Here is a 57671-nt window from a genome sequence, read left to right on the forward strand (position 1 = left end):
ATTTAACGCGGTAAAGTTATGCCAGTCATCCTCGATTTCTGGACCTTCTGAGAGATTGAACCCGATTCTTTCAAAAATTTCAATGATTCGCTGTCGAGTTGCTGTCAAAGGATGAATTCCACCGATTTCCTGATTGGAAGGAGGAAGGGTCAAATCTATATCTGCAGCTTTCGATTTTTTGGAAGCAGAATTTACTTTCTCGATGAGCTCCTGAAATTTGTCCTCTGCCAATTGCTTGACGGAATTGACCAATTGACCATAGGCTCTTTTCTCCTCATTAGGGATTTTACCCATTTCTGCAAAAAGTCCACCTACGACAGATTTTTTGGAGATGTACTCCATTCTGTAGGCTTCGAGTTCTTCTGGATTAGTGGCATCCGCCGCCGCAATAGCCGTCTTGATGGCTTCGATTTTTTCCTGATACATGGGATTCAGATTAATCAAGCCACAAAGCTAAGATTTTTGGGGGGTTTTGGAGGACCGTGAGGGGCGATTATTTGGAAAACTCTTGCTCAATTCTAAATCTGCTCAATCCAATTAAATGTTTGAACTCGTAATTCCAATCAAATACTAAAACTACGCAAACCATGAAAAATTTCTTAAAAATTGCTCTTGTAGCATTCGCATTCTTTACAGCCAACCTCGCTTTTGCACAAATGGAAGAGACTGTAGAAGTCGGTGGAGCGGCTATGTATCCATCTAAAAACATCGTCGAAAACGCAGTGAATTCTGCTGATCACACCACGCTGGTAGCAGCCGTAAAGGCAGCTGGTCTGGTGGAGACCTTGCAGGGTAAAGGACCATTTACTGTTTTTGCGCCTGAAAACTCAGCCTTTGAAAAACTGCCAGATGGTACTGTGGAGAATCTTCTGAAACCAGAAAACAAAGCGCAATTGACTGCAGTCTTGACTTATCATGTAGTGGCAGGTAAAATGGGATCTAAGGATATAGCCGAAGCAATCAAAAAAGGGGATGGTAAAGCAGTCTTTACTACTGTGCAAGGAGGTAAACTCACTGCCTGGATGAAAGGAAAAAAACTGTATATCATGGATGAAAACGGTAACTCATCTAAGGTCACTATTCCAGATGTATGGCAATCCAATGGAGTGATCCATTCAGTGGACACTGTTGTTTTGCCAAAAATGTAAGTTGAACAAACGATTTTTAGACTTTTAAAAAGCTTGAAGAAACCCTTCAAGCTTTTTTTGTGAGCAAATTTTAGGCAAATGCCCTAATTTTTTCTTGGAGAGGCTTGATTTCCCTTTTACCTTTAGAGCATTGTACTAGTTCCCATTTTGTAATATGATCAGAAAGTCTCTTGCCATTCTTGGGATGGCTTTTGGGCTGGCCTGGAGTGCGGCTGCCCAGAATACCCTACACCCTACTTCTAGCGAATACGAATACCCTACCGATCCCAAAGTCCAAGAAAAACTGGAGCAATGGAGAGATCAGAAGTTTGGGATTTTGATCCATTGGGGAATCTATGCAGTCCCTGGAATCGTCGAATCTTGGAGTATCAACAATGAAGATTGGATTCGTCGCAAAGACACCACTCAGACGTATCAGGATTACAAAAAGTGGTATTTCGGCTTGAAGGATGAGTTCAATCCGCAAGGTTTCAACCCGGAACAATGGGCTGATGCTGCCGACAAAGCAGGGATGAAATATGTAGTCTTCACGACCAAGCATCATGATGGCTTCAATATGTTTGACACGCAGTTTACGGACTATAAAATCACCGATGGTCCATTCAAAAATCATCCAAAGTCCAATGTGGCCAAGCATGTTTTTCAAGCCTTTCGGGACAAAGACATGATGATCGGAGCCTACTATTCCAAACCAGACTGGCATTCCCAGTATTTTTGGTGGGACTATTATGCTACGCCAGACAGAAATGTCAACTATGACATTCGCAAAAACCCTTGGAGATGGAACCAGTTTGTCAACTTCACCCACAACCAACTCAATGAAATCACCAGTGATTACGGCTCGATTGATATCCTTTGGCTAGATGGCGGATGGGTTCGTCCCAAAGAAACAATCAATGAGGAAGTCTTGAGCTGGGGAGCACCGATTCCTGAGTTTTCGCAGGAAATCAACATGCCAAAAGTCGCAGAAATGGCCCGCAAAAACCAGGAAGGAATGTTGATCGTGGATAGAACGGTTCATGGTCCATTCGAAAACTACCGCACACCTGAGCAAGGAATTCCTGATACCATGTCTTCAGATCCCTGGGAAAGCTGTATTACACTCGGTGGGGCTTGGGGATATGTGCCCAATGATAAGTTTAAACCTTCTCGAAAAGTGATTCATCTTCTGATTGAAATTGTGGCCAAAGGCGGAAACCTTTTGCTTGGTGTCGGTCCTACGGCAGATGGGGTTTTCCTTCCGGAGCAGGTTTCCAGACTGGAGGAAATCGGAAAATGGCTTGACGTAAATGGACAAGGAATCTATGGAACAAGAGCTATAGAATCCTTCCAGGATGGAGCTATGTATTTTACGCAAGGAAAGGAAAAAGAGCTCTATGCGATTTTGCCTATTCAAGAAGGAGAGACTCTTGGAGAAAGTATTTCTTGGAGCTTGAACCCGCCTAAGAAAGGCTCTAAAATCCAACTGCTTGGTCAGAAAGGAAATCTCAAGTGGAAAACTGTAGATGGGAAAACGGTAGTTTCTATTCCTAGAAGTCTTCAAAGCAAATTGGCAGAATCACCAGCTGTTGTGTTGACTTATTCGGGAGAGTAATTTCTCTAATTACAAAATTGTCAGACTGAGCGGAGTCGAAGTCTATTTGAATTCAAAGAAAAGACCTTGCGATTTCCCTCAGTCTGAAATTATTAATTGATTTTTTGATTTATAAGTCCATTGGAAGCTGAAATACAGCGATCCCTGGATCTTCGTCAGTAGTGAGTCCATAGAGTTCATTGGCCTCTTCGTTGATGGCGATTTTAGAAATTGATCTATCCAAAAAGATCCTCACCAAAGGCTTCCCCTGCAAATCAAAAACTCGGACTTCTTTTGATACTAGGCCACTTTTGGCGTAATCCAAGTAGGAATAATCTGAATAGGCTATAAATATTCGGTTACTAGAAATGAATACTTCACCATATCTTTTAGGCTCTTCTGGGCTAATAATTACTGCCTCTCCAAACTGAGATTTGTGAAACTCAAATTTTGGTAGGCTCAGATCTGGACCGATCACCGAAATAAATTTTTTCGTCTTGTAATCAAATATTTCAAACAGGTCACGATGCAAACTCGTTCTTACATATTTTCCGTTTTCTTCATTGCCGCCAAACCTGCCTGCGCTTAACAAGCTTAACTGAGTTTGTGTTAGGTCGGGATAATCCTCCAAATTTTCGTACTCACCATATTTCCCAATCAAGATTTTATTAACATCAAGCTCATAGATTTTATTATCCCCTTCGATCGGTACGCCAAGCAAGTTTCCATTTGGAGCAAAAGAATGCCTGATCATTTTTAAACTAGGATCTGGGATTTTGATATCTGAGTCGGCCAGAAGACCAGTATCCTGAAACTTGAATGTTGAATATTTTTTATTGTTGTAATCGAATACCCAAAACAGTGTAGTATCTGACGAAGGGATAAATAACGGGTCAAAAGTCTCCAGAGGGCCTTGTCCATGTCTGCCTTTTGCATAGAGGTAAGTCCAGTCCTTTGGGTCAATAATATGTATTCTCGGAGATTCCTCAGGGACATTATGATATTCTCCTACAATAATTTTGTTGCCTGAAAGTACCATTCCACTTGCGTTTAGAATTTCTTCAAAAAAGTATTTTTCTGATGTCAAGCTGATCTCTTCAAAGTCGGTCAATGCAAGTAACACCGTAGACTTGTCTGTACTTTTTTCCGAGCAAGAGCAGGAGATTGAAAGGAATAAAATAAGCTGGAAAAATCTCATGATTAAATAGTTGTATTACGTAAAGTACGTAAAGAAGGGCAAAAAAGAAATACCGAAAGTGAAGTTTCGGTATTTCTTACTTTTCAATTTACTGCGCGATTACCAAGTTCTACCACCTCTAGGCGGTCCTGGGAATGGACCTCTTGGACGATCTCCGTCTTCTTGAGCTTTGAAATTGCCGATGATATAAGTGAATGTCAATAGACCATATCTTGTCAATACATTGGTATAGACATCTGTCACAGCTACATCAGAGATGGTTCGGCTGATGCTGTTATTCTGGTTGAGCAAGTCAAAGACTACTACCTTCAGCTCTGCTTTATTGTTTTTAGCAAATCGATATCCCGCTTCGATATTCCATAGCCATACTGACTGGTCAAAGCCTTCAGATAGCCCGCTATACAAACTGTTATTCACAGTATTTCCCACGAACAGTTTGCCGTCATTGGGTGAATAATAAAGCCTCAGATTCGACTCTTGGATATAATAGTTTTGATCCAGATTTGCCTGTAGGCTTGAATTTACAATGGTGTACGTTCCAGTTGTACTCAATGTAAAATCGAAATCTTTGCTAATATTAGAAGTGAAAGTGACTCCTTGTCCGAGGCTGATATTGTCGTTTTTATTGAGTTCACCATTGATCATTCCGGGTGTACGAGAATACCCCAATCTAGTATTTAGATTTACATTAGTCTTGATTTTCTTGATAGGAGCACCATAATTCATAAATAATCTTGAACTGAAATTCCCATCTAAATTGACAGGCATGGAGATTTGTCCACCGGGTCTCAATAGAATTTCCCCATTGATCAGGGTGTCCTGTGCAGCTATATAGGTACTGCTTCCGATGTAATTATTGGTTGTGGATAAGTTGGCAAACATGAAGAATGTTCTGTTTTTCTCCATGTTGAATTTCCCGATGTTGGCAAAGATGCTATGTTCAAAACTTTGGCTCAAGGTAGGGTTACCCACACTTAGGCTCAATGGATTTTGATTGTTGACCACATTTTGAAGTTGGCTGACAGAAGGCTCATCCGTATCAGTTCTATATCTTACTCGGAAATTTAGCCCAGACTCTCTATTTCTGTAGCTGACATGTGCTGATGGTAGTACATTGTTGAAGCTTCTATTGAATACGCCCTCGGTAGGGAAAAAAGCTTCATTGTCCAACTTGGCATTTTGGTAGTCCAAATTGAAGTTTAAGTTCCAGCCATTATTGTTATAGGCATAGCCAGTTCGGACTCGTTGTGTGATGAATTTGTTGATAAATACATTACTCAAAGCAGTATCCAAAACGGGCTGGTTTTCTTCTTCCAAAATCCGTGTTTTCTGATCCGAATCGGTTTTGTTGTTTCCGATCTGGTAGCCCAAGGTAGCTTGAGATTTTTCTCCCAGTTTTTCTGTCAAAGTCACATTGACACGGTAGTTGAATCCTGCATAGACCAAATCTGTATTTTGAACAGTTGTGTCTAAGAGATTTTTGCCGAAATCATTACTTGCTGCAAGTAATTCGGAGTTCTGATCCCGATTGTTCCAGTTGGTATAGATGTCAGTAGAAAGAGTTCTTCCTGGTTTGTCGAATTTGTAACGATAGGTAAGATTATTCGAGATGTTGTAGGAAGTGGTTTTGGCATCTGTGATTGACCTCAGAGCAGAAAGTGAGTCTCCGGCATTCGTAAGGGTCAAAGCGTCCCGATCACTGTAGGTTTCATTGGTTTGAAAGGAGATGTTTGGACTGATGATCAATGAGTTTTTCTCATTTAGATCAGCCTCGATTCTCGCATTGGCGCGATGATTATAGTTATCAACAGTATTGATCAGGTTTTCCTGATACAGCTGAGAAAGGCTTTCGTTGATGACAGTCTCCTTATTTGTGATTTGTCTCAGGGTGTTCTGAGTATTGTTGAAGAAGTAGCTTCCGGTGAAGTTTACTTTTTTACCCCACTTATCACTGTAGTTTAGTCCCAGCGCATTAGTGGTAATGGTTCCGATATCATTGCCACCATAGAAGCTTCCGCCTCCACCGCCCCAGCCTCCACGGCCTCGTCCGCCAGAGGAATTGGCACTGACACCTGCTAGGTCTTCGCTGGAGAAGTTTTGTTGATTGATATTATTGAAAAGGCCTAAGATGGAGATTCTTCTGTCTCCGGAGAATGTATTGAAACTCCCTCCTGCCGAATAGCGATCATCTGTTCCGTATCCACCATAGATCCGTCCAAATTTCCCGTTTTTGTGATTTTCTCTCAGGATGATATTGATTGTCTTGGTATAGGTGCCATCGTCAAATCCGGTCAATCTTGTTTGATCAGACTTTTGATCCAATACCTCTACGCGGTCGATTGCATCAGCGGGCAGATTTCTCAGAGCGATATTGGGATCAGATCCAAAAAACTCCCTTCCATCTACTAGGATTTTTTGTACAGATTCTCCTTGAGCCTGCACCTCGCCATTGGCGATAGTTACTCCAGGGAGTTTGCGGATGAGATCTTCTGCCATCCCATTTTCTTTGGTTTTGAAGGCTGAGGCATTGAAGGAGGTGGTGTCACCCTTCATTTCCCCTACAGGAGTTTGTCCTTCGATCAGTACTTCTCCCAATACTTGCGCATCTTCTACGAGCACTATGTCACCCAGATCCAGAGCATCTCGGAAGCTGTGGACCGTAGAGATCGTCTTATAGCCGATAAAAGTAATCTCAACTTTTACTTGTGGTATATTAGGACGGATAATTTCAAATTTCCCCTGTCCATCGGTGACAGTTCCTCTCAGGAGAGAGTCTGTGACGGTTTTGATCTGGACGTTGGCCCCGACCATGGGCTTGTTGATCGATCCATCGATCACTGTTCCGAGTAGTTTTCGCTCGGGAGGCCTTTGACCTTCAGGTCTTTGGGCATACACCGACCCAATCAGCAACAGGCTAAAAATCAGGGTCAATACTGGGTAGTTCTTTTTCATACAATGCAATTTCACTCTCTTTGACTGAATGAAAAAGGCAAAGGTTTAGTCCCCAGTTCTCAAAAAATAAGAATGGACGAATGCTAGGATAAAAGGCGTGAAAGCCATTTAAAGTAGCTAGGAAATTTGATCCATCAGGTCCTGATAGGAGATGCCAAAGTGTGAATTGTCATACGTGGCTTTGCCATCACGGATGATGATTACTTGGGGTGATTCATGTCGAATCCCAAACACTTCCTCGACCCGGTCGGATACCTGACGAAAGGCTACTAGATCTAAATAATACGGAACGAGCTTTTCATCGTCTCCTTCTTTCCAGTTTCGCAGCATGCGATCCAAGGACATACTGCTGACAGAGCAGCGTGTACTATGCTTGAATATCAAAACCGGACGATTAAAACTCAGGCTCTTGATCTCTTCCAACTGGGATTCCTGTGTCAATTTTTTCCAATTCATTCCTGATTCTCTTTTTTGGGACAATACTTGCAGGGGAATAAAAGTTCCTTTTAAGACATCTATTGAGTTTATGAAACATACCCTGAGTATAGGACTTCAAAAGTATTCATTTTGGTTGGTGGTTTTTTCTTTTTCGGTGGCCTCCTGCAAAAGTCTCGATATTTCTAATCCCGGACCTATGGCTGAATTGCCTCCATCAGAATCGCAGGTCAATGTCCCTTTTGAAATCCCAAAATCTACACTGGACCGGATATTCAATTCGCAAATCCCCGTCAATCTAATCAATGAAGAATCGATGGACTTCGGAAGTGGGATAGAGGGAAATCTAAACTTGAGAAGAAGTGGTACGATCACCTATACCGCGCTGGATAGTCAGCGGATCGAACTGAAGATGCCACTGGAAGTCCGTGGAGAGGTAGGTCTGAAGCGAGGTGGTTTGGGTAATCTCTTCAAGGGGAAAGTGCCAATTGAGGAGACTTTTGCCCCGATAGTTCGCGTAAACCCCCAAATCAATCCCGATTGGACTTTGAGTGTGGATGATTTTGAATTGGTGGAGTTGGGGGGAAGTCTGACCCTGGATGTGCTGGGAATGGAAGTCGATCTGAGCCAAATGATGGAGAGACAGATTAGAAGCTGGGCTGAAAATAACCTTCACAAAGATCGCGAACTAGTCAACTTGAAACCTATGATTGAGCTGGCATGGCAGCAGGCCGGCAAGGCATTTACTGTCGATTGGGATGGCAATTCAAAAGTTTTCTCGATTCAGCCAGAAGCTGTGAAACTAAAGGAGTTTTTTGGAAAAAATGAGTCCTACCATGTCTGGCTAGGTATGTCTGGTAAAATCAATACTCACCCGGTAGATGCAGCCCCCAGTCGGGCTTTTCCTCTTCCAGGCTTGACGGCAAACAAGGAATCTGAAAACTTCGTGGAAATCGAGCTCCCATTTGATTTGAGCTACCAGGAGCTCGATCAGCTTTTAGGGGAAAATTTGAATGGGAGGAGCTTTAAAGCTGATAAAAAAACCATCATGACGCTGGACCAAGTTCGGTCACAACCCTTTGGAGAATTGTTGGCGATTACCTGCGACTTTGTGGCTGATCGGGAGAATGGAGATGAGCTAGCGGGTAGCTTTTTTGTGGTGGGGAAACCCTCCTACGATTCAGATAGTCAAAGCTTATACTTTGACGATATCAATTTCAAAGTCATCAGTGAAGATAGCAAGGCGAAACTGGGAATAGCTCTGAAAAAGAGAAAAATCATTCGACAGATTGAAAAACGGGCCGTTTTCCCAGTTGGGAGCTTATTGGAGGATAGTATGAGCGGAATTCAAGATCGATTGGCGATGAGTGTTGGGATCGCTGACTTGCAAGTGGATGAATTGGAAGTAGAGCCTTCGGGATTTTATCCAACTCAGAGTGGGATCACGGTGATGATGAAGGCGAAGGGAAAAATAGACGTCACCTGGAAATGAGAAAGCCGGTTGCCCGGCTTTCTTTTTTGATTATTTCATTTTTTTCAGAATTGACTTTGCCTCTTCGAGAATGTCATTTTCCTGAAATGACTTCGCAATTTTGTCAATTTTGGGTTTTAGGTTTTTCTCCAGCTTTAGTGATGAAGCTGACCTCAATGCAAATTTGACGACCGATGGATCAATGTCATCCAGAGATTTACTAAGAATGGCTTCTGCCACCTCTGGTTTCTTCATTTTTGCACCATAAGCTGCTGCGATTCGTACTGGGGCGGAGCCTTTTTCGGCTGCCTTTTCCAAGATATCGGCAGACCCTTCTTCATTGATGTATCCCGCTAGATAGGCAGCTTTGATAGCTAGGTTTTCATCCGCTCCGGCTACCAAATCTGCGAGTAGCGGAAGTGCATCCTTCCCGAATTGCTGAGCTCCTGCAGGATAGTCCAATTCATCCAATCTGAGAAATGCCAGTAGCTCCTGAGCGTCAAAGGAACCGGACGGTTTTGTTGTTCTTTTTGCCATGATTTCTGTGGTTTTGAATTAGATCATTGTGCTCAAATTACTGTTTCTCATCGTGGATGATTCCGAGTTGGTCAGGTCTGGTGGAGGGTTGGTGATATTGAAAGTACCATTTCCAGTCATCAGCCTGTTGTTGTTATTGACATGATTCAGACCCAAAACATGTCCAAATTCATGTCCCAACGTCCATCTACTGGCAGATCTCACCACCACGCAACCCGGCCTTCCGGATGGGAAAGCCGCACAACCATTGTAACCAGGCACGGTGCTCCGTACATAATAAACAACCAAGTCATTGGTGCCTACAAAATCACGATTTCCAAAAAGTGCGTTTTGCTCTGCAGTCGTTTGACCCATAAAGCATCCACCTACATCCACATCGTTGAGCGATGGGAGGTTCAGGTTTTGGGTAGTGGCTCGATCGACTCTGATTCCAGCCATGGCAAATACTTCCTGCATTGCTGCAAATTGCTCGTCCAAGGTAAAAGATTGGGGTGCTGTCAGTATTTTGACATGAACTCTGACTTTTTCCCTCAAGACCCTTATGCCTGCAGTCGGGGACCAATAGATACTTCCTCCCTGAAAATGTGAAATCCTGCCGGTACCTCCGAAGACTACCAACTCATCAGAGATGGGATACTTCAGGAAGCTCCTTTCCCAGCCTAGGGAGGCCCAATGCGAACGGATCGCACCGTGAACTTCATGAGCTCCTGTACTAGGCGTCCAGTAGATGCTTCCACCTTGGAAATGATTGAATCTACCAATCCCATCTGGAGTGGTCGTCTCATTGGTCAAAGGATAGCCTAGAAAGCTTCGCTCCCATCCCAAACTGGAATACTTGGATCGAATCGCTCCATGAACTTCCCAAGCACCTGTGCTCGGAGACCAATAGATACTTCCTCCCTGAAAATGATTGAAGCGCCCTATCCCATCTGGTGTGGTTGTTTCATCTGTTTTGGGATAGCCGAGAAAAGATCTTTCCCATCCTAAGGATTGCCATCTGGCCTTGATCAATCCATGTACTTCATGCGCCCCTTCGGAAGGGTGATAGTAAATGGAACCGTTGACATAATGCTGAAACTGGCCTACTCCATCCGGACAAGTCCGAATGGAAGTAGTGTGAACGCCAAGCCAGCCACTTGCTCCTCCCAATTGCCAATATTTGACTGTGATAGGATGAAGCGGAACAAAATTGAGATCCTTGATGACTTTCTCCCGCAATGTGGGATCGAGAGTCAATTGCGGATCAATTCGGAATTTTGACATAGGCTTAAAAATTTTGAATTGATTAAAAACTGATCTTGAAAAGGTAGGCACTATTCAGAAAATAATCAATTTAAATAACTGAATATCAGAATGTTAAAAATAAACCCTTAGTAGGTTTTGAGTAGCTCTCCATATGTCAGGATTCCTTTAGATTCGGCTAGTTTCAGGAGTTTGAGAAAAAGTTGTGCCGTCAAGAAGGCATCACCTGAGGCGGTATGTCGGTCATCGGCTTTGATTCCAAACCTTTCGCAGAGACTATCCAAGCTATAGTCTTTTTGGGCGACTTGATTCCATTGGGCTTGAGGTCCTTTCTCTAGTCGCAAGGCTAGGTTTGCCGTATCGATCGTGATAGTAGGCATGGAAGGAATCCCAGTGATTTTTTCCAGCATGGCTTTGTCAAAATGGATATGCTGCCCGACTAGGATAGAATTGCCGATGTATTGCAGTATTGTTTTTGTAAACTCCTCTTGTCGGACAGGGTTTGGTACCTGGGTGATGCCATGAATTTCTGCGGATTTTCCGATTTTTCGGCTGGATTCTGGATAAAGTTCCATGCTGGACTTGACCAGAATTTTGCTGTTTTCGATTTTGACGGCTCCGAAAGAAAGAATATGATCTTTGGTGGGATCTAAACCAGTAGTCTCTGTGTCTAGTACCACAAATCTCAGCTGATCAAGCCTCCGAATAGCCGGAATCTTGACCTTGGATTTTTCCAAAAATTCCCGCACATAGCTTCTGCTATCTTCGCTTTTTCTAAAAATATCCCACCAACTCATGCTCGGAGCAAGTCTAACTGAAATCGAACCCGAACCAGTTCTTGAAGTTCGGCGATAGGAGCAAATGTACTTTTGAGTAACTGTCGTTGTAATTTCCCCATATTTTCCGGTCGGATATACCTGCCATTATTTTGGTGTTTCAGTCCTTCCAGCGCCCGCATCCTCATGAGTATTTCATAGGCCTTGCCAGCTTGGGTGAAAAGCTCCGCATTTCTAGGCTCAAGCTCTCCAAGTTTTTCAAATCGTTTGAATGTATTATTGATACCTACCACTCCATAGCTAAGGGTGAGCAGCCTGGCTAAGTCTATCAAGGGAAGCATGGCTCTTGTCTTGATATCAAACTGATCCCTATGTTCCTGAGTTTTTTCCACTACCAAATCTTTGAAAAACCCCAAAGGTGGTGGGGTCAAGATGGCATTTTGTCCCAAAAAGGAAAGAAAATCTTTTTTCTTCTGAATGGTGTCATAGATATGCAGGGAAAGATCCTCGGCAAGAGAAGTATGTCCAGCGACAGGCCTGAAGTCAAAGAAAATGGAGGCACTTAAAACAGCATCCGGTGTGGGAGTATAGATCCAGTCGGTAAAGTGTTTTTTCCACCGGCTGAGTGGCTGGTTCCACTTAGGGTTGGAAGTCATGATTTCTCCTGGACATGGTAGGAACCCACATGCTACGAGTGCCTCTATCACTTTATTTCCAAGCTGGAGAAAGTAATCTTTGGCCTTGGCCTCAAGTCCCTGTGGAGGATCCTCATATAAAAGTGCATTATCCAGATCAGTCCTCAGCAGTTGCTCCTCACGTCCTTCTGAACCCAAGCACAGGAATGCAAAACGAAGAGATTTCAATTCAGGAAATTGATCCGCCAACGCGTTTTGCGCGATTTTGACTGCCTGCTGGATGATCACATCATTGATCTCAGTCAGTACAGAGGCTACAAAATCCATCGCAACTTCGTTTTCCAGATAGTAGCTCAACATAGTTTCCGCCCGATCTCGAATCGATTTCATTTCGGAAATCTCCTCTGTATTGAGCAAGGCGTGGATCAATACTGCCGGACTATTGCCCATGGACAAGAGGACATCATGATCTGAGAGAATCCCACAAATAGGGCTATTGGGACTACCATCTTCTGTCAAAATCAGATGATGAAGCCTATTTTTGATCATCGATAAATACAGATCTGAGAAGCCAGCTCCTTTCTTTTTGGTGATGACTGGTGTCGTCATCACACCCTCCACTGAGCTATCCAATGGCAAGGCTTGGGCCACTACTTTATTCCGTAGGTCTTTGTCAGTGATGATACCCAAAGGAATTTGATCAGGCTGGCAGACGACAATCGAACTGACGGAGGCAGAAGCCATTTTTTGAGCGGCTTCCTGCACTGTGGCAGATGGAAGAATTTGGATTACTTTTTCTGAAAATTGAATCTGGCTGGGGTCAGAGAAAATCAAGAGAGAATGGTCCAGATTCTCTTTTTTCAATACTCCTCGGGCTTTTTGTCCTGTGGATAAGTCTTGCCTGATGACGACTTGGCCGGATGCAAATCCAGCTGCAAAGTAGAGCGCAACTTTGGAGTTTTTGTCTAAAATTTCTTCGAAAACAGCTACTGGGATGGAATATACCAAAGAGTCCTTCTCTATTTTGGCTTCGTAGATATATGGCCTTTTGCCCAACAAAGCCAGGACGCCAAAGACATCACCTTCATCGCAAAAATCTTTGAGCTCATCGTGATCATATAGACCTATTTGGCCTTCTTTTAAGATGTAGAAATGCGGTCTAGCGACTTCATTTTTTCTGAATAAGATTTCACTTTCTGCGAGAAACTGAATTTCCACTTGGCTGGCCACCAGTTCAAGATCCGCTTGATTCAAAAAAGAAAAGGGAGGAAAGCGTTTCAAAAACTCCTGAACTCGATTGACGATTACATTGGCCATGCGATGAAAATACTGATTTCAATTCAGAAAATTGCTGACAGAATGTCTTGGAAAAAAATTGGAGCTATAATTGAAGCGTAAGTGGCTAAATATGAGATAAATGAAGTCTGGAAGAGGTGTTTTTCGAAGTGTCAAGAATCTCCTATGGGCATTGATCGTTGCCTTTATGGTTGGGGTTCATAACTTTTATAAGCAAGAAATGGATTCTCCCGATTCCATCGTATCCTCTATAGAAATAGATACAGAAGAGGAGGATGACACTCCCAAACTTTGAAGCTAAAAAGAACAAAAGACACCAGTTTTAGTGTCTTTTGTCTTACCGCTAACGTCTAAATTTACTGCCTTCCTTCAATAATCTGCTTCACCACTTCAGGATCTAGCAGCGTACTGGTGTCACCCATATTGTCTAGGCTGTTTTCAGCTACTTTCCTCAGAATACGGCGCATGATTTTTCCTGATCTGGTTTTTGGAAGCCCCGGTACGATCTGAATTTTGTCGGGCTTAGCGATTGGACCGATGATTTTTGACACTGAATCCTTGATCTCTTGGATTAAGTTTTCTTCCGTTCTATTGGTCATGTCACAGATCACATAAGCATAGATGCCTTGTCCCTTGACCTCATGAGGATAGCCAACGACAGCGGATTCGATCACTTTCGGGTGCTCGTTGATTGCATTTTCGACCTCGGCTGTGCCCATTCTATGACCAGACACATTGATCACATCATCAACACGACCTAGGATTCGATAGTATCCATCATGATCTCTTTTTACCCCATCCCCTGTGAAATACATATTGGGATAGGTTGAGAAATAGGTCTGCTTGCATCGATCATGATCTCCGTAGGTAGTTCGGATCATGGATGGCCATGGAAATTTGATACAAAGGTTGCCTTCAACACCATTTCCTGTCAGTTCATTTCCATCGGCATCGACTATGCATAGTTGGATACCGGGAAGAGGAAGCGTCGCATAGGCTGGTTTGGTAGGTGTGATTCCTGCCAAAGGAGAAACCATGATTCCTCCGGTTTCGGTTTGCCACCAAGTATCCACGATGGGACATTTGTCTTTTCCGATATGGGTGTGATACCAGTGCCAAGCTTCCTCGTTGATAGGCTCGCCCACAGATCCGAGTACTTTCAAAGAACTCAAATCATATCCCTGAATCGGTTCGGTGCCATAGGCTTGCAAGGCTCTGATGGCAGTTGGAGCTGTATAGAACTGGTTGACTTTGTGTTTTTCTACCACAGCCCAGAAGCGACCAGCATCTGGGTAGGTCGGTACGCCTTCAAACATCAAGGTAGTCGCTCCGCAGAGAAGCGGGCCATAGACGATGTAAGAGTGGCCTGTGATCCAGCCCACATCTGCGGTACACCAATAGACATCTCCGGGGGAATATTGGAAGACATTTTCGAAGGAGTATTTGGTATAGACCATGTACCCGCCAGTGGTATGGACCACGCCTTTTGGCTTGCCGGTAGATCCCGAAGTATAGAGGATAAAGAGCATGTCCTCCGAGTCCATTTCTTCGGCAACATTAGTGTCAGATTGTCCTGAGACGACATCATGCCACCAAAAGTCACGGCCTTCCTTCATGGTGATTTCCTGATGAGTTCTTTGGTAAACAATCACTGTATCGACTGGAGATTTTTCCAAAGCTTCATCTACTAGGCCTTTGACTGCGATTTTTTTACTGCCTCGGAAATTACCATCTGAGGTGAGCACAGCCTTTGCTCCGCAGTCTTTGATGCGATCTGCCAAAGCTGAGGCCGAGAATCCCGCGAAGACTACTGAGTGGATAGCGCCGATCCGTGCACAGGCTAGCATGGCAATGGCAGCTTCTGGCACCATCGGCATGTAGATGATGACCCGGTCGCCTTTTTCGATTCCCTTTGCTTTCAAAGCATTGGCAAAGCGACAAACTTCATGGAAAAGTTCTTTGTAGGTGAGGGTTCTACTTGCTTCCTGAGGATCGTTTGGTTCCCAGATGATGGCGGGACGATCCGCCATGGTAAACATATTTTTTTCAAAAATATTCTCCGTGATATTGAGTTTGCCATTGACAAACCACTTGACATCTGGCTCTTTAAAATTCCATTTTAAGGTCTTGGACCATCTTTTTCTCCAGTAAAATGAATCGGCAATTCTCGCCCAAAATTCTTCCGGTTGGGTCACACTTTTTTGATACTCGTAGAGATAACCGCTCAGGGTATGCAATCTATCACTCATGCTAATAGTAGGTTTATTGTTTCGGAGATGAATCTCCTTGTATTCGATTAATGTTGGCTGGCTTCTCCAGCTCCTCTCGGGATGCGGATTTCTTGTACCATTTCCTGGACCTCCGGCGGCGGCGCAGGGGTAAAGCTGGATACTAAAATACACACAAGAAAATTGAGAATCATGCCTATGGAGCCTATCCCTTCCGGAGAAACTCCAAACCACCAATGCTCCGCGGTATTCAGCTCAGGGCTGATGAATTTGAAGAAGATAATATACGCCAAAGTGAACACCAATCCTGTCAACATTCCAGCAATGGCTCCTTCTTTATTGATTCGGTCGGAGAAAATGCCCATGATGATGACTGGGAAAAATGATGCAGCTGCCAATCCAAATGCAAATGCCACCACTTGGGCTACAAAACCAGGAGGATTGACTCCGAAATATCCAGCCAAAATTACTGCTCCAGCAGCCGCTATTCGGGCAATTCGGAGCTCTTTTTTCTCGGATATTTCTGGTTTGAATGTTTTGAACAAATCCCTCGAAACGGAAGTAGAAATAACGAGCAAAAGTCCAGCAGCCGTCGATAATGCTGCCGCCATGGCACCAGCAGCGACTAGCCCCACTACCCAATTGGGCAGTTCGGCAATCTCCGGAGAAGCCAATACCATGATGTCTCTGTCGATACTCAATTCATTTTTCTCTTGATCCGGAAGATACTGGACAAGACCATCTCCATTTTTGTCTTCTACCTGGATCAAATCGGTCTTCTGCCAAGTGCTGATCCATGTAGGAAGCTCGGATATTTTTTTCTCGGAAGTAGAATTGATGGCATTGTAAATCCCAAAAGCAGCGATAGCCGGTGCTGTTGTGTAGAGAATTGCTATGAAAACCAAAGCATAGCCGGCTGAAAGTCTAGCGTCTTTTACTTTTGGAACTGTGAAAAATCGGACGATCACATGGGGAAGTCCTGCCGTACCGACCATCAAGGCTAACGTGATCATGAAGATATCCATCACGCCTTTCCTTCCGGAGGTATATTCTGCAAAGCCCAAGTCGGCCAAAACTCCATCTAGTTTGTCCAGAAGGTATGTTCCATCCGATACTTCACCACCCAAGCCCAATTGAGGAATCGGATTGCCTGTCAGCTGCATGGAGATGAATATCGCCGGAACCATGTACGCAAAAATCAAGACGCAATATTGGGCGACTTGTGTGTAGGTGATTCCTTTCATCCCACCCAAAACAGCGTAGAAAAACACGATACACATCCCGATCACTACTCCCCACTCGATGGGAACTTCGAGATAACGGGAAAAGACTATCCCCACTCCTCTCATTTGTCCAGCGACATAGGTGAAAGAAATAAAGAGCGCACAAATCACAGCAACGATCTTGGCTGTTTTTGAATAGTAGCGGTCTCCTACAAAATCAGGCACCGTGAATTTCCCGAATTTTCGGAGGTACGGCGCCAATAGTAAAGCCAAAAGAACATAGCCTCCTGTCCATCCCATCAGATATACTGAGCCATCATAGCCTGCAAAGGAGATGATTCCGGCCATGGAAATAAAGGATGCAGCCGACATCCAGTCTGCCGCTGTTGCCATACCGTTGGCGAGAGGAGATACGCCTCCTCCTGCTACATAAAATTCTTTGGTAGATCCGGCTCGAGTCCAGATAGCGATGCCGATGTAGATGGCAAAAGAAATACCGACTAATAAGTAGGTCCAAGTAAGGATTTCCATAATTACTGCAGCTTAGTCTTCGTGTACGTCATACTCCCTGTCCAGCTTATTCATCCGGTAGACATAGACAAAGATCAATAAGACAAAAACATAAATAGATCCCTGCTGCGCAAACCAAAATCCCAGTTTGAATCCTCCCATACGGATTTGATTGAGCTCATCCACCCATAGGACACCAAAGCCAAAGGAGACTAAAAACCAGATAAAAAGTAGAATGAATAAGGTCTGGAGATTTTTTCGCCAGTATCCTTTTGTATTTATTTTGGGTTTGGATGGCATAGATTGTTTTGCTTATGCTAAAGTTGAGCATATAAAGTAGCAGGTCAAAGTATGCAAATGCAACCCCTTTGACAGAAAAATTAAAAATTTTAAGAAAGTCTTTGGTATGCTAAGACAGCTTAGAGTAGAAACTCCGAAATGATTGCGAGTCCAGCAGCCAGAAAACTCACCAAAAGTTTACTTACCTGAAGCTTGTGATTGGGGCTGCTTTCGAAGAAAATCGTGGTAGAAATATGGAGAAATCCTCCTGCTACCAAGCCGTAGAGGATGTTGATACTTTCTTTGTCCAGCCAGCCATTTTGAAAAACAACCGAGCTCAAGAGCATTCCCAAAGGAGAAGCCAAGGCGAAAAGCGTCAGAAAGATCCAAGTCCATTTGCGGCTCAATGCTGAAGAGAGTACCGCTGCCAGTGCAAATGCCGCTGGGCCTTTGTGCATAATAATCCCCAAAAGGACAGACTTGCCGCTGTGGACATGTCCCATAGATTGAGGGACTCCCATGATTAGATGCTCATGCGAGAGCAATGTGCCTTCTAGAAAACTGTGAATAAACAGGCCCAGCATCACCGTTACAACACTTCCTTTGCCCGTTCCGTGATCATGTAGGTGAATGTGCCCATGTTCGATTCCGCTAGAGAGGTATTCCAGGATTTGCTGCAGCAAAAATCCGATCAGGATATAGAGCCCCATTTTTGAGGTACTACTAGCAGTGGTAAATAGCTCCGGAATGATGTGGATAATGGTGATCGAAAAGAGGTATGAACCCGCAAATACCAAGACCAATTTGAAATATTTGTCTTTGAATGCAGGAGCAATAAACACCAAGGATCCTGCGATCATCGCAGTCAGAAAAAGAAGAATAAAGTTTAAAACCATGCTTTCCGAGAGCCATTTCCGTCGATTTTATGGAAAGGCTTGATTCTTAACCTCCGCAAAGGTAATATAATTCAATCATGTTGCATTTAATTCCGAAAAACTCACATTTCCTATTCAGTGATAAAGGAAAGGTAGGGTTTTAGACTTTCGCTGGTATAGGTACCGTAGCCTCCATCAGGTTTGCTGAAAATTAAAAATACCTCCAGTTCTGCCCGTGAATCGGCCAATTTGATTGCCTCTTCTGTCCCCACGACCATCATAGCTGTGGCAAAGGCATCCGCAGTCATGCAGTTTTTAGCCAGGACAGTTGCGCTGAGTAGATTATGCCTGACAGGGTATCCGGTTTTGGGATCGATCGTATGGGAAATCTTGACAGAGTCCCTGACATAGAAGTTTCTATAATTGCCGGAAGTGGCCATCCCTTTGTTATTCAAAGCGATGATGCTGAACAGCTCGGATGAATTGGACTCTTCTTCCGGTCGATTGACTCCTACTTTCCAAAGCTCTCCTTTATCATTGGTGCCTCTGGCTACTAGTTCTCCGCCGATCTCTACTAAGAAATTCGAAATGCCTTTACTTGTCAGAAATTTACCGACTACATCGACCCCTTGGCCTTTGGCGATAGCAGAAAAGTCGAGATAGATTTCGTGATTTTTTTTGATGACCCGCTTCTCATCAAATTCGATTTTGTCAAATCCCACACTTCTGACCATGAGTTGGATATCCACCGAGTCTTTCAGTTGAGGGCCACTTGGTCCAAAACCCCAGATATTTACCAATGGTCCCACAGTTGGGTCAAAAGCACCGTTGGTTTGAGAATGGATGGTTTTGGAAGCTTTGAGAATTTCTGGGAAATAGGGCAATCCAAACTCCAACGTGTCTTTTTGATTGAATTGGCTCAGTTCCGAATCAGGGATGTAGGTCGACAAGCTTTGATTGAACACGACCAAGATGGAGTCGACTGATTTTTGAAAATCACGATTTTGCTCATCCAAATAGGTGATTTTGTAGCTCGTGCCCATTGTCTGGCCGGAGAGGATGATTTTTCCGGTTTGAGTAGGCTCTTCCAGCTTTACCTCAGGTGCTTCTTCCCAGTTTCTCCAAGTGTAGACAAGTGCTACCATGATCAATAGCACAATAGAGTAAATGATGTTTTTGCGGGTATTGGGGCGCATGTGATTTCGGATTTGGAGACAAAGGTAAGGCTTAATTCCTCGATTAAAACTCAAATTCCCTCTCAAAAAGAAAGTGCTGGCTTTTTTGAATTTATATATTTGTAGGCTAAGGAAAATCCATGAGAGAAGACTATTTGCAGGGAGATGAGGAGCACATGAGCCCCAAAGACAGGGAGTTTGAAAAAGCTTTGCGTCCGTTGAGTTTTGAAGACTTCACAGGTCAGGCCAAAATCGTTGAGAATTTGCGTGTATTTGTGTTGGCGGCGAAAAATCGAAATGAACCGCTCGATCACGTCTTGCTACATGGCCCTCCGGGATTGGGCAAAACCACCCTTAGTCATATCATTGCCAATGAGCTTCAGGCTGGGATCAAGATTACCTCCGGACCAGTTTTGGACAAGCCTTCCGATTTGGCGGGTTTGCTGACCAATTTGGAGGAAGGTGATGTACTTTTCATCGATGAGATCCATCGTCTCAATCCCATCGTAGAGGAATATCTATATTCTGCGATGGAGGATTTTCGCATTGATATCATGTTGGACTCCGGGCCTAATGCCCGGTCTGTTCAGATTTCATTGAGTCCCTTTACTCTGATCGGAGCCACGACGCGTTCCGGGCTTTTGACCTCGCCTTTGCGTGCTAGGTTTGGGATCAATTCCAGGCTGGAATATTACGATGCTAAATTGCTCACCGATATCGTATCCCGTTCCTCGGGGATCTTGGACACCCCAATAGACGAAGTCGCAGCGTACGAAATCGCCAGAAGGAGTCGAGGTACGCCTCGGATCGCCAATATGCTTTTGAGAAGGACCCGTGATTTTGCAGAAGTCAAAGGCAATGGGACTATCACTTTGGACATTGCCAAAATTGCCCTCAATGCGCTGGATGTGGATGAAAATGGCTTGGATGAGATGGATAACAGAATCCTAATGACCATCATTGAGAAATTCAAAGGCGGCCCTGTAGGATTGGGAACCATTGCTACAGCCTGTGGGGAAGAGGCTGAGACGATAGAGGAGGTTTACGAACCATTTTTGATCCAAGAAGGCTACATGAAACGGACAGCACGGGGCCGTGTAGCGACCGAGCTTGCCTATAAACATTTGGATATCAAGCCTAACTCTGGTACTGGAAGTTTGTTTGACGGAATTTAAACCGATTCGAGCTATTTAGAATAGTTGGCTCTGGAAGCTCTGATCTCTCCGATGTTATCTTTTGCCCATTGAGAGAGGTTTTGGACATGAGGGATCAATGATTGACCTCTAGGTGTCAGATTGTATTCTACTCGGGGAGGAATTTCAGGAAAGACAGTTCTTTCTACCAATCCGTCAGCTTCTAGTTTTCGGAGAGTTACCGTGAGCATTTTTTGGGATACGTCCCCAATGGTTTTATGGATTTGGTTGAATCTCACTTTTTTTTCATGATCCAAAATCAATAAAACGAGCATAGACCACTTGTCTCCAAAGCGATCCAAGACTGTGCGGATCGGGCAATTTTCAGTGCCCGAATAAATTTCCAATATATTTTCCATCCTAATACGCTGATTATCTGCAATGCTTACTTTGAGGTAAGTGTCTGACTAATAAGTGCCTTCTTGCGGCCTATCTACTCCCATTCTATCTTTGACTTACCAAAAGTAACCTAAATACTTTTATATATCAACTTTACTAAAACAACTAAGTCATGAGAAAAATAGCAGTAACAGGAGCCACAGGTCATTTTGGACAAGCAACCATCGCTCAACTTATTCAGAATGGAATACATCCGTCCAAAATAACTGGTTTAGTCAGAAATCAAACTAAAGCCCAAAACCTCAAGGAGCTAGGAATCGAGCTAAAAGAAGGTGATTATGATCACTTTGATTCTCTGGTTGATGTATTTCAAGAGGTAGAAAAACTGCTCTTGATATCCGGAACAGATCTAGAGAACAGACTGACACAGCACCTCAATGTCATTCGAGCTGCCAAAGAAGCAGGTGTCCAGCATGTTTACTACACTAGTTTTGACCGAAAAACAGAAAACCCAGATTCATCTCTTGCATTTCTGGCTTCTTCTCACATTCAGACGGAGCAAGCTCTGAAGGAGAGTGGGATGAAGTATACTATTTTCCGAAACAACCTTTACCTCAGTGTACTTCCGATGTTCCTTGGAGAGCAGGTGTTGGAGAATGGAATTTTCTTTCCAGCTGGTAATGGCAAGGCCGCATTTGCAGATAGAGCTGATCTTGCAGAAGCAGTGGCTAATGTCATGGCTGAGTCTGGGCATGAAAATCAAGAATACGTGATGGGTAATAGCGAAAACTATGATTTTGAGCAGATAGCTACAAAGCTGAGTCAGCTAAGTGGTAAGCAAATCACGTACGTAAGTCCTGATAGCAATGCCTATTCCGAAGTATTGACTGATGCGGGAGTGCCTAGTCCATACATTGCTATGTTTGTAGGCTTTGCGGAGGCTATCCAATCAGGCGAATTTGAAACTGCGAATTCAGATCTTGAAAAATTGTTGGGGAGGAAGCCCTTGACTTTGGATGCCTATCTCGGTCAGACATATGGCTCTTGATTCATTTTGACACGAAAAGTAAAATGCCGGAGATGGTGATTCTCCGGCATTTTTTCATTTTCTTAAATTCCTGTCGCAGCCTCCTGATCCAAAAACCAGATCAGTTCTCCGCTGGTCGGATTGACCATACTAGCCGGATAGGAGTTGAACTCTCCCTCTCGATTGATGACTTCTTTCACCTTTTCTTTTTTGCTCTCTCCTGTAACCAAAAAGGCAACATTTTTGGCTTGATTGATCACTTTACCGGTGATGGTGACTCGTTTTTGTCCAGAGTCTGGATGTGTAGCTACTTTACAGTTCCTCGAAGAATCCCATAAATAAATGGAATTTGGGAAAATTGAGGCTGTATGTCCGTCATCCCCCATTCCCAATAGTACCAGGTCAAATTGCGGGATTCCTTTTGTAGTAGCTAGGGTAGCGTCTAATAGTTCACCGTAGCGAATGGCTTCTTCCTCGGGATCATTTTCCCCCAGCACTCTGTAAATATTTTCTTCGGGGATGGAGATCTTCGAAAGCAAATGATCTACCGTCATTTTATAATTGCTTTCCGAATCTGTTGGAGGGACACATCGCTCATCTCCCCAGTAGAGATAGATTTTGCTCCAGTCGATTTTGTCGGCAAAGTGCTCCGCCAAGTAATCAAATACGATTTTGGGAGTGCTGCCGCCGGACAGGGCTACAGTCAGCTTGTCGGTAGATGCTGCTAGCTGGGCAAAATATTCCGAAAAGACCTTTGCTACTTGTTGCTTGTTATCGAGGATTTTTATTTCCATGATACTTAGGGATTTATATTAACACAAAATACAGAAGCCAGACTCGTCAGTCAGTAGATCGCCGGGATTTCTCCAACCAAAACTATCTTCGATCAGATCATCTGAATTTCTAGGTCCCCAAGTGCCTGCAGCATAGCCATAGGTGTTGACGGATGGATTGTTTTCCCAGCATTTAAGAATAGGATCCACGAATTTCCAAGCGGCTTCAACTTCATCGGCACGGGCATAGAGTGTAGTATCCCCTTGCATGGCGTCTAGAAGCAATCTTTCATAAGCGTCCATGACTTGAGCCGAATCCAGATCTGAGTAATAAAAATCCATATTTGCCTGCTCCACATGGAAACCTAGGCCTGGGATTTTCACTCCGAATTTTAGCAAGATTCCTTCATCTGGCTGAATTCGGATGACTAGTTTGTTGTCTTTTTTGTAAACATCCTGACTTTTGAAAACTTCGTGGTGAGGGGCTTTGAAGTGGATGACTACCTCGGTCACTTTGGTAGGCATGGCCTTGCCCGTGCGGACATAGAAAGGCACGTCTTTCCATCTCCAGTTGTCCACAAAGAACTTGATCGCAGCAAAAGTCTCCGTGGTAGAGTCAGGGTTGACTCCTTCTTCCTCGCGGTATCCTTTTACTTTTTCTCCCTTGATATTGGAGGCGACGTACTGTCCCCGAAGTGTATTCTTGATGATAGTCTCCTCGTCTTTCATCAGACGGATTGACTTGAGAGCTTTCACTTTTTCATCTCGTATTTCTTCCGGATCAGCACTGATCGGAGGCTCCATGACGATCAAAGATACTATCTGAAGTAGGTGACTTTGGAACATATCCCGAAATGCACCGGATTTATCATAATAGCCACCACGCTTTTCTACACCGACGGTTTCAGCGTTGGTGATTTCGACATGATGGATGTAGCGCCGATTCCAAAGCGGCTCAAATATCGAATTGGAAAATCGTGTAACCAGTAGATTCTGGACAGTTTCTTTGCCGAGGTAGTGATCGATCCGATAGACTTGCTCTTCTTTGAAATAGGTATGAAGCCCGTGATTGAGCTCTTTGGCTGATGCGAGATCGTAGCCGAAAGGCTTTTCAACGATGATTCTCTTCCAACCCTCGTTTTCTTGAGTCAGGCCCTGCTCATGCAGATTTTTGGCGATGGTCTCATACAAGCTTGGCGGGGTAGAAAGATAAAAAATCAAATTTCCGGCTGTGCCATGTTCTTGATCAAGTTGTTTGATACGATTAGCCAGTTTTTCGTAGCTCGTATCGTAGTCTGTCCCCAGATCTTCATAGAAAAGCTTGTCCGCAAAGTTTTGAATAAATTCCTTCTTTTCTTTTCCGATTTTTCCCTTCAAAAATTCGCTTTCCAAGACCACTCGGGACCTGAATTCGTCGCTGTCCATATTGCTTCGACTGACTCCCAGTACCACAAAATTGTCCGGAAGGTGATTGCCTTTGTACAAATTGTAAATGGCAGGGATCAGTTTTCTGGCGGTCAAGTCTCCCGAAGCACCAAAAATGATCAGCATTTGGTTGGAAGTTTTTTTCATGAATTCAATAGGATTAAAAGCGCATGGCCCACAGAAGGAAATTTGGGATGATTAGGAATACTTTTTTGGAAAAAAGTGCGCATGCTTCATTCGATAAGTTAATTTTGAATTTAGAGTCGTAAAAATAGGGCTTATTTATTTTAAACTCGTGCAACAAAAAAGAATGCTACAGGAAAATGTGGCTTGAATAAAATCATGGAGCAAAAAGATTTTGATTTTGGATTGGTAGGTCTGGGAGTGATGGGCCGTAATTTCATCTTGAATGTGGCTGATAATCAGTTTAAAGCATTTGGCTATGATCTAGATCCTGAAAAGGTGTCTGCCTTGATAGAGGAAGGCGGTAACCCAGATCAGGTAAATGCAAGTTCTGATTTGGCCACTTTTGTAGGCGCCTTGTCTTCTCCGAGGAAGATCATGCTATTGGTGCCAGCCGGCAAAATCGTAGATCAGGTCATCGAAAGTTTGCTTCCGCATCTTGACAAGGGTGATATTATCATCGATGGAGGCAATTCTTTTTACACCGATACCGATCGCAGAGAAGCATATCTAAAAGGTAAAGGCCTTCATTTCTTTGGGTCGGGAGTATCTGGCGGTGCCAAAGGAGCCAGAAGAGGTCCCAGCATCATGCCGGGTGGTGACAAAGAAGCCTATGAATACGTCCGCCCTATTTTCGAGGCAGTTTCTGCCAAATACAAAGGAGAGCCTTGTGTCGCCTATTTGGGACCAAAATCTGCCGGCAACTATGTGAAAATGGTGCACAATGGAATCGAATATGCCATGATGCAGCTCACTTCTGAGATCTATGATTTGCTGAAAAAGTCTGCCGATCTCAGCAATGATGAGTTACATGAGGTTTTTGCATCTTGGAATCAGGGTCGTCTGCAGTCATTTTTGGTTGAGATCACTTCTGAGATTTTCTTGCAGCAAGATGAGTTGACTGAGGCTCGTTTGGTCGATGTGATTTTGGACAAAGCCAAGCAAAAGGGCACCGGCAAATGGACCTCTCAAAACGCGATGGATTTGGGTATTCCAGTGCCAACGATCGATATGGCCGTCAGCATGCGTGAGATTTCTGCTTTGAAAGAGGATCGAGTCAAAGCAGATGAATTGTACGATAGACCGGCTGTTCAGCCAGTCGAAAAGGTACAATTGATTGAGCAGGCGGAAAAATCTTTGTATTTCTCCTTTATTCTGTCGTATGCCCAAGGTTTGAATCAATTGGCAGAAGCTTCCCAAGAGTATGGCTATGAACTGAACATGTCTCAGATCGCAAAAATCTGGAGAGCAGGTTGCATCATCCGTGCAGGACTTTTGGCAGATATTGCTGATGCATTCGAGGCTAATCCTGGTTTGACCAACCTTTTATTGGCTCCGTCATTTGTGAAGCAAGTTCAGGAAACTCTTCCAGCTGTCCGTGAGACTGTCGCTTTCGCAGCAAAAAGCGGTGTTCCGGTTCCGGGCCTATTCTCAGCGTTGAGTTATTTTGATGCCTTTACTTCCAGCAAGTTGCCGTTGAATTTGATCCAGGCACAGCGGGATCATTTCGGTTCGCATACCTATGAAAGAATCGATCGAGAAGGGATTTTCCACACGGAGTGGGGAGCTTGATTGGTTTGCAAATCAGTCTCAGTAGGCAGAAAAAAAAGGAAGTCAAAAATTTGGCTTCCTTTTTTTATCCGATTTTTAGTCTGAGTTCTCCATGTCGCTTCACGACCTTGAGGTCAAAATATTGATTGATAAATGCTTTGCAGTGGTTTTCAGACCATTCGGCTCTTGATTCAGTATCAAACAAAATGGTCATCCGAAGCATGGTTTTCACATATTGTTCATGCTGGCCAAGTTCCTGAACGTAGCGAATGAAGGATTTTTCCCATTGCTCTTTGAACATGTCAAAATGAGATCTTCCATCAAAAAGCAGTTCCAGTTGATTGTCTCCGTGCTTGTAACGATAGACCCCGCACAACTGACGGTAGATCATTCGGATTCTCTCCAATGGAAACTGGTTGGTATCCAAAATTTTGGCATAGGTCTCGTCCATCAGTTGGAGAGGATTGTACAAAAAAGTGTAAGATCGCTTGAGCTCAAAGACCATTTGTTCCAAAAGCTCCTCTTCCATGACGAACTGAGCCTGACGCAGGATGTAGTTTTTGTCTAATGGAAAGAGTTTTTCAATCATTTTGGATTTTTCTAAGGCACAAAAATAGGGAATTCTTTCTTTAGGAGAATGGAGATTGGGAGAAAAGAGATTTAAAATGGGGAATTTTAATTATTCTATGGATTCTTATTGTTTGAATTCTCTTTCTTTAAATAATAGATAAAACCATTAAGGACTTTAAGTGATTCAAGAACCATTTCACGGAAATGTAGGTAGGTTTCATTCGAAATATAATTTTCATCCTTTGCCACTATTAAATGGTCCAATATCTCTGAAATTGACCCCCTAGCATTGTAGTAGAATTTATTCGAATCTAGGTAATGAAACCTTCCCCAACCTTCTGCAATATTGGCTGTGACCGATCTGGCTGCTCTTAATAATTGAGATTTGAGATCATACTTTTCTGAATTTGGGATTTGAGGTAAAACCTTAATTTTTAATTCCTTTTTTAAAGTATACGCAAGCTGCCAGCACTTTAAATTTTCAAAAGTTTCAGATTTTTCCATAAAGCGCTATTGAAATAATTAATCAATTTATTTGTATTGATTTTCTCTCTAAACTCTTGATCTCTCAATCTCTAATTCTCCCATTCACCAATCCGCCGGCCTCTTTGCTTGGTATGCTGCCATTTGGTCCAGTAAATCCACCGGATCATCCGACACGATCAGCAATTCTTCCTGTTCAGGATACAAAAATCCTTCTTCCATGGCATGATTCAGGAAGTCAATCAACTTATCGTAATAGCCATTGACATTATAGAGAGCCAAGGGTTTCTTGATATAGTGGAGTTGATTGAGAGTCATGATTTCAAAGAGCTCTTCCAAGGTGCCGATTCCGCCGGGCATTGCGATAAAACCATCTCCTCGCTCGGCCATGAGCCACTTTCTGTCTCTCATGGTCTCTACCACGATGAGTTCTGTGCAGCCTGTATGAGCTACTTCTCGATCTACTAATTTTTGTGGAATGATTCCCAGCACCTCTTTGCCTGCTGATAACAGTTCGTCGGCGATCACACCCATCAGTCCTACCCGACCTGCTCCATAAACCAAAGAATGATCCCTCTTGATCATTTCTTGAGCCAATGCTCTGACACCGGATTCGTATACTAAAGAGTTTCCGGTCCGGGAACCGCAATAGATGGTGATTTTTTTCATGGGTAGCTACATATTATTCAACTTGATCGAAAATACTTGAATGATGTAAATCTGCAAAACCGAAAATTACCATCCCTTCGAATTTTGACTATTTTTGGGGCATGAAAATTTGCTTTGCGACCAACAACCGAAAGAAAATTGAAGAGGTAAAAGCCGCTCTGGGCGACGAGTTTCAAATAGTGTCTCTCGAGGAGATAGGATGCCGGGAAGAATTGCCGGAAACTGGTGACACCTTAGAATTTAATGCCTTTCAAAAAGCCCGATATGTAAAAGATAACTACGGAGTGGATTGCTTTGCTGATGATACAGGTCTGGAAGTTGAGGCTTTGAGTGGTGCTCCTGGAGTTTATTCTGGTAGATATGCTGGCGAACCCAGGTCAGATGAGCGGAATATAGACAAACTACTCGAAAACATGGTTGGTAAAGCAAAACGACAAGCCCGTTTTCGTACAGTCATTGCATTGATCTTGAATGGGAAAGAATATCAGTTTGATGGGATAGCCCAAGGCGAGATTTTGGATCAGAGAATAGGTGAAAAAGGATTTGGCTATGACCCGGTATTTCGACCGACCGGCTATCAAAAGTCCTTTGCTGAACTGAGTATGGAAGAGAAAAATCAAATTTCTCATAGGGGCAAAGCGGTCCGAGCTTTGGTAGAATTTCTCCGCCAAAGAAAATTCTGAAAAACGCCTCAAAAAAGTTTTAACTTTGTTGCCATGCAAAAACCTTTCATCGTCGGCATCACAGGTGGGTCAGCTTCAGGTAAGACCCTATTTTTAGAGCGATTGTTGAGCACTTTTGAGCCCGGAGAGGTTTGTCTGATTTCTCAGGATAATTACTACAAACCCAGACACCAGCAGCCGATCGATGCCCAGGGAGTACACAATTTTGACACCCCACATAGTATCGACTTTGAAGCGTATGCTTCTGATATTCGCAAAATCCAGAGTGGTGCCACTGTGGAGCGGGAGGAATATACTTTCAACAATGCCGCCAAAAAACCCAAGATGCTCACATTTCATTCGGCACCGGTGGTCGTAGTCGAAGGGATTTTTGTTCTTTATTATCCCGAATTGGCAGATTTGCTTGATCTCAAAATTTTTATTGATGCCAAAGACCATATCAAACTCAAGAGGAGGATCATTCGAGATAAGGTCGAGCGTGGCTATGATCTGGACGATGTCCTGTATCGCTATGAGATGCATGTGATGCCTACCTATGAGAAATACATCAAGCCCTTCAAAAATGAGGCTGATCTGATCGTCACCAACAACCATAATTTTGACAAAGCACTTGATGTAGTGCGCTCCTATTTGCGTTCAAAGTCAGGGAAATAGGAAAAAAAAGCCCTAAAACTGCGTGAGTTTCAAATATTGGCTATATTTGCGCAAAATGAAAAATAGAAAGCCAAATAGCAGATTGTTCCAACAGCGCATTACCGTGATGCTGGCACTTTTGCTGTGCTTCTTTATTTCTTCTGTAGAATATTCCTCTCTGGAGGAGTCTATTCAAGTGGAGCAGCAAGCAGATGCAGACTCCCATGATACCTTTTTGAATGTAGCAGTAGATGCGGTGGTACCTTTTGCAGTGCAAGTATCACAATCTGTTTTTTACCTGATTTATGAAATCATCAGTTTTGAGCCAGCTTCTTTTGTGGCTGAGACTGTACAGATTCCTGAGCTCAATCAGCTCGGAGATATACTTTTTACCAGAATTATCTCCACGAAGGGACCCTAAATCTTCTTTTTCCCTATTTATTCCTGAGTAAACCCTGAGGGTTTGCTTGCCCCTACATTCTAAAAAAACAATTAATTAATATCTATACCTATGCAAAACAAAGGTGTCATTGTGTTTTTGACAGTGATTATCACAGGCCTATGTCTGTATTATCTGTCATTCACATTTGTATCAAACGGCATCCAGCAAAAAGCCAACGCTTACGCTACGGATGCTTCGGGCAATGTTGATTTTGCCCAAAGAAGAGCCTACTTGGACTCTGTCTGGAGAGAACCAGTTTATAATTTTCTCGGAGCTGATTTTACCTATCAGGAAGTAAAAGAAACAGAACTAGGGCTAGGACTTGATCTTCAAGGTGGGATGCATGTCACTTTGGAAGTTTCTCCTGTAGAAATCGTCAAAGGTCTGGCAGGAAACCCGAAAGATGCAGGCTTCAACAAAGCTGTGGATGAGGCAAAAGAAGCTTCCAAAACCTCTACAGATAAGTTTGTGGACTTGTTCTACAGCGCATGGCAAGCCAATAATTCAGGTAAAAACTTGAGTAGCATTTTTGCCACTGCTGCCAATCGTGGAAGAATCTCGTTGGAAACTTCTGATTCTGAGATTCTTTCTATCATCGACACAGAAGTAGAAAATGCGATCGATCGTTCTTTTAATATCCTAAGAACTCGTATTGATAGATTCGGTACTTCTCAGCCAAATATTCAAAGAATCCAAGGATCTGGTAGAATCCAGATCGAATTGCCTGGTGTGGATAATCAAGAGCGTGTGAGAAACCTGCTTCAAGGAGTGGCAAAGCTTCAGTTCTGGGAAGTAGCAGAGATGAACGAATTGGGTGGTGCGCTTGAAGCGATCAATGCGACTTGGGTAGCTGCCAATAAAAACACAAACACATCTGCTGCTGATACAGTAGCCACAGGTGAGCTTTCAGAAGAAGACTCTTTGAGAAATGCTCTAGAAGAGCAATTGGCAGAGATCGATCCTTTGAATCCGAGCAACGACGTCTCTCCTATTTTCAGCCTTTTGTATCCAAACTACGGATTGGCTTACGAGGTGAGAGATACCATGATTATCAATAGAATCCTGAAGAGCGAAGATTACAAAGCATTTTTGCCAAGAGATATCAAATTGCTTTGGGGTGTAAAACCATTTACTCCTGAAGGTACTGATGACGAAGTATTGGAACTTTATGCCATCAAGGCTGAAAGAGGTACCAACGAAGCTCCTTTGGAAGGAGATGTCGTGACAGATGCTCGTCAGGTGTTGGATCAAACTTCCCGTCCGGCAGTATCCATGCAGATGAATGCTGAAGGTGCCAGAAAATGGAGGTCTCTGACCGGTGCCAATATTGGTAAAAGAATCGCTGTAGTCTTGGATGACTATGTCTATACTGCTCCTGTAGTCAATGGAGAAATTCCTTCCGGTCAATCAGAAATCTCCGGAAACTTCACGCTGCTAGAAGCACAGGATTTGGCAAATATCTTGAAGTCAGGATCTCTTCCTGCTCCTACTCAAATCGTAGAGGAAAGCATCATTGGCCCGACACTGGGTAAAGAAGCTCAGGGACAAGGTATCATTTCGATGGTTGCCGGTTTGGTGATCGTAGTGGTATTTATGGTGGCTTACTATGCCAAAGGTGGCCTGGTAGCTATCTCTGCCTTGGTATTCAACATCTTCTTTATCTTGGGTATTTTGGCCCAGTTGGGTGCTGCGTTGACTTTGCCAGGAATTGCCGGTATCGTATTGACGATCGGTATGTCGATCGATGCGAACGTATTGATCTTTGAGCGTATCAAAGAAGAGCTCCGAAATGGTGCTGGCCTGATGGCTGCTATCAATGCTGGTTACAACAAAGCATTCTCTGCCATCCTTGACTCCAACGTCACTACTTTCTTGACAGGTGCGATTTTGTATGCATTGGGTCAAGGTCCTGTGAAAGGATTTGCAATCGTATTGATGATCGGTATCGCTTCATCCTTCTTCTCTTCTGTATTTATCACTCGCGTGATTGTATCATGGATGAGCAAGAAAGGCGATAATAGCTCCATTAGCTTTGCTACTCCATTTGCTAAAAATGCGCTTAGCAGCTTGAACTTCGACTTCTTGAGCAAGCGTAAAGTTGCTTATTTGATTTCTACGGGTATCATCGTCGTAGGTCTTGCGATCGCTGCGATCAATGGCTTGAAATTCGGGGTGGACTTTACCGGTGGTAGATCGTATATCGTTGCCTTTGAGCAGCCTGTTGTTCCTTCAGACTTGAAGGTCGGTCTGGATTCAGAATTCGACGGATCTGTCGAGGTGAAAACTTACGGAGCAAACAATATTTTGAAAGTAACGACCTCTTACCTCATCAATGAAGATGATGATGCTTCCAATAAAGAAGTAGAGGAAAAAGTAAAACAGGGAATCGCTTCTGTTACTGGATTGGCTTTCACGGCTGATGCTGAGAATATCGGTTCTGGTGAGTTTGCGATCACAGGATCTTCCAAAGTCGGAGCGACCGTAGCAGATGATATCAAAGCTTCTTCCGCTGAAGCGATGATTGCTGCTTTGATCGCGATCTTCCTATACATCTTGGTAAGATTCCGCAAATGGCAGTTCTCTTTGGCGTCTATCATTGCTTTGGTTCACGATACCTTGTTTGTGATTGCAGCATTTGCTATCGCTAGCGCACTGGGTGCCACCTTTGAGATTGATCAGGTATTTATCGCGGCGGTATTGACAGTGATCGGTTACTCGATAAACGATACCGTAATTGTATTTGACCGTATCAGAGAGAATATAGAGAACAGAGGTACCGGTAAATTGGTGAAAGTATTCAATGATGCTATCAACCAGACTTTGGGCCGTACCTTGATTACCTCATTCACGACCATGATCGTGGTGATTGTCCTATTGATTTTTGGTGGTGAAGTATTGAGAGGATTCTCTTTCGCCCTATTCATCGGGATCGTGGTAGGTACTTATTCGTCAGTTTACATTGCGACTCCGATCGTAGTGGATTTGATGAAAAAAGATCTTGAAAAAGAAAAAGAAACGCAAAAAGCGTAAGAAAAGCTGCTTGATAAAAAAGGCCTTCAGGTGTTTCTGAAGGCCTTTTTTTGTTAGCTGCTGAGTTAGGGATATATTTTTTGAGTAGGTGTGATCAAGGAGTTTTTAACTTGTAGACCTTACCGTCAAATTTTGTCATCATGTAAATTTGGCCAGTGTTATCTTGTCCAAATTTCAGATCCACTCTTTTACAATTACATAGTTCTTTTGCGGTCATTTCTTTACCGTTAAAGATGATTTTCCAAGATTCCACTTTTGGATTTTCACCTTGTAGATCTGTTAGGAATAGTTTTCCTCCCGGTACATCCCCGAATAGAAATTTGCCTTTCAAATCTCCAGAGGGGATAAAATATCCAGCAATGATGGCATTGATCTCGTCATGATCCAGCTGGATCAGCGGATAGGTAGCTCCCAAGTCACTATCATCATTTGGCAAAGGGAAAATATCACTCATATTGCCATACGGATTGATGACAAAAGTCCCCTCTCGCTGGGGCCAGCCGTAGAATTTACCAGCTTCGATGACATTGAGTTCTTCGATATTATGATGACCTATATCTGTAGCTAAAAGGCGTCCATCTGAACTCCAGAAAACTCTGTTCGGATTGCGAAATCCATAGGCATATACCTCCCCCGCTTTATTGGGATCATCCGCAAAGGGGTTGGATTGAGGGATTCCATACTTTCCATTGGTGCTGTTGGAGCCCTGAGGATCGATTCTCAAAATACTACTCCAAGGCAAACGTCCTTGATGATCAGCGATGAATGCAAAGCCGCTTTCCGCGCTACCGCCATCGCCTATTCCAATATATAGAAGCCCATAATCTTCATCTCCCACTTTTGCATGAGGATTAAATGCTAGCTCCTGTACGCCATGGATTTGGGTAGGGACGTCTATTCGGAATAGCTCCCGTCCTTCACCACTATATGGGATTCCATTGGGGTTATTTGTTTTCCATTCGGTCAAGACCCATTGCATTTTCACCCGTATACTGTCCGCATAGCCAAAGTCAGGAACGGCACTGCCTGCTGGAACAGTATGTGAAGTGTACAAAAGGCCGTTTTGGATATAGTCCGGATGAAAAGCCCAGCTTCCAAATCCTGTAGCTAGTCCTGGTTTGGATATTAGTTCTGGCCTCTGTTTTTTTAGGTTTAAAAATTCCCTTGGTCTTCCGTCGATGATCTCATACATTACTCCATGTTGATCTTGGATGAAAGTTCTTCCAGATACTGGCTCTGATTCCAGTTTGGTGATTTTTGCTATTGGGCTGACAGTATCGGTGGTTGGTAATTGGGCAAAAAACTCCAACTCCAAGCGGATCCCAGAATCGGATATAGAATCTGGAATTGGGTCTTCTAGTTTGTCTGCTCGTTGCTCCAACTCCTTTTTTTCATACGTATGCAGATAGCTGAGGATCTGATCTAGCTGCTCTTCTCCTAGATTGGGGAAAGGCGGCATGTAGGTCTTGTACGCTGCAAAGGTTGCTTTTGCTCTTTCATCTCCGGACTCAATTACTTGAGTAGGATCCTTGATGAATGTTTTGATCCAATCAGAAGTCATTTCGTGAGTGACTCCGCTGAGATTGGGCCCGATGGCATTTTGGGTAAAGTTATGACAGGCTGCGCAATTTTGCTCAAATAAGGACTTACCGGCGATGATTTGTTCCTGATCCGAGGAGATGTCCCAGCCTGCATTTTTTTCTCCAGAGCAAGCAGCAAAAAGAGCTAGTGCTGGAAGAAAAAATTTGACAGTATTTTTCATTCTAGCTAATTAACTGATTTTGGGAATTGATCAAAATCAAAGCACACTGGAGTTCAGAGAATTTGCGGAATTGATTTCGGTTGAAAATACAAACCAACTATGACCTCAATCTTGCCATCGGTTCATCTCGTAATTTTTCAACAGTTATGGTGCCAATTCCAGGTGCAGCTTCCAATTCTGAATAACTATTGATTCTTTTAGAGGCTTTACTTTCTCTATAATTGACAATGGCCTCCGCTCTAGTTTGACCAATTCCTTTAATGCGCTGAATTGCTCTTACATCTGAGGTATTCAGATTTACCATAAAATTCAATCTTCCAGTACCAAATCCAGGGATCGAAGATTTAGCATGAGAAATTGATGTCGGGATGTCCCAATTCGTTGGTTGTGAGGTGGCTGGAGTCCAATTGTTATTTTTATATTCTAATTCTGTGAGTGAAAAATTTAGGCTTTGTGCTACATATTGATCTGGATCCGAATAAATGCTGTTATCCAAGTTTTTAGAATATTCTACCTCAACTTCATATTTGACCACTTTTCCTTCATCTAGAATATGTTGTTTAGCAAACCTTTCGAATTTACTGTTCATTTCAGAATTGGTTTGCTTTGCTATTGGTGTCAAATTCCAAGAGACATTTCCTGGACCATGCAATTTGTGATTTAGTAAATGCCCTTCAACGATGTAGTTAGGATAGTTTTGTTTCAGAAGACCTCCTAGTCCTGTAGTATAGGTAGGCTGACTACCGGCAAGTCCTCCAGGGTCCAAACTCAATGGAGAAACAACTACATGCTTACCCATTTCCATTCCTGCCCCAGTGACTTTTTGATTTGTAACAAGGACAGTTCTAGGGATTGGAGGGCCTCCAATATTATTTAGGATGGCTACAATTTTTTCAAATTCTCTCATGATGATTTGACCTTTTTCCACCCCTTGGCCTTCTCGGTTTTGATCGATGGTACTGGCTGAAGTTTGTAATTCTGCTACTTTGTCATCTGGAATTGTTTTTCCATTCCATGATTTTGAAGCAATGATTTGTTGGATTGTTTTTGGATCTGCACTTGCAATAATAAGTCTAGCTTGTGGGTCGGGGCTTTCGAAATACGCCTCGTGTTTTTCTCCATTTGGAAGTGTGAATTCTTTCTTCATTCCAAGCCAACCCATTACGGTGTCAACTGCATTCCTTCCTGCTTGAAGAATGGCTCCCCCTACAGATAAAGCTCGGTCGATTAGCCAGTCGATCGCCTCATTTACTTTATCACGAAGGCCACCAATCATTTCGGCTATTCGAGTTCCTAATCCTCGTAGCCCAACTTGATTGGCAAGGAATCCAATAGCAACGGGTACAGCTCTGGCCAGTGCTCCTTCCAAGAAGTTTGCTGCCTCAGCAATTGTTCCCCTCGCAATGTTTGCAACCCCCGCCACAAAGGAATTGACGATTTCAAGCATCTCACGAAGCTTCTCGATAAAGGACTGGACTGCTCGGTAGAAAGCTATGAAACTGTTGACTACCGCCATGATGCCTGTCGGGTCGAGCATAGAAAGTAGTCGAACTGTAATCTGCTCTATGATTCGGGTCATGATCCAACTTTGAACTTGTTCTAGAACCATATTCCAGAGATTGCTCATTTGCTCTTGAATGTATTCCCAAATCGCAATCGGTCCACGTTCCCAAACGTCTTTGATAAAGGTCCAGATACCTGTCAAAGTATCTATAGCTCCACGGATTTGCTCCACTCGTTCCGGTCCTATTTTCAAAGCAAGTCTCTCCCAGACATTGTCCATGGAGATTCCTAAAACATCTAAGACAAAACCTAAAATGGACTGGAAGCTTAAATCTGCAGGTGGGTTGATTCCCGCTGAAGCCAGTTCTCCAAATAGCCAATCTCTTAATCCTCCCAACAGATGGGTGACGATATTATCAAAGAACTGAACGAACCCTTGTTTAACTGCGCGAAGAAGATTTTTCAAGAATCCGATCGGGTCTCGCTTGATATCTTCAAATGCTGATCGGGCATTGGCGATGATTTGCTGAACAGTCTCTATTGGGAAATTCATCACGACCAAGAGGACTTCTACAATGATCTTGACGATTGTGACGATAAAGTCAAAAAGTCTCAGGATGGGGTCTGCTAGAGTTTGGACTATTCTTACAAAAGCATCTATCGGGTGGAAAACATCCTCAATAGTGAAGCTGTTCCAAAGGTCTAGGAAGAGTCCAGTGATATAAGCCCATGAGAAATTCAGAGTTGCAACAGCCGCATCGATCCTGCTTACCGTTTGCTCGATCGCTCCAGTTTCTTTCATTTGCTGGAATTGCTCCTCACCACCAGGCATCAAGCCCATAAATCCTCGAATGATATTTTCAGTGGTACGAGGTACTTCTTCTTCAGTAAATGGATCCTTTCCTAATAAAACCGTAACTAAATGGTAGCCTTGTTGCTCCCTCGCATAGGCTGAAATTTGAGCCAAAAGAGCATTTTTGATAAACTCTAAAACCTTGGTAGCTACATTTTCAGCGAATGTGAAAACTCGTTGAGTAAATGGAGCAAAAATGGTAACAGTTCTGGTAAATGCTGCTGGAGGATCCCGTAAGTCATCTAGAGAAAATGCATTCCAAGCTTGATCAAACAATGATTTTACTTCCTCGAAACTGAAATTTAATGCAGCTAATTCAGCATCAATCCAATCAGCCGTTTCTTGGATTGTACCCTCTGCTTGCATTCTTTCCAGCTCCTGCTCTTTGCCAATTAGAAGAAGGAATGCTTCTATTTTTTCTGCTGTTGTAGAGTTGACTTCCTCGCCTGTCAGAGGATCATGACCTAGCAATTGGACCAGTAATGGATAGCCTGGGAAAGAATCTGCCAAAGCCTTGAGGGCTGTCATCAAAGCTTCCTTAATCAACTCAAAGACTTTGTCTTTGACTCGCCCTGCAAAAGTTTCTATGTCTCGATAAAGCTGGCCAAAAGTTCTGTCTAGAACCTCCATATTCGCATCCCAGCCAGATAATAGACTGACCTCATCCCAAGCCTGCTCAAGTACTCTTTCAATCCTTCCGGTACTTAGATCCAAGGAATCCATTTGATCCTGAACCCAAGTAAGAGCATCCTGGATAATTCCCAATTCTTGGAGTTTGTTGAATAGGAGAGTTCCAAAAATCGGAATCAAACCCATCAACCCTCCAATGAGATTGACTGCATTTCGCTCTACACTTCTTCCAGCTAATGGATCATATCCAACGACTACACAGAGTAAGGTGTACCCTGGGATATAAGATGCAAATTCTGATAGACCCTCTCGAACTGCCCAAGGGAGTCTTTGGACTCCTTCTGCTCCCTCTGAAATGTTTTCAGACGGAGACCTTCGAACTCCACTGTCTTGTTGGACGACATGCGTCAACTCATGTGCTAACAAATGCTTTCCTTTGGAGGATTCAGGACTATATTTCCCTTCATTGAAATAGACATCAGATCCATGGGTGAAAGCCTGGGCTCCCAATGCATTACTCATGGATGTGGCTTGAGGTCCGGTATGGATTTTTACTCCTGAGAAATCAGCACCTATTTTCTGACCCATTTCGGATTGGACAGCAGGAGCCATAGGGCTACCACCTCCCGTACCACCTTGAATTTGTGTGGAAACAGAGGCAGGAACCTCGCCATTTCCTCCCATCATTTGAAGAGATTCTTCTTCCTCTTCACCCTTGAGCTGAACAGTTTCTTCCTCCTCTTCTTTCAATTGAAGTTCCTCTTCCGGACTCAGGGAAATCATGGAGATACCAGCTGAAAGAGGCATCATTTGTACCGATTCCTCTTCTTCCTCCTCTAATTGGACTCCTCCAGAACTCCCAGTCATTATCGGAGTTTGTGGAGTGGTTGGCATCATCATTACCTGATCGGCAACCGAGTCTGCTTCTTTTTCATATTTGTCACCGGGTTTCCCGACTTTGAGGGAAGGTTGGATTATAGCAGCTCCAGCCCCGAACAGGCGGGATTTAGGTGGGGCTATTTTTTTTGCTGCTGCTCCCATGGATATTATTTTTTAAGAGGAGTCATTGCTTCTCCAGGTTCTTCAGTTTTCATCCCTTGTCGTTCTTTTTCCACAGGACTCATTTCTTCCTTTTCATTTTCTACTGCCTTTTCTTTGTCAACCATGATGACAACTGGCTCTTTTTCAGGTTCCTGCTCAGGCTTTTTTCGGACTTTTCGTTTCATTTCTCCCTCCTTAAATTGTTCTTCCTACTTTTTGAAATTCCTTTCTCACACCTTCTGTGATATCTTCCATCCGGATGATTTTATCATCGTGTTCCAGAGCCATCAAAAGGCTATGTTGAATCACATTGATAATGCTGCCGCCACTGAGATCATAGGAAGAGGCCAATGACATCAGATTTACTTTCGGTTCAAGCTGAGCTCTTTCAGGGAATCCATTTTTCCAAAGTTGAAGTCGTTCTTCGGCTTGGGGCATGGGGAAAAATATGCTTGATTGGAAGCGGCGCATAAATGCTTCATCAAGGTTCCCTTTTAGATTGGTAGCCAAAATGACTAAGCCATCATACTCTTCTATCCTTTGCAAAAGATAAGAGACCTCTTGGTTGGCATATTTGTCATGGGCATCATTGACAGAGGTTCGTTTTCCGAAAATGGCATCTGCCTCATCGAAAAACAGAATCCAATTTTGCTTTTCTGCCCGGTCAAAAATCTTCCCCAAGTTCTTTTCTGTTTCTCCAATGTATTTGGAAACAAGCCTCGATAGATCAATTCGATAGACATCCAAGCCCATTTTTTTGCCCAAAAGGGCTGCTGTTAAAGTTTTTCCAGTGCCTGGGGGACCAAAAAATAAAGCTTTGTATCCGGGGCTTAGCACTTTGCCCATTCCCCATTCATTAAGCAAAAAGTCCTTATGCTTGAGCCAAATCTCTAATTCTTTCAGCTCAATTCTAGTGTCTTCTGGCAATACCAAGTCTTCCCAATCCAAAGCTGTGTGAAGTCGCTGGGCAGGGAAATCATTGTTGAAACTTGGCTTCTGAATCCGTCCTGTGGTGATGAGATCCAAGATTTCTCTCGATATGGTTAAAGTGCCAGATAAGTAAGATTCATCCGTTTCCACATCGCTCAATTTGAGTATTCCTTCTTTGAATAAGGTACCCGTTCCATCAAGAAGATTCTGGTATTGAAATCGTTTTTTGAGGTCATTTCCAGCCAAAATGAAAAGGATAGTCTCTCCAGTTGGAATAAATCCATTGTGAGATTTGGCTTTTTTGCCACCAAATTCCGTGTAGATCTGCTGAGTCAATTGATTCCTACTCATAAACATGTCCAGCAATTGTGGACGGATATGAGGGACAGCAGCTAGGATTAGCAGAAAACGATCCTCTGGTCCCAGGTGATGTTTTTTGATCAAATCAGAATATGGTGATTCTAGATTATCCAGCTCTGGTGGAGGAATATGGAGAAGGTCTTGGTTGGCCGTATCAGGTTTTGCATTGATAGCTGACCTGGCCTTCAAGATCTGCTGAAGCCAATCCATTTCCAATTGGACGAATTGGGCGTTATCGTGTGCTTTGCTTACCATTCTGTAAAAAGTGTTTCTTCCATCCAAGGATGTTTGATGATACTTATCCCCCAAGGGAGCTGGTTCAAAAGAATGTCAATAGATGTTCTTGGAATGATCAATTGAAAACCCTTATCAACTTTCCGAAGACTTCCTTCCCGAGGAAAAAATCCTTTGGAAATGGATTTCCCTGATGAAGTTTTTAAAGCTTTCCACCTTTGCGCTAAAGTGTCCAAAAGGTTTTTCATCTCCTCTTTTTCCAAATCTGTGGGTTCAAACTCTACCTCAATAACCTTTGAGCAAGGAATTCCACAAAGGATTTTGTTCAGAAGTAGGTCGCTTTCCTCAAATTGATTGCTTTCATCTAGCAGACTTTGCAATAGCAAAGCGGCCCTGTTTTGGGCTTTATCAGAGACAAACTCTTTCTCTTTCGTCAAATTCAAGCCTTCGAAAAAGTATGGCAGAAAAGGAGCCGTTAACACCAATCCCGCATTTGTTATAGGGAAAGTTTCGTCTTCCTCCAATTGATCTTTGGATCGAAAAAGATCTTTTTTCCTGGATTTCATAGGTTCCTCAATGGAACTGGTCTTTTTTAAAAGCCTTTTGGCTTGTTCAAAAAATAGATCTGATTCAGATTTTTCCGAGAACTTGGATTTCTGTTTTTGAGAAACCTTTGAATTCTTATAAATAGGAGTTTGAGACCATTCTAGCCATACTTTTTCAATAGCTTTATGATCAATTTTTGTGGATTTGACCTCAGCAAAAAATGTTAAGATCAGGTCATTTAATTCACTAGATTTCGGTTTGCCTGGATTCAATAAAATCTGAGAATCCAGCTTTTTTGAAAAAGAGTTGAGATGGCTTTTTTCAAGGATAATAGCTTCTAAAACAGCCTTGATAAAGATTGAATCCAATTCTTTTGATGATGAAAAACTGGGAACCAAAGTGGTTTTGAAGCTTTTGAAAAGGTACTCTATAAGTTCAACTTTTTGCGGTTTAAACCAAGTCAGAAAATAGATTAAATCTTGAGTTGATATATGCTTAGAAAGTCTAGAAACAGCATTTCTACTTAGTTTTTTCTTTTCAATCCATGATTTGAAAGCCTGATTTTTTTCTTGAATTAACTTTCTGAAAAGAGATTTTATAGTGCTTTGAGAAGATTGATCTGACCACCATGGTTTTCTCCCAAATTCCAAGAGATAAATGAGAAGCTCAACTTCTTTATTTTGATCAAAACTGTCTTTTCGAATAAATTGAGGTCCTTCTTTTTTGATTTTTGGGTTTGATAATTCAGGGTGCCTACGAAGGATCAGGGTTTTCAACTCCTCCCGGAGTCGATTTCTCAATAAATCAGGATCTAAATTCGAATTGATCCTTCCCAAATTAATTTCGAGGTTGTCTATCCGAATCGTCTGGTTCGGAATATCCACCTCTTCCAAAACCTCTTCAATAATGGGTTGAAGTTGAGTTTGGAATTTTTCTCCCCAATGAGCCAAATCAGTCCTGGCTTGAATCGCATCGCTGTAATTCAGGTCTAGAATCTGCCTATGGATCAAGTGCCGACTCATTTTTTGGTGGAGATTATTTCAACCAAACTCGCCTTAGTGGAATTGCTTCTATACTGAAGGTCATTTTCATCAGCGATTACCTTGAGGGTATCGTTTTTCAACAAGCTTAATTCCTCATTCGCCAGTGATATTTCCTGCTTGTCATCCTGAAGCAAAACAATCAATTCGTTCTTATCTGGAGTCGCTGTCGCATCTGTGATCAATCCTCTAGAAGAGGCAAGTTTAAACATATCAGTGGCATCTAAAGTCGCCACTGAAGTTGAAACACCTGTAACTGCTGGTTGGGAAACCCTAACGGAGGTCAAAACATGAATGATTTGAGTTTCATCGCAGATCTCTCTCGTGTTTGATACAAAACCTACAGCGGCAAATTGGAGTGTTACCCCTGGATTTGGGAATTGAAGTGTAAATCTTCCATCGAGATCAGTGACCGTACCTATTTGTTCTCCTTCTATTGTGATCTGGACACCTGAAATTGGTTTTCCAGAGGCGTCTAGAACTTGTCCTATCACTCCTGTGGAAGTACATGTTGGCTCAAGCTGAGCACCACAATTTGATGACTGGTAATCCAGGATCGCCTGGCCCATTGCATTGAATGACATACCATCAATATAGAGGTTAAGACATCTTACTAATTGTTCTCTAGTTACCTCATTATCCAAGAAGTCATTTTCGATTTCATCTTGGGTGAATCCTCTGGTTTCTCGAAGGCTCGTGAGCAAAGAATTAATAGCAAATTCAAAGCTGTTACCTGAATCCAATCCTCTTGCTGCATTTGCCTCAAATACATTTTTGTCCCCCCAACAGGTCAAGATCTCCTCAGTATAGCAAACTGTTGGATTAGCTTCTTTTACCCAAATGGTCACTCTTCCTACATCTGATAGACTGCTGGCTTGATCCACTAATTTATAGTTGAATGAATCATCACCAGAGAATCCTTCTGGCGGTTCATATAGGAAAGTTGAACTAGAGCCTATTTGAGATACTTTCCCTCCTTTTTCTGTGGATTCGGATAGCAATTCAACAGCATAATCTCGCTCAATTGGCAAACGGTCATTGATGACGACTGGAATTTCCACTGGAGTATTTTCCATTGTCACGGCATAATCTGGTCGGGCAAATGGAGGTAGAAGACTCCAATCATCTCCTTCACAAGCATCAATACATTGACAATCACAAGCAGCTCCTGGAAGACTAAAGTCCCCAATTACCCTTTCTGAACTTGTCATGTAAAGAAGGATAAATGTACCCCCTTTGTAAACTCCGGCTTCGTGATTAATTCCCTGGTTTTGTTGAATGTATTCAGTAAAGCGTTTCGAATTATGGAGCTTGTCTTTTCTATGGAGGAAACTCAGGAAAAGGCGCTGGATTTTAGTGAAATAGAATAAATCCAAAACCCGATAAACTAAAGGAGAAACTCTCGCAATTAATCCACTATATACATCTTGTAGAGGAGTTTCATCATCATTTTCCAAATCAATGTTGTCCAACACTTTCATCTGGATAAGGATGAAATCCAATAGAGTTTGGAGGATCTTTTTATAGGATTCTTGGAATTGATCCCAATCAAGATCTTCTAGGCATTCTGCTAAAGAATCGACCAAAGATTCGAATAATCCAAAGGCATCCATTACCTGTTTTTCTTGGTCTTCATCGTATAATGGATCGTCTCCACCGTACTTTTCATTCATTTCTCGGAGATAATCTATAATCAAGCGGATATCCCGAATCAGTCCAAGCAAAAGCAATCGGTGATGCATATATTCTTCCTGAAGGTCATTCCATCCACAATTGCTATCTGTCAAAGTTCCACCTGCATCTAAATGCAATGCTTCTAAATGAATAGGAAGATTGAATTGATTAATCAGGTTTTGTATAGCTGTTTTTGCATCCTCGATATTATGTCCCAGATGTCCTTCGATCCTCAAAAATGGATAAGGATCCCAGTTGAAATTCAATGGCGATTCTAAAAATTCTGGATTCGCAACTGGAGTATCCGGTTGATTGTCATAGGATAAAACTTCTGGCCGATCGCTGCTCCTGAGTTGTAGGGTTCCAGGCGCTTTCCAATTCTTTTCCAATGAAAACCAGCTCCCGAAACTTCCTTTTCCCTTGATATCGTAGTAATAAGGAATGGACCTGCTTCCCAAATCTTCGTATTTCTCAATGCTTGGAGTAATTTTTATGGGAAAGGTTTCTGGGTCTGGCTCTCTGAGTATTCCCAATTCTAAATTCTCAATCATCAATACCAATCGGCGATATTGCTGATTTAGTTTTTCCTGAAGTAGCTTTTGCCCATTGAAAATTGGAGGCTGAACCAAGCCGTGACGATATTTGTAAAATTCTTCTGCGGTTTCACTAGCCGGAATAGCTCTCCCAAGCATCAAGTGCAAAGGGAATAAAGAAGGGTCTGTCGGACAGGAATACCACAGCGATAGTCCTGTTTCCATAAACTCATCCCAAGCCAGATTCAATTCTTTGAAGAAATCATAGAGATATTGGATTCCCAAGACAGTTGCGGGAGCATCTATCAAGCTTTGATTGATTTGGTCGATTTTGTTGATAATAGGTGCTGAATCGAATGGATTTGAAAAGCCAAAACTCTTAGCTAAAAGTGGTTCGAAGATCTTGTATCCTTGCGCTAGATTATCCCAATATTCTGTTGTGACAGTCTCCGAAATCGTATTTTGATAATGACTGATAAATGGGCCAATCAGGGTTGATTCAGGAGTTGAAGGGCTGAAGAGTGGCTTTTTGAAATGGTAATTCTTTAAATTGGGATCCGATGAAAATTCTCCAGAAACATTGGATGACCGAGTCAAAATAATATCCAAATCGGCTTTGGAAACAACCAGTTTTCGAAGTGTTAAAAGTCGATCTTGTCCTTTGTCATCACAGGCATTTCCCAGACAGGATTTGAGGTCTTTGTCAAAGATTTCAAGGTAGAGCAGGACAAATTTATTGTTGAGGAAGGTGGCAGGATTATTCAGTTTTTTGACACCTGTCTCATCTTCTGGCTCCTCAGATAGTAGCTCCCAAAGTGTCACATCTTGCTCTGGGAAACCAAATGGCTTATAGCTCACTCCTTCTGGCAGTGTGTAAGGTCGATAGTGGGTCGCATCAAACCTTTTTCCGTTTTGAATCAAGAAACCCTCGGAGGTAATCCCTAAACCTTTTGAAATACTGAGCCCATTTGGAAGGGGTTGGATTTGAAGCCCGCATACGATTCCCATTCCAATCAATTTGGAGCGGGTGAGCCTATTTTGCTGATCAAGGTACGCGCTGAGCTGGTTAAGCTGATCGCTGGTCAGGACCTGACTACCTTCAAAAATTGGATAAGTGGAAATGATCTGGCTCATAATAATATTGTTTAAAATTCTCCCAGTGATGAAAAATTGAGGATAATGGCATCGGCAAGGCTGTCACTTTCGGCACAGTCATGAAGACTTCCTGAAGGATAGACATTGCGTACTTTTTCCAGTTCCTCTATCAATAGGGATAGTGCAGTGGAAAGATTTTTGGGATGTATTGTGGGCTTCAAAGACTCAAGCTGCCAAATTTTCCAGGCTCGCTCGAGTCCATCCATATGCTCTGGGCTGATCCAGCAAATCGTCAAAAAGACATGGGATGGAGCCTCAGTTTTAAATTTATTTTCTAAGAATCTTCGGAAATCCCGATTGGTAAATCGCCCCGGCCAAAATGGTAAAATCACATGGGCTATGCAGGTATATGGATCGTCCAAAGTACAATGGCATTCCTCTTGAAAATGTGGATCCAAAAGCCTGTCTTCGATGGTTTCAGTAACCATCACTCCTCCTTCATCCAGGAATTTATACTTGCCTTTTAGCTTAGGGCGGAGTAAAATATGTTCAAATAAATGTGTGCCTTCATGGCTGAAAAACTGATTGGAAATGAATGCTTGAAAGGCCAAAATTGCCAACTGCTCTTCACCTCCCGCAACCAAGAATGTATCTCCATCAATTGACAGAACATCAATAGTCTTCATGACCATTAATTGTCCTTCCATCAGATCAGTTCGTGGCTCTTCTTTGGTAATCAGTTCTGTTTTACCGTCAACCAAAGCGAAATCGAAAAGGCCATAATTGACGAGGTAATCTCCTTCATCAAGGGCAAGGCTGATGGTGATTTCTTCCAATGAGGAAAATAAATCCAAATGATCACCATCAATCACCAGTTTGTGGGAGGCAAGATCAAGGCTTTCAATTTCAAAGCTTCTTGAAAAGACAACTTGGTCTCCGGAATTTGGGATGAGATCAGTCTTTAGTCGAATTTTGGATCCAAAAGATTCTGAAGAATCCAAAACCATGGAGGCAGGAGGAAATCCTTCTTGAATTAGCCATAAATCTCCCCATGTGCCATCGAGAAGTTGGGCTGCAAGATCAGCATTGAAATCAGACTCAACTGTCTGGGCCAAAACCCCGCCCCGAACCGGGTCGATTATGGATATTTTGTATGGAACTTCATCATCTGGAGGAAGTTGATAGCCTGAGGTTTTGGCAGCAGCCGCTACAATCCTCCAAATATGGTCTTGAATATGTGTTTCTGCGAGGTTTTCCAGTTCAGTCTCATCTACCGCATCAGGCACTTCTTGCTCTATTTTTCCACTCAAAATGGCATTACCAGTTCCGAATGGAGCATCAAAGATTTCGAATTCCACCTCATATTTTGGAGGAGCAGGAGCCATGGATGTTGTGATGGTATATTCATACCAATGCTGAAGTCCAAGGCTCAAATTTTTCCGATTAGCTCGAGGGTTTTCTAAAAATTCATTCTTGAATAGAGTAATCAATTCCTCAATGGCCAATTCCGCATCCGATTCTAAAGCAAAATCTTTTTTGATGCTTTCACCGATGATTTCTTCCTTGAAAACCAACTCAGCCAAAAAGCTTCCTGGCTCTCCAGAAATACTCCAATGAGAATCTTCTGCCGCAATCAGCAGGATTTTTTCTAAAGCCAAAGCAGCATCTTCTTTGGATTCAAATTCCTCGAAGATTTCAAAAACTGGTTGATCAGCGGGATCATTTACCGAAATAGTCCAGACTCCAGAGTTTTCTGTGAAAATAAAGTGTGGTCTAAAAATCAACCAATCGGCTTTTTTGACTTTGATTCCATAAAGTCCGCCGATTCTATTTTCCAGTCCTGAATGATTTTCACGATGGTAAAAGCCATCTTTCAATCCATAATTATAGCCTAAGCCTCTTCCGGCGCTGGTCTGTGGATACTTGTTCAAAAACTCCAGTTTATCCTCAATTAATTGCTCTTTTCCCGTGATTCCTTTGAGTCGGATAGAAAGGAGAGAATAGTCTGTCAGAGATTCAGCAAACCTTCCTAGGAGGTGGTTCAAAAATTGATTTCTGCGATCCAAATAGGCTTCATGGGACTCAGTCATGTCCGCGAGCAATGTCTTTAGCCCAGCAAGATCTTTCCATAAATCTTCACAATCAGGAACGATAGTTTCAAGAGACTGTGAAAAATAAGTATTGGAAATCAGTGGGTTACCAAATGGGTCTTTGTCACCAGAAATGGAAAAAAGGTCTTTGACATGAGCCAATTGAGCCAGATAATTTGCCAAAAACTGCTCAAAAACAATCAGATAGGCTTTCAATTGCTTGACCTGGAATGTTTGAGGTCTTCCTTGGCTTTTTGGTAGCATTCCCTCTTCTCCGATGCCATAGACTAGAGGGAAATCATTTTGGATCGAATAATAATCACCCGAGTCAGTGAATTCTCCCAAAATCAACTCAAAATCCAGATTTGGATAGTGGATTTTTTGCGGCCTTTTGTCATCCTCAATCTCCTTCAGCAAGTCTTCAACCAATTCACGGTCTGCTTTAAAAGGAAGTCCCTCCTTGTAGAACATGAGTTTGCTTAGCTCGGTATTCAGTCGAGGAACATAGTTCTCTTCCATTGCCAGATCCAGACACCATCGAACGCTTTTCGAAAGAATTTTTCCTTCAGGATCATCTTGAGGCATGTTGGCGATTTGGATGCTTTTTACAGCTTTAACCCCATCGATATCCATGATGATATGGATTAAGTCGGAGACATGAATGCTGGATTTGCGATCCGCCAACTTCAACTCTTCCTCATCGATGAATCCATGTTTTAAAAGGGGCCCTTCGAAGATTTCTTCTGTAGGATTGCATTGTTCTTCCTCCCAATTTCCAAAATAAATACTGTCATCATCTCGGATCAAAGGACTTGAAAAATTGGGACTGAGGCTTATTTCAGCCAGTTTTGGGTTTTTTGGAGCTGTTTTAATCCCCAAAATCTCGTAGGTTCCAGCATTGTTGCCTGATCCTAGGATACTTACCTGAGTACCTGCTTTTGGATAATTATCTTCCTCCAGTTCCAACCAAAGTTTCGCCGGGTTCTGTTGGATTTTAGTGATCGGCAAAGAGTCAGCTTTACATCCGTGAAGCCTTTCTTCTAGGGTGTAGAAATTGACCTGAGGTGATAGAAAGTCCGCAATAGCCGAAAATATCAAAGCCTCTGTCAGCTCTACATCTGCCTCCTGCTCCAACTCTATATCTGAGCAGACCAAAATCTCCTCTACTCGAAGCGCATGAAATTCCACAAAATCCTCACACAAATTGCGGTTTGCCATCAATGTGGCTTTGACCTGCTGCAGGATTTCCTTGATTTTCTCGATTTTGAGAAGATAGAAACTCATGACTCCGTCTTCATCTTGGAATACAAAGTCATTGACTAGATTAGTTACTGCTGCCAAATCCTCGATTTCTTCCAATCCAGAAGGAGTCAATTCTGTACCTTCCAGCTCTATATAATTGGTTTGGGAAAGAGAGAAATCCATTTCAAAGCCACTGGGAAGGTTTTGAAATTGAATGGAAATACTTTGAATTGCTTTTCGAATTTCAGTTCGATTTTCCCAATCTATTTTTGCATCCCAACGAGGAAATTCCACTTGAATATCAATGACAACACCACTCAGGCTGATGTGCTCATCGATGCTGATTTCCATACTGAGTTTGTTTTCATTGAGATCGCCCAGACCTTCTGTGGTATCAAACTCAAGTAGCACATCGTAGAGAATTCCCATTTGCAGGACTTCCTCTGTTGCAGGAAATGGCTTATAGGCTAGTTTTTTCTCTTTTCGATCTGGGTAAACCGGGATTTCATTGGATTCTCTCAATTCTATCCAGGCATTTTTTACTCCTGCAAAAGGAGCAGGTTCATCTTCCTCTCCGACTACTTCCACATCCATGAGAAGTTTGCGATAATCATTCAATGTGAGTGGTTTGGAGGGTAGAATTTCTGAAGCTTTGAAAAGCTGTCCTGCCAAAGAACCATCTGGATCAGCCAATAAATCTTGAATCGGTTTATTGGTTCGGAAGCTTAGATCTGTAATGGCATAGCAAAGCACCTCCAGAATCGTCACCCCTGGGTCATGAGTATTGTAATCCGTCCAAACCTGGCCAGAAAGCTTTTGGATATAGGCCAAAGCTTCCGTTCTCAGAAGTTCGAAGTCCGAAGCCGGACTGGCAGGAGCTGCTTGCGATATGGTGATTGGTTTATTCATAAATTAAGTTGGAAAAGCTTCGTCCATATCTGAATCTTCACTGCTTGTGATGCTTGCAGTTGCTACTATTTCATTATCCTCACATTCACAGTCATCTGACTCCAAAATCTCTATGATATGATCTCCATAGGTGTCAATATTCCCTGTGGAACCTAAAAGTGATACGCCTGTACTTCCTTGTGCTTCTTCTACCTTTTCTTTGGAAATAATAGATCCGTCGATGGGATTTTTGACGATGTGATAGAGCTCAAAACAGGTCAAATAGTCCACATAGGATAGTTTTTCTATAAAATGTAAAATCACTGAACCATGGAAATTTCCTGTGAAATTGAAGCTTTCAACTCCTTCAAATGCCCATGGTGAAAGGAATGCCTTCAACTCATCTTCCAGCTTTTTTGCAAATAGACTTCGGTCTACTCCTGCTAAGAATTTGACTTTTGTTTTTACCTGAAGCTCTTCATAGACTGGGTTAACTACGTGTAGAAAAACCCCTGCTGAATTGATTTTGGAAAGCGACTCATGGACATTTGAAATCAGGGAAACACTCGCTTTGGGGCGAAGTGGATCCAATGCATTTTTATTTTGAACATTGGCTACCAGAACAACCGTGACATGGCGAGGTGCCAAAGCACGGTATTCTTCCAAATTCCCCGTGTATTCGGTGTGATTTTGGACCTTTACCTGATAGATTTCCGGAAATTCTTCCAAGACCAAATGCTCATAATCCCATAAAGTGATTGCCCGCTGCTTGTGTCGTAATCTTTCGGAGACCCTTTGATAAAAATCCTCAGAAGCTTCGGGAGTCTTTCCTCCAAATGATGCAAAAGGTTGAGCAATCTTGCTGACTTGAGGTAGAGATAATTTGAGTTTGGCTATGGTTTCTGCTGGAAGGGAAACTGCCAATCTATTAGGGTCATTTCCCTTATCTTCGAAGGTCACCTTAATTGCCTGAGCTAGAATTTGGGTGAAATCAGGAATAGCATCAGAGTTTTCACTCACACTTGCCCGAATCCAAGTCAATCCATCATCCAGAATTGTGTGTGAGGTGTTGGCAGCTCGAGGCATGGTGAAGCCAACTAAACCTGTTTGGATCAATCCATTGGTTTCATCCAAGACCAAGTCAAGCTTTTCAAATGAAACCCACTCATTATTTGCCAAATAGGCCCATTTTACTTCAGGAACAGCTTTTTCTGGATTTCCACTTCCATCCAATACATGGAGTAGCATTTGGATCGACTGAGCAATTTGATGGTTTTTCAATCCAATATGTAAAAAGCCTTCGCCTTGATAATCTGGAACCAGAAGGGAAGGAGATTGCTCTTGAATAGCCTCTCCAAATACTCCTATATTGAAAAAGGAATCCCAGTCATGATTTCCTGGGACAAAAGTGTCCTCGGCAGTATAGTCTAGTTTTACACTGCTAAGCTCTGGGGTGTAAGGTTCATTTGGAATTGGTAGGTCGGTTGCATCAGTCGTTAGGGAAATCACAGCCTCAGAGAATATTTTTGGATAATCCTTATGCCCAAATCCATGGGTAAGACTAAGTTTTAAAAATCCTCTTTTTGTTGCTGGAGTCCATTGCAATACTTCTTCCAGTTCAGGCTCGGCTTCCAACCCAGTAAAATGAGAACTACTTAATTCATATTCCTGAGAACTGCTTAACGCTCCGTCCTGCTTAAATAACCTGAAAGTACTCTTCAGGGACCCAAAAGACCTGTCGTCCAGAAAATAGCTCTTCACTTGGAAGGATGAATTTTCAAAATCGTCGTATTCTGCATAATAATCCTCAAATCCGGCTTCATCCTCTGGGAGTCCATGCCAGTTGAAATGAAGGTTCATGCTTTGGAGCTTTTTTGAAAAAGCTTCATGACTTCCAATGTAAAAACTGGACCCTGGAAGCGGTCTGGGACCAAAGGGGTTAATGTTTTTCCCTACTGGAAGAGTACTCAGGTCATTTTGGAGAACTAGGTTTTCTACGCCGCTGACATCTACATTTATTTTTACCTCTTGAACTTTTGCTCCTTGAAGGAGCGGATAAGCATAGCTTTGAAGTGTATTGGCAAGTTCAATTTTTAGTACTGGTTGAACGGTTTTGAATTTCTGAAGTAGAGTTTCCTCATCGTATCCCACTACTGCATCTTGGTCAGAGATCAAGTGACATTTCAAAATCAACTCAATGGTGTCACCCAAATCTTTGATTTCATGCTTTTGACTTCGGAAGGAATATTTTAGATCCTCAATTTTATCCTCACCAACGCCTCGGACTGCTCTCACTTGAATCAGAGAAGTGAATTTTTGTCCAGAAAGAGTGGATCTTCGAGCTAAAATATTTTTGGCAGTTACTTCCCCTATATCATAGCCATTGAAGGGCTTGTGCTTTCCAAATTCAGGATTGTCAAAAACAGGTCCCGCTTGTGGTTCAATAGCCGCGATATCTTGCCATTTTTTGGCATTGTTCAGGAATATCAAGGCCTCTTCTTCTATTTCTTCTTCGCTTTGAAGATCAAATCCAGGTGTGGCTTCTATCCATTCTTTTTCTCCACTTAAGAAAAACCTGAAAGTTGAATTGAGATGTAGTTCTTTTAATTTTTCAAGCAGACCTTCCTCTTTGGGAAGTACGAGGGTCAAAGTGATTTTTCTTAGCCCTTCCTCTAGAGCCAATGTGGGAGAAGAGACAGCAAATCCTAAAACGGCAAGGCTCTTTTCAGAATCAGGGAAAAGTGTTTTTGGCCTTCCAAAAGGGTTCCATTGTCCTTCGGTGGTGGTGATTTCAGCTCCTAATCCATCAGCTGAATTTGCCACTGGCGAGGAATAGATTCTTCCATTTTCATCCTTGAAAAAGGATTTGATGGAGCTGATTTCCGATTTGTTCAAGGATTCATCTTTGAGATTTTTGAACAAAACCTCTACCCCAGTATCATCTTTGCCTGCCTTGAATTCAGAGTTTTTGGGCAAAAGGTAAGCAGTAGTAGCTTTTGCCAATTGGATAATCAAATATGCCTGATCTGCCTCCGCTGGCTTTTCTTTCAAATGGAGAACGTCCCGATAAAAAAAGTCCAGATGCTTTTTTGTCAGTCCATTGATGTCATTTTGAGCCAATTTGAAGTTTTGCAAAAAGGCCAAAAACAAAGCAAAATGAGGGTCAGTTCTTTGGTCTTGTTTGATGAAGTTTTCAAAAAATCCCTTCCAATCACCATCCCAACCCGCTTGAGTTTTGAATTTCAATTCAGTCGCCAGATTTACAGCAAAAGCCTTTAGTTCATCGATTTTTCGGGCATCGACAGCCACATACTCAGGAAGCAGAGTCTTGAGTAGCCGATTGACCCGATTGGTTCCGCTGGTAGGTACTTGGACGCTATGACAATTGTCTAAACTCATAGATTGGTGTCAGTTGCTTCGATGATGAAATAAGGGTAAACCAAGTTTTTTCGGTTGTTGGTGGCGATGATCGTGTACTTGACGAGCACTTCTACTCTGCCTTCCTGATAATCAGGTCGCAGGTCTATATCATCCGCTTTGATTCTAGGTTCATGGAAAAGAATTGCCTTTTTGATTCGATTGATAATGATGGTGGCTGTAGTCACATTAAGTGTCTCGAAAAGAAGGTCCTCCATATTTGCTCCATACTTAGGTCTCAGCACACGTTCTCCTAGTGTGGTGTTTAGTAATATGATCAGGCTCTGACGAATGTCTTCCTCATCCTCCACCAATTTGGCTTGCTTAGAACCAGAGCTAAATTCTACTGGAAATGCCCAACCTCTACCTAAAAATGAATTTTTCTCACTCATATCATCCTATCATTACTGTTGGTTCTCCTACTGCTACTGATGCCCCACAACCGCAAACATCCCCAGCTCTCAAAGCAGGTTTTCCTCCAATCAAAACTGTGGCGCTTCCCATTGCAAATGGACTTGCCGTTGGTTGGTGTGCATTTGGTGGCAAAGAGCAAACATGATTATCTCCCAAAACTGCAGCCGGCATTCCTCCAATCAATACCGTTGGTTCTCCCGGCCCCATGACCGTTCCTCCATGATTTGTCGTGTCCAATATTCTCGCTGCTGCTGGCATATTATTAATTGATTTGAACTATTGAACCACTGATTACTGTGGAACCAGATGATGAAATCTCAGCTCCTGAGCTTCCCTCTCCTTTGAGTTGAGCATTGGCAGTGAGATTCACATTTGTTCCTTCTATAGTGACATCTCCAGAAGCTTTGATGATGACATCCTTGGCTGATTCCATTTGGATTCCATCAGAGTTCATGGTGACTTTATTTCCGTTTTCATCTTCCAAAAGAATACCGCCTTCATCGTCACTTATTATGACTTTGTTTCCATTGGGTGTTTCAAAAGTGATGGACTTCATATCATCGTCAAAAATCAGTTTCAATTGGCTTTTGGTGACGATTCCTTTTTGGAAATTATCCTCGTTCTGTTCGAAAGGAGCTGGTTTTGCTGAGCTATACAATTGTCCCAAAATCACGGGATCCCGAGGGTCTTCATTGATAAAACCCACTATTACTTCATCCCCTATTTCAGGTACAAAAAAGATCCCTCTGGCATCGTCTCCTTCACCAGCATCTGGAGTGGATACTCTGGCCCAAATACCCTCAGAATTTGGGTCGATTACTGGGATAAATACCCGAACTCTGAATTCTCCGTCTGGATCTTCCAGTTCAGTAACTTTTCCAATATGAAGTCCTTTGATGGCGGGAATGACACCGGCAGCTGGAATATCTAAAATGTCATCGTATAGTCTGGAAATGAATCTTGAATCCAATCCCAAACCTAAATGCGTAAACCATTTTTGATTGGGTGAAATCTCATGATAGACTGAAGAAACAAAGGCTTTTCCATTGAATCGGCTTCCAAAACCATCCAGATTCACCATGTCTCCCGGTTTGATGGTATTGTGGCCCTTTATTTTGACTTGGCCTTGGATTTTGGAAAGGCGGCTGCGTAAAAGTTTGGAGTCAGCCCATGCCTGAAGCTCTTGATCATCCACATTGCCAGAATGTTGTAGTCTGAAGTCACTCAACCCGATCACGTCAGACAAGTCAGCTCCGCTAAGATTACTTTGTAAGTCAATTCCCGGGTCAGCTCCTTCTATTTCTTTGATCTCTTGATTTGTTTGGTCCCAAGAGAAGCTCTTACTAGCCGCATATTGGGTTCTTGCATCCATTTCCGCCTGGAATTCAACGACATTCATGGCGTATTGGAGGTCGATTATCGGATCAGCGCTTACTTCCGGTTTGATGATTTTGATAGTTTCATCCTCGATCAATGCAATTTTTCCATTGATCTCGGCTCGAGTAAGAATAAAATCCCAATCTGTCACATAGTACTGTACCATTTCAGGATGGGAACCGGTTGTGCTTTCCACATCCGCACTCAGACCAGAATAGGATCCAATGATTTCCTCAATGATTTCATTGTCAGCAGAGTCAAAAAAGTATTTGTTTTTCCTTCCGACAGTCATTTTTACTGCCTCACTTTTCAATTCCAAAATCAATTTGGAAGAACTATCAGTCACTTCAAGTCCATGACGGATAATGATGCCTTTGAATATAGTTTCCTCAATCCCATGATACCCCGCCTTAATTTCAAGTGTTTTCCCAGGAACAAACAGATCTCCTGCGCTCAATTTAAAATCAGATTCAGCTACACTTCCATCAAACAAAACAAGTCTTGCAGATGGGATTTTATTGACTGCCTTCTGGACAATTATAGTCGCTATACCCACCTCCGGGGGAAGTGCATTGCCATCCGAAAGGATAGTATAAGAGACGATGTCTTCTTTATTTTCAGTATTTACAGGCACTAATGGCATTGATTAAGCTTTGGCTAAGGGTGGAAAGAAAAGATCTTGACCAACCTCCAGTTTTCTAAAATTTTTGAGCTTGTTGGCTTTGGCTACTTCCAAATAGAATTCCTGAGTTCCATAAACTCTGAGACACATAATTGGAAGGGTATCTCCAGATTTGACAGTTCGGATATGTGTGAGATCCGGGGAGGTTCTACCTGCTTCGGCAGCTTGCTCTTCTCGTGGTATACTCTGGATAAAACTCGCAGAGACTGTTGCTCGAATTGGGAGGCCTGATGAATTGAAAAGCTTATAATTGATGGTTGCCTTTTCCAGGACACCTCTGAATTGAAAAGCTCCCCAATTGATCTGTAAGAAGTTCGGGCTGTGGGATGCAGATTGGACTTTTTGCGTCAGCTCCAGAAACTTCTGAATAGCTCGATCCACATGTCGATCTTCCTGAATAATATCCACCGCATTGATTTTCTCGCCACTGATTTTATCCAGGTTGGGCTTGCTGTCTCCCAAATAGGAAAGGTCCACATCTCCCGGCACGTCTTTTCCCGGAGGAGAAGTCAAAGTTGCATCGAACAAAAACTCAAAGGAAACAGATTCAGATTGATTTGATTTGAACTGGTTTTGAGCTCCATCAGCTAGACCTTCCTCAGGTATCCACTTGTTCGTCACTTCCTGAGAATAGGTAGTTGGATTGTACATCACCACATAAGTCCCGGTCGATTGATCGTATGAATCATCCGAGAATGCTGTGATTTTGAGTTTTTCCAAACCACCCAAAGGAGAGAATATGTCTACAAGAGCCATGGTTTATCGTTCGTTTTTTTCTTTGACCAGTCGGGTCAATTCCTTGATGCCTTCAAGTACAGCCTCGGTTTTTGGACTGGGCTTGCTTCTACCAGATGGACGCTCTTCGGCAGTATCCACTGTTGTTCTGATGATCAATTCTTTGATTTCGATAGGCATAGTCTAAAAAGGCAAAAGGTCTGTTGGAGAGATTCTCCTGAAGTATTGATAGGCAAATTCGATGGACTCAATCATCAGGGTGTTTTCCATGGCGTTGAGGCCTTCGATATTCCATTTGACTGGCCAGGCATTGATGAAATTCCAAGCTTGAATTGGAATATGCTCTTCATTAAGTAGAATGACTGTGATATCATTAGCCTCAAATTGAAAAGCTTCCACGGAATCCTTAAACCATTTGGCTGCCTGAGAATCAATGAGCATCCCTCTTTTCAAAGTCAAATTGGGATAGGCTACTGATCCAGGCATTCGATGTTTGAATCTGTTTTCACCTCCCTCAGCGTATTCTTCGATTCCAATTTCCACACTCAGTCCTCCCACTTCCTGAAATCCTATATCTGGGATACTAGGGTATTTCAAAAGAAGCCCTTCAAAGCGGACCAAAAAATGAAAGCCGGTAGGGGGGTAAAAAAATGCCATAAGAATTAAGGAGTTTCGATAGCCAATCCTTCGTGACAGATTTCGATAGTTTCGACGGCGACCTCATTTCCTGTAGAGTTCAGGGTTGGTCCCTCAACTTTGCATGGGAATGCGTCTTTCACCTTCCAAACCATTACTGGTTCATGTTCTTCATTCAAAAGTGAGATTGTCAAATCCCTTCTTTCAATATTATTTTTCTTGACGGTATTAAGCCATTGGAAAAACTCATTGTCTGCACGGAAAACCCCTCTTTTCAGTGTGATATTACTGTATTGGGGAATTCCTGGCATTTTGGAAACGTGATATTCCAGAGAGCTGCCTTCCCGATAATCGATTGTTTGTAATTCGATGGAAAGCCCGGAGACTTCTGTAAATCCTATTCTGGTGCCGCCCCATTCTACCTGAAAATGAAAGACGGAAACTGGATATGCTACTGCCATGATATTTGGTATTTAGATTTCTGAAAAAGGTTAAGATTCTTGGAGTTTATGAGAGAATTTAAGAATGATAAATTCCGCTGGACGAACAGCCGCCATTCCTATTTCTACATTCATTCTGCCTTCTAAAATGTCTTGGGCGGTCATGGTGACTCCCAGTCCCACTTTTACAAAAAAGGCCTGCTCTGGTTTTGCACCAGCTAATGCGCCATCTCTCCAAAGTTTTGAGAGGAAATTCTCAATCATTGTTTTTACCCTGAGCCAGGTGTTGGCATCATTGGGTTCAAACACGACAAATTCTGTTGCTTTTTTGACTGATTCCTCGACGAAAATGAAAAGTCTTCTAACCGGTACATATCTCCATTCATTGTCGTTCCCAGCTAGGGTTCTCGCACCCCAAATCAGGGTTCCTTTACCTGTAAAGGACCGAATGGCATTGATAGATTTTCCTGAAGAAGCGTCAATGTTTAAGCTCGCTTGTTGCTCATGGGTTACTTTGACTGCAGGACCAATTATTGATCTGATATCTACATTTGCAGGTGCTTTCCAAACTCCACGCTGGCTGTCAACTCTTGCATAAACTCCCGCAACTGCTCCCGATGGAGAAGCTTTGGCGTATAGTTTGGCGAGTTCAGCAGTGAGAGATCTGAAAAGACTTGGATCAGCTGTTTCAAGGGCGTCCAAATTGGACCCATTTGCTGCATTTACTATTGCTGGAGCTGGTGTTCCAGTACCGATATAATTATCAGATTGACTTATGGTTACAGAGCTGGAAGCATATCCTAAGGGGATTGCAGTTTTTAGGTCCGGATAGTAGGCTGCACCATATTTGAGATTTCCAGATCCTATTCCATTATTTCTAAAATTCCCTGCATCTGCAAAAGGATCAGTGGTGTTTTCTTTGACATCCATGACGGTAAACCGGTCTTGAAGCTTTGCGCATTGTGCCAGTGCTGCCTCATAGACGGTTTTTGCAT

At 42.7% G+C, this 57671-nt stretch carries 46 protein-coding genes (2 of these 46 only partly in view); 11 read left to right on the plus strand and 35 right to left on the minus strand.

Annotated elements, in window-relative coordinates:
- Positions 1-426, minus strand: the 5' end (the start) of a protein-coding gene (locus G460_RS0114885; RefSeq protein WP_026956115.1) for a phenylalanine--tRNA ligase subunit alpha. It extends 603 nt beyond the left edge of the window; 426 of the gene's 1029 nt are visible here — the first part of the coding sequence; the start codon lies at positions 424-426; the stop codon falls past the left edge of the window.
- Positions 427-587: 161 nt separating this feature from the next.
- On the opposite strand from G460_RS0114885, the gene G460_RS0114890 reads away from it, so the two are divergent.
- Both G460_RS0114890 and G460_RS0114895 read left to right on the plus strand, forming a co-directional pair.
- Positions 588-1148, plus strand: a complete 561-nt coding sequence (locus G460_RS0114890; RefSeq protein WP_026956116.1) for a fasciclin domain-containing protein — start codon at positions 588-590, stop codon at positions 1146-1148.
- Positions 1149-1302: 154 nt separating this feature from the next.
- Complete coding sequence (locus G460_RS0114895) at positions 1303-2742, plus strand: alpha-L-fucosidase (RefSeq protein WP_026956117.1); 1440 nt, start codon at positions 1303-1305, stop codon at positions 2740-2742.
- 109 nt (positions 2743-2851) lie between these two features.
- Here G460_RS0114895 and G460_RS0114900 read toward each other — a convergent pair whose 3' ends face one another.
- The 3 genes from G460_RS0114900 to ytxJ form a co-directional block, all read right to left on the minus strand.
- Positions 2852-3919: a BF3164 family lipoprotein gene (locus G460_RS0114900; RefSeq protein WP_026956118.1), complete on the minus strand. Its 1068-nt coding sequence runs from the start codon at positions 3917-3919 to the stop codon at positions 2852-2854.
- Positions 3920-4018: 99 nt separating this feature from the next.
- Positions 4019-6871, minus strand: coding sequence for an outer membrane beta-barrel protein (locus G460_RS0114905; RefSeq protein ID WP_026956119.1), 2853 nt, complete (start codon positions 6869-6871; stop codon positions 4019-4021).
- Positions 6872-6988: 117 nt separating this feature from the next.
- A complete protein-coding gene (ytxJ, locus tag G460_RS0114910) occupies positions 6989-7327 on the minus strand; it encodes a bacillithiol system redox-active protein YtxJ (protein WP_026956120.1) in 339 nt (112 codons plus the stop codon).
- A gap of 70 nt (positions 7328-7397) precedes the next feature.
- On the opposite strand from ytxJ, the gene G460_RS0114915 reads away from it, so the two are divergent.
- The gene (locus tag G460_RS0114915; protein ID WP_026956121.1) at positions 7398-8798 is read left to right on the plus strand and encodes a DUF4403 family protein; all 1401 of its coding nucleotides are present in this window, start codon (positions 7398-7400) and stop codon (positions 8796-8798) included.
- A 30-nt stretch (positions 8799-8828) separates the two neighbouring features.
- On the opposite strand, the gene G460_RS0114920 is transcribed toward G460_RS0114915, so the two are convergent.
- From G460_RS0114920 to G460_RS0114935, 4 genes are all read right to left on the minus strand, one after another.
- Complete coding sequence (locus G460_RS0114920; RefSeq protein WP_026956122.1) at positions 8829-9314, minus strand: HEAT repeat domain-containing protein; 486 nt, start codon at positions 9312-9314, stop codon at positions 8829-8831.
- Positions 9315-9332: 18 nt separating this feature from the next.
- Entirely contained in the window at positions 9333-10577 is a 1245-nt protein-coding gene (locus G460_RS22695) for an LGFP repeat-containing protein (RefSeq protein WP_051316058.1), read from the minus strand.
- 107 nt (positions 10578-10684) lie between these two features.
- On the minus strand, positions 10685-11353 hold the full coding sequence (locus G460_RS0114930; protein WP_026956123.1) for a 3'-5' exonuclease: 669 nt from the start codon (positions 11351-11353) through the stop codon (positions 10685-10687).
- Entirely contained in the window at positions 11350-13284 is a 1935-nt protein-coding gene (locus tag G460_RS0114935; RefSeq protein ID WP_026956124.1) for a DUF294 nucleotidyltransferase-like domain-containing protein, read from the minus strand. Before G460_RS0114935 ends, G460_RS0114930 begins: the two co-directional genes overlap by 4 nt.
- 100 nt (positions 13285-13384) lie before the next feature.
- On the opposite strand from G460_RS0114935, the gene G460_RS23335 reads away from it, so the two are divergent.
- Positions 13385-13558, plus strand: coding sequence for a hypothetical protein (locus tag G460_RS23335; protein ID WP_169817518.1), 174 nt, complete (start codon positions 13385-13387; stop codon positions 13556-13558).
- Between the two features lie 61 nt (positions 13559-13619).
- Here the strand turns inward: G460_RS23335 and acs are convergent, their stop codons facing one another.
- From acs to G460_RS0114965, 5 genes are all read right to left on the minus strand, one after another.
- Complete coding sequence (gene acs / locus G460_RS0114945) at positions 13620-15512, minus strand: acetate--CoA ligase (RefSeq protein ID WP_026956125.1); 1893 nt, start codon at positions 15510-15512, stop codon at positions 13620-13622.
- Positions 15513-15559: 47 nt separating this feature from the next.
- Positions 15560-17245, minus strand: coding sequence for a sodium:solute symporter family protein (locus G460_RS0114950; protein ID WP_026956126.1), 1686 nt, complete (start codon positions 17243-17245; stop codon positions 15560-15562).
- A 12-nt stretch (positions 17246-17257) separates the two neighbouring features.
- Positions 17258-17524, minus strand: a complete 267-nt coding sequence (locus G460_RS0114955; protein ID WP_026956127.1) for a DUF4212 domain-containing protein — start codon at positions 17522-17524, stop codon at positions 17258-17260.
- Between the two features lie 119 nt (positions 17525-17643).
- The gene (locus tag G460_RS0114960; protein WP_026956128.1) at positions 17644-18399 is read right to left on the minus strand and encodes a ZIP family metal transporter; all 756 of its coding nucleotides are present in this window, start codon (positions 18397-18399) and stop codon (positions 17644-17646) included.
- Between the two features lie 110 nt (positions 18400-18509).
- Positions 18510-19574 (minus strand): FAD:protein FMN transferase, encoded by a 1065-nt coding sequence (locus G460_RS0114965; RefSeq protein ID WP_026956129.1) that lies wholly within the window; start codon positions 19572-19574, stop codon positions 18510-18512.
- A 119-nt stretch (positions 19575-19693) separates the two neighbouring features.
- On the opposite strand from G460_RS0114965, the gene ruvB reads away from it, so the two are divergent.
- Complete coding sequence (ruvB, locus tag G460_RS0114970; RefSeq protein ID WP_026956130.1) at positions 19694-20728, plus strand: Holliday junction branch migration DNA helicase RuvB; 1035 nt, start codon at positions 19694-19696, stop codon at positions 20726-20728.
- Between the two features lie 11 nt (positions 20729-20739).
- On the opposite strand, the gene G460_RS0114975 is transcribed toward ruvB, so the two are convergent.
- Positions 20740-21105 carry a winged helix-turn-helix transcriptional regulator gene (locus G460_RS0114975; protein WP_211226756.1) on the minus strand — a complete coding sequence of 122 codons (366 nt, stop codon included), beginning with the start codon at positions 21103-21105 and terminating at the stop codon, positions 20740-20742.
- 152 nt (positions 21106-21257) lie between these two features.
- Between G460_RS0114975 and G460_RS0114980 the strand changes: the two genes are divergently transcribed.
- Entirely contained in the window at positions 21258-22133 is an 876-nt protein-coding gene (locus G460_RS0114980) for an SDR family oxidoreductase (RefSeq protein ID WP_026956132.1), read from the plus strand.
- Between the two features lie 62 nt (positions 22134-22195).
- Here the strand turns inward: G460_RS0114980 and pgl are convergent, their stop codons facing one another.
- Positions 22196-22906 (minus strand): 6-phosphogluconolactonase, encoded by a 711-nt coding sequence (gene pgl, locus G460_RS0114985; RefSeq protein ID WP_026956133.1) that lies wholly within the window; start codon positions 22904-22906, stop codon positions 22196-22198.
- Between the two features lie 18 nt (positions 22907-22924).
- Positions 22925-24457, minus strand: coding sequence for a glucose-6-phosphate dehydrogenase (zwf, locus tag G460_RS0114990; protein WP_026956134.1), 1533 nt, complete (start codon positions 24455-24457; stop codon positions 22925-22927).
- Between the two features lie 195 nt (positions 24458-24652).
- Here zwf and gndA point away from each other — a divergent pair, with 195 nt between their 5' ends.
- On the plus strand, positions 24653-26065 hold the full coding sequence (gene gndA, locus G460_RS0114995) for an NADP-dependent phosphogluconate dehydrogenase (protein ID WP_026956135.1): 1413 nt from the start codon (positions 24653-24655) through the stop codon (positions 26063-26065).
- 64 nt (positions 26066-26129) lie between these two features.
- Here gndA and G460_RS0115000 read toward each other — a convergent pair whose 3' ends face one another.
- The 3 genes from G460_RS0115000 to G460_RS0115010 form a co-directional block, all read right to left on the minus strand.
- Positions 26130-26633 (minus strand): hypothetical protein, encoded by a 504-nt coding sequence (locus G460_RS0115000; RefSeq protein ID WP_026956136.1) that lies wholly within the window; start codon positions 26631-26633, stop codon positions 26130-26132.
- A gap of 95 nt (positions 26634-26728) precedes the next feature.
- Positions 26729-27118, minus strand: a complete 390-nt coding sequence (locus tag G460_RS0115005) for a four helix bundle protein (protein WP_026956137.1) — start codon at positions 27116-27118, stop codon at positions 26729-26731.
- 84 nt (positions 27119-27202) lie between these two features.
- Positions 27203-27766, minus strand: coding sequence for an LOG family protein (locus G460_RS0115010; RefSeq protein WP_026956138.1), 564 nt, complete (start codon positions 27764-27766; stop codon positions 27203-27205).
- A gap of 101 nt (positions 27767-27867) precedes the next feature.
- On the opposite strand from G460_RS0115010, the gene G460_RS0115015 reads away from it, so the two are divergent.
- From G460_RS0115015 to secDF, 4 genes are all read left to right on the plus strand, one after another.
- Positions 27868-28449 carry a non-canonical purine NTP diphosphatase gene (locus G460_RS0115015; RefSeq protein ID WP_026956139.1) on the plus strand — a complete coding sequence of 194 codons (582 nt, stop codon included), beginning with the start codon at positions 27868-27870 and terminating at the stop codon, positions 28447-28449.
- 33 nt (positions 28450-28482) lie between these two features.
- Positions 28483-29103, plus strand: coding sequence for a uridine kinase (gene udk, locus G460_RS0115020; RefSeq protein ID WP_026956140.1), 621 nt, complete (start codon positions 28483-28485; stop codon positions 29101-29103).
- A 55-nt stretch (positions 29104-29158) separates the two neighbouring features.
- Positions 29159-29503, plus strand: coding sequence for a hypothetical protein (locus G460_RS21935; RefSeq protein WP_051316059.1), 345 nt, complete (start codon positions 29159-29161; stop codon positions 29501-29503).
- Positions 29504-29593: 90 nt separating this feature from the next.
- Positions 29594-32554 (plus strand): protein translocase subunit SecDF, encoded by a 2961-nt coding sequence (gene secDF, locus G460_RS0115030; RefSeq protein WP_026956141.1) that lies wholly within the window; start codon positions 29594-29596, stop codon positions 32552-32554.
- Between the two features lie 94 nt (positions 32555-32648).
- On the opposite strand, the gene G460_RS21940 is transcribed toward secDF, so the two are convergent.
- The 16 genes from G460_RS21940 to G460_RS0115115 form a co-directional block, all read right to left on the minus strand.
- On the minus strand, positions 32649-34316 hold the full coding sequence (locus G460_RS21940; RefSeq protein WP_035464492.1) for a PQQ-dependent sugar dehydrogenase: 1668 nt from the start codon (positions 34314-34316) through the stop codon (positions 32649-32651).
- Positions 34317-34413: 97 nt separating this feature from the next.
- On the minus strand, positions 34414-38343 hold the full coding sequence (locus G460_RS21945) for an eCIS core domain-containing protein (protein WP_051316060.1): 3930 nt from the start codon (positions 38341-38343) through the stop codon (positions 34414-34416).
- 5 nt (positions 38344-38348) lie between these two features.
- Positions 38349-38528: a hypothetical protein gene (locus G460_RS0115050; RefSeq protein ID WP_026956142.1), complete on the minus strand. Its 180-nt coding sequence runs from the start codon at positions 38526-38528 to the stop codon at positions 38349-38351.
- A 10-nt stretch (positions 38529-38538) separates the two neighbouring features.
- A complete protein-coding gene (locus G460_RS0115055) occupies positions 38539-39888 on the minus strand; it encodes an ATP-binding protein (protein ID WP_026956143.1) in 1350 nt (449 codons plus the stop codon).
- The gene (locus G460_RS23445) at positions 39882-41435 is read right to left on the minus strand and encodes a contractile injection system tape measure protein (RefSeq protein WP_026956144.1); all 1554 of its coding nucleotides are present in this window, start codon (positions 41433-41435) and stop codon (positions 39882-39884) included. The genes G460_RS0115055 and G460_RS23445 overlap by 7 nt, the downstream gene beginning before the upstream one ends.
- On the minus strand, positions 41432-44794 hold the full coding sequence (locus G460_RS0115065) for a carboxypeptidase-like regulatory domain-containing protein (RefSeq protein ID WP_026956145.1): 3363 nt from the start codon (positions 44792-44794) through the stop codon (positions 41432-41434). Before G460_RS0115065 ends, G460_RS23445 begins: the two co-directional genes overlap by 4 nt.
- 11 nt (positions 44795-44805) lie before the next feature.
- Positions 44806-48996, minus strand: coding sequence for a hypothetical protein (locus tag G460_RS0115070; RefSeq protein ID WP_026956146.1), 4191 nt, complete (start codon positions 48994-48996; stop codon positions 44806-44808).
- Positions 48997-48999: 3 nt separating this feature from the next.
- Positions 49000-52374: a baseplate J/gp47 family protein gene (locus tag G460_RS0115075; RefSeq protein ID WP_026956147.1), complete on the minus strand. Its 3375-nt coding sequence runs from the start codon at positions 52372-52374 to the stop codon at positions 49000-49002.
- Positions 52371-52784, minus strand: a complete 414-nt coding sequence (locus tag G460_RS0115080) for a GPW/gp25 family protein (protein WP_026956148.1) — start codon at positions 52782-52784, stop codon at positions 52371-52373. The genes G460_RS0115075 and G460_RS0115080 overlap by 4 nt, the downstream gene beginning before the upstream one ends.
- Position 52785: 1 nt before the next feature.
- A complete protein-coding gene (locus tag G460_RS0115085; protein WP_026956149.1) occupies positions 52786-53064 on the minus strand; it encodes a PAAR domain-containing protein in 279 nt (92 codons plus the stop codon).
- A 4-nt stretch (positions 53065-53068) separates the two neighbouring features.
- Positions 53069-54826, minus strand: coding sequence for a type VI secretion system tip protein VgrG (gene vgrG, locus G460_RS0115090; protein WP_051316061.1), 1758 nt, complete (start codon positions 54824-54826; stop codon positions 53069-53071).
- Positions 54827-54829: 3 nt separating this feature from the next.
- Positions 54830-55621 carry a CIS tube protein gene (locus G460_RS22700; protein WP_051316062.1) on the minus strand — a complete coding sequence of 264 codons (792 nt, stop codon included), beginning with the start codon at positions 55619-55621 and terminating at the stop codon, positions 54830-54832.
- A gap of 3 nt (positions 55622-55624) precedes the next feature.
- Positions 55625-55780, minus strand: a complete 156-nt coding sequence (locus G460_RS23215) for a DUF5908 family protein (RefSeq protein WP_157366938.1) — start codon at positions 55778-55780, stop codon at positions 55625-55627.
- Between the two features lie 3 nt (positions 55781-55783).
- Positions 55784-56257 (minus strand): phage tail protein, encoded by a 474-nt coding sequence (locus G460_RS0115105; RefSeq protein ID WP_026956151.1) that lies wholly within the window; start codon positions 56255-56257, stop codon positions 55784-55786.
- A 5-nt stretch (positions 56258-56262) separates the two neighbouring features.
- Positions 56263-56697: a phage tail protein gene (locus G460_RS0115110; RefSeq protein ID WP_026956152.1), complete on the minus strand. Its 435-nt coding sequence runs from the start codon at positions 56695-56697 to the stop codon at positions 56263-56265.
- 30 nt (positions 56698-56727) lie between these two features.
- A protein-coding gene (locus G460_RS0115115; RefSeq protein ID WP_026956153.1) for a phage tail sheath family protein crosses the window boundary here: on the minus strand, positions 56728-57671 show its 3' portion. It continues 505 nt past the right edge of the window; the window shows 944 of its 1449 coding nt (coding positions 506-1449); its start codon lies beyond the right edge, outside the window — the gene reads right to left on this strand; the stop codon is at positions 56728-56730.

Source organism: Algoriphagus vanfongensis DSM 17529, from assembly GCF_000429465.1.
GTDB classification, from domain to species: domain Bacteria; phylum Bacteroidota; class Bacteroidia; order Cytophagales; family Cyclobacteriaceae; genus Algoriphagus; species Algoriphagus vanfongensis.

What these genes read in the sequence shown, in the direction of transcription:
- acs (WP_026956125.1), bottom strand. Translation starts at nt 15,512, where the DNA reads ATGAGTGATAGATTGCATACCCTGAGCGGTTATCTCTACGAGTATCAA.
- G460_RS0115050 (WP_026956142.1), bottom strand. Translation starts at nt 38,528, where the DNA reads ATGAAACGAAAAGTCCGAAAAAAGCCTGAGCAGGAACCTGAAAAAGAG.
- G460_RS0115065 (WP_026956145.1), bottom strand. Translation starts at nt 44,794, where the DNA reads ATGAGCCAGATCATTTCCACTTATCCAATTTTTGAAGGTAGTCAGGTC.
- G460_RS0114905 (WP_026956119.1), bottom strand. Translation starts at nt 6,871, where the DNA reads ATGAAAAAGAACTACCCAGTATTGACCCTGATTTTTAGCCTGTTGCTG.
- G460_RS0114890 (WP_026956116.1), top strand. Translation starts at nt 588, where the DNA reads ATGAAAAATTTCTTAAAAATTGCTCTTGTAGCATTCGCATTCTTTACA.
- G460_RS0115005 (WP_026956137.1), bottom strand. Translation starts at nt 27,118, where the DNA reads ATGGAAAAATCTGAAACTTTTGAAAATTTAAAGTGCTGGCAGCTTGCG.
- vgrG (WP_051316061.1), bottom strand. Translation starts at nt 54,826, where the DNA reads ATGCCATTAGTGCCTGTAAATACTGAAAATAAAGAAGACATCGTCTCT.
- G460_RS0115085 (WP_026956149.1), bottom strand. Translation starts at nt 53,064, where the DNA reads ATGCCAGCAGCAGCGAGAATATTGGACACGACAAATCATGGAGGAACG.
- G460_RS0115110 (WP_026956152.1), bottom strand. Translation starts at nt 56,697, where the DNA reads ATGGCAGTAGCATATCCAGTTTCCGTCTTTCATTTTCAGGTAGAATGG.
- G460_RS0114960 (WP_026956128.1), bottom strand. Translation starts at nt 18,399, where the DNA reads ATGGTTTTAAACTTTATTCTTCTTTTTCTGACTGCGATGATCGCAGGA.
- ruvB (WP_026956130.1), top strand. Translation starts at nt 19,694, where the DNA reads ATGAGAGAAGACTATTTGCAGGGAGATGAGGAGCACATGAGCCCCAAA.
- zwf (WP_026956134.1), bottom strand. Translation starts at nt 24,457, where the DNA reads ATGAAAAAAACTTCCAACCAAATGCTGATCATTTTTGGTGCTTCGGGA.
- G460_RS0114975 (WP_211226756.1), bottom strand. Translation starts at nt 21,105, where the DNA reads ATGGAAAATATATTGGAAATTTATTCGGGCACTGAAAATTGCCCGATC.
- G460_RS0114950 (WP_026956126.1), bottom strand. Translation starts at nt 17,245, where the DNA reads ATGGAAATCCTTACTTGGACCTACTTATTAGTCGGTATTTCTTTTGCC.
- pgl (WP_026956133.1), bottom strand. Translation starts at nt 22,906, where the DNA reads ATGGAAATAAAAATCCTCGATAACAAGCAACAAGTAGCAAAGGTCTTT.
- G460_RS0115055 (WP_026956143.1), bottom strand. Translation starts at nt 39,888, where the DNA reads ATGGTAAGCAAAGCACACGATAACGCCCAATTCGTCCAATTGGAAATG.
- G460_RS0114955 (WP_026956127.1), bottom strand. Translation starts at nt 17,524, where the DNA reads ATGCCATCCAAACCCAAAATAAATACAAAAGGATACTGGCGAAAAAAT.
- udk (WP_026956140.1), top strand. Translation starts at nt 28,483, where the DNA reads ATGCAAAAACCTTTCATCGTCGGCATCACAGGTGGGTCAGCTTCAGGT.
- G460_RS23335 (WP_169817518.1), top strand. Translation starts at nt 13,385, where the DNA reads ATGAAGTCTGGAAGAGGTGTTTTTCGAAGTGTCAAGAATCTCCTATGG.
- ytxJ (WP_026956120.1), bottom strand. Translation starts at nt 7,327, where the DNA reads ATGAATTGGAAAAAATTGACACAGGAATCCCAGTTGGAAGAGATCAAG.
- G460_RS0114965 (WP_026956129.1), bottom strand. Translation starts at nt 19,574, where the DNA reads ATGCGCCCCAATACCCGCAAAAACATCATTTACTCTATTGTGCTATTG.
- gndA (WP_026956135.1), top strand. Translation starts at nt 24,653, where the DNA reads ATGGAGCAAAAAGATTTTGATTTTGGATTGGTAGGTCTGGGAGTGATG.
- G460_RS0114915 (WP_026956121.1), top strand. Translation starts at nt 7,398, where the DNA reads ATGAAACATACCCTGAGTATAGGACTTCAAAAGTATTCATTTTGGTTG.
- G460_RS22700 (WP_051316062.1), bottom strand. Translation starts at nt 55,621, where the DNA reads ATGGCTCTTGTAGACATATTCTCTCCTTTGGGTGGTTTGGAAAAACTC.
- G460_RS21945 (WP_051316060.1), bottom strand. Translation starts at nt 38,343, where the DNA reads ATGGGAGCAGCAGCAAAAAAAATAGCCCCACCTAAATCCCGCCTGTTC.
- G460_RS0114920 (WP_026956122.1), bottom strand. Translation starts at nt 9,314, where the DNA reads ATGGCAAAAAGAACAACAAAACCGTCCGGTTCCTTTGACGCTCAGGAG.
- G460_RS0115105 (WP_026956151.1), bottom strand. Translation starts at nt 56,257, where the DNA reads ATGGCATTTTTTTACCCCCCTACCGGCTTTCATTTTTTGGTCCGCTTT.
- G460_RS0114895 (WP_026956117.1), top strand. Translation starts at nt 1,303, where the DNA reads ATGATCAGAAAGTCTCTTGCCATTCTTGGGATGGCTTTTGGGCTGGCC.
- G460_RS0114900 (WP_026956118.1), bottom strand. Translation starts at nt 3,919, where the DNA reads ATGAGATTTTTCCAGCTTATTTTATTCCTTTCAATCTCCTGCTCTTGC.
- G460_RS23215 (WP_157366938.1), bottom strand. Translation starts at nt 55,780, where the DNA reads ATGCCTATCGAAATCAAAGAATTGATCATCAGAACAACAGTGGATACT.
- G460_RS0114980 (WP_026956132.1), top strand. Translation starts at nt 21,258, where the DNA reads ATGAGAAAAATAGCAGTAACAGGAGCCACAGGTCATTTTGGACAAGCA.
- G460_RS0114935 (WP_026956124.1), bottom strand. Translation starts at nt 13,284, where the DNA reads ATGGCCAATGTAATCGTCAATCGAGTTCAGGAGTTTTTGAAACGCTTT.
- G460_RS23445 (WP_026956144.1), bottom strand. Translation starts at nt 41,435, where the DNA reads ATGAGTCGGCACTTGATCCATAGGCAGATTCTAGACCTGAATTACAGC.
- secDF (WP_026956141.1), top strand. Translation starts at nt 29,594, where the DNA reads ATGCAAAACAAAGGTGTCATTGTGTTTTTGACAGTGATTATCACAGGC.
- G460_RS0115010 (WP_026956138.1), bottom strand. Translation starts at nt 27,766, where the DNA reads ATGAAAAAAATCACCATCTATTGCGGTTCCCGGACCGGAAACTCTTTA.
- G460_RS0115000 (WP_026956136.1), bottom strand. Translation starts at nt 26,633, where the DNA reads ATGATTGAAAAACTCTTTCCATTAGACAAAAACTACATCCTGCGTCAG.
- G460_RS21935 (WP_051316059.1), top strand. Translation starts at nt 29,159, where the DNA reads ATGAAAAATAGAAAGCCAAATAGCAGATTGTTCCAACAGCGCATTACC.
- G460_RS0115075 (WP_026956147.1), bottom strand. Translation starts at nt 52,374, where the DNA reads ATGAGTTTAGACAATTGTCATAGCGTCCAAGTACCTACCAGCGGAACC.
- G460_RS21940 (WP_035464492.1), bottom strand. Translation starts at nt 34,316, where the DNA reads ATGAAAAATACTGTCAAATTTTTTCTTCCAGCACTAGCTCTTTTTGCT.
- G460_RS22695 (WP_051316058.1), bottom strand. Translation starts at nt 10,577, where the DNA reads ATGTCAAAATTCCGAATTGATCCGCAATTGACTCTCGATCCCACATTG.
- G460_RS0114930 (WP_026956123.1), bottom strand. Translation starts at nt 11,353, where the DNA reads ATGAGTTGGTGGGATATTTTTAGAAAAAGCGAAGATAGCAGAAGCTAT.
- G460_RS0115080 (WP_026956148.1), bottom strand. Translation starts at nt 52,784, where the DNA reads ATGAGTGAGAAAAATTCATTTTTAGGTAGAGGTTGGGCATTTCCAGTA.
- G460_RS0115015 (WP_026956139.1), top strand. Translation starts at nt 27,868, where the DNA reads ATGAAAATTTGCTTTGCGACCAACAACCGAAAGAAAATTGAAGAGGTA.
- G460_RS0115070 (WP_026956146.1), bottom strand. Translation starts at nt 48,996, where the DNA reads ATGAATAAACCAATCACCATATCGCAAGCAGCTCCTGCCAGTCCGGCT.